Genomic DNA, 57671 nt, shown 5'->3' with positions numbered 1-57671 from the left:
TGAGCAGGTTGGGGTTGTCGGGATTCTTGCTGGGGTCGGCAACACCCACGCCGGGGTTGCTGGCCTTCAGCATCTTGAGGAAGATGACCTGGTCGGGCGTCACGTTGTTGTAGTCGCCCGACAGCTCCCCCACCTTATAGGTTTTGCCGTTGTAGATGTACTCGAAGCTCACGCCCAGCACCTGGTCGGGCAGCAACGCGGTGTTCAGGCTCAGGTAGCCGAGTTGAGCATTAAATGTGTACTCGCGGGTATCGAGCTTGCGGGCCCGCACGCGCTCGAAGTCCACGTTCTTGGTCAGCCCCTGGCCAGCGGCACTTTGCAGAAAGTCGTCGACCGCAATGTTGTCGCGAGTCGCCCCTGTCCCCCCAGTTAGGGTAGCATATTCGGTGTTGGCCGGGTTATTGGCCGGCGACTGGATAGTAGGAGCGCCGGTGCGGTACTTGCGCTGGTATAGCCGAAACGGCTCACCCAAGTCCATCAGCGTCACCACGTTGCGCAGGTTTTCGGTGGTACGGTTGTCGTTGGTCACGTACACCTCCAGCCGGTTGATGGTAATCTGGCTCTGGATGGTGGGCAGGCTGCGCAGGGCCTGGTCGTACCGGTCGCGGAAGAACTGGGCCAGGAAAAAGTGCCGGTCCTTCTCGTACTGGCTGGCCTTGATTTCGTACTGCCGGCTCTGCGCGCCGTTCTGGATGCGCACTTCGTCGGCGGTGCCGCGCACGGTGGCGGCCACCGCCGTCACGCCCAGCTTGCCAAACTGCATCTGGGTCTTGATGCCGAACAGGTTTTGCCCGCCCTGCACCAGCGAGTTGGTGAGGGGCAGGCTCACGTTGCCCAAATCCACCTTGCGGATGATGTCCGTTTCCTCGCCCGCGTAGTCAAACTTCATCTGGTTGTCGAAGTCGAACGCGGCCTTGGTGTCGTAGTTAAACACCAGCTTGAGCTTGGTGCCGATGGCTCCCGACAGGTTGACGTTGATGTTCTGCTCAAACAAAAAGTCGCCCACGCTCTGCTGGCGCAAGGTCAGGGCCGGGTTTTCGTTGCGGTTGAAGCGTGCCCCAAACTTGAGCGTAACCGAGCCCGCCGGCCGGATGTCCACGTAGCTGCCCCCAAAAATCCGGTTGGCAATCGGCCCCATGTAGATTTTCGGAATCAGGCGCTGGGCCTGGGCCGTACCGGGTGCGGCCGCCGGGCCCGTAATGCCGCCCTTGGCTTTCTGCCGATAATAGTCGCTAATGGCCTGACGCCGTTGAAACTCCGTGTACTGCTTATAGCTCAGCACGCTGGGGTCGCGGTAGTCAACGTCTTTGCCAACCGTCTCCTTAACGTCAAATTGTTTCAGGCTATCATCAACCGCAACGTTCAGTTTTACGTTCTTCGGCAAGGGCAGCACCAGCGGCGACTCGCGGCGGTGCGGTCCAAAGGGGCTACCCGGCCGGTCATGCGCCCGCACCCGGGGCCGTCGGCTCGGCTTGTACGGGCCCGTGGTATCCGCCAGTGCCTTGATGGGCCGGGGCGTATCGGAGGCCAGGGCCCGGCTGGCGCGCAGCCACAAGCTAGTAGCTCGCCGGCCGGCGATGGGTGCGGCCTGGGCCCACCACGCCAGCAACGACGCAACCACAACAACCGACGCGGGGAGTAATTTCTGTCCGGATTTCAAGCAGGATAGGTGGATAATGACGCGGGCCAGCTGGCCCGCGTCAGGCACGGCATTTCAAATACAATAGCAAGCCAACCGAGGCAACCCGTGCAACGACGCGGGCTAAAAACCCGCGTCACGACTCAGTGCGACTTCAAAGCAAATTTAATCAATTCCTCCACGCTTAGCTCCCCGCCGTGTTTGTGCTGAATCTGGTCCAGTTGTTTCTCGGCAGCGGCCCGCGCAAAGCCGAGGGTCACCAGAGCCTGCAACGCTTCGGCGCGGCGCGTATTGTGTTGGCGGGCCAGCGGCACGGTGTCGATGCCGGCCTTGGCCAGCAGCTCGTCTTTGCGCAGCTTGTCCTTAAGCTCCAGAATCACGCGCTGGGCCGTTTTCGGTCCCACGCCCTTGATGGCCTGGATGGCGCGCACGTTCTCGCTCACGATGGCCTCGCGGATTTCGCCCACGCTCATACTGCTCACCATCACTATGCCGGTGCCCGGCCCGATGCCCGATACCGAAATCAACTGCATAAACAAGGCCTTTTCGCTGGGGTCGAGGAAGCCGTAGAGCGTCTGTCCGTCTTCCTTGATGTGCTGGTAGGTATAGATTTTGGTGGCCGCGCCCTCGGCCGGGAGCTTGGAGTAGGTGGCCAGCGAAATCCGGACTTCGTAGCCGATGCCGAGGATGTCGACAATGGCGAGGGTGGCGTCTTTGTAAGCGAGTTTACCGTCGAGGTAGGCAATCATGCAAGCGGAAAGGGTTAGGACGAAACGAGAGAAGAGGGACTTGCCTGAAGAACACCACAGGCGGTTTTTTACTTCCCAAATTTACTGGCTTTATCCCAAAAGAAATCGCATTTTTTACGGAAGCTACCGGGGCCGCCAGTAGGTACGCCGGCCCTGACTCGTTACTCGCTGCAATGGCAGTATTCGAGGCAGCGGGTTAATTATCGGCAATAAGCAGCCCCAAAACTAGGTGCCTTGGGACTGGCACTGTAAAATTGCGGGCTCTTTCCACCGGCTTTATTCCACTTATGCGTTTTCTTTTTCTGCTTGTCCGCGGAAGCAATGGTCCCGCTACGCTTCGTTATTACCGGGTGCTGCTGGTGCTGGCCGTGCTGGCCGGCGGCGGTTCGGCCCGGGCCCAGACGTCATCCGTAAACCGCACCAGTAACCTGGCCGACTCGCTCCGCCAGGTGCTTCAGCAGCCCGGCCTCGACCCTCAGAAAAAGGTTCTGGTGTTTGACCAGCTGTGCTGGTTTATGGGGCAGGAAGACGTGGGCGCCGCCAAACGCTACGGTGAACAGGGCCTGCAGCTGGCCCGCCGCATCGGCTTTCAGGCCGGCGAGCTGTCCTGCTTATTCCACCTGAGCACGGCGTGCCTCAGCGCGCAGGAGTACCTGCGGGCCGAGCAGCTGGGCCAGCAGATGCTCCGCATCATCGCCAAGGCACCGGCCAAATTGGCTTATCGCAAGACTTTGGCATTAAGCACTTTGGCGGAAGTGGCTGAAGCGCAACGAGACTACGTGCGGGCGGTGGGGTACCGGCGACAGGCACTGGCCTGGGCCCAGACCCACCCCGATACCCCATTCAGCGTGCTGGAAAGCGCCTACAGTGGCCTGGCCATGGTGTATGCCGGCCAACTGCAAAGCGGCAACACCACCGATTCCATTGTGGCCCTCACGGCCTATCACGCCCGGCGCGCCCTCCCCGTGGCCCGCAAAGACGACAACCCCATTCACGAAGCCAATACCCTGATGGCCCTGGTGCTAGTGGCGCAACACCGCCAGCAGCCCGACTCCGCCGTGGCGCTGGCCCGGCAGGCGCTGGCGCTGTACCACGAAGTGGGCGCGGCGGCCGATGAAGCATTTGGCCTGCAGTTGCTGGGCCAGCTTGAGCTGGACCGGGGCCACGCCGCGGCCGCCGCCAGCCTGGCCCGGCAGGCGCAGCAGCAGGCCCACCGCGTGCAGGTTTCGGCCGAAGAAGTGCAGAGCTATGACCTGCTGGCCGAAGCTCTGGCGGCCCAGGGCCAGGGCCTGGCCGCCTACCGGGCGGCGCGCACGGCCCGCCACCTGCGCGATTCGCTGATTACCAGCGACAACACACAGGAGCTAACCCGCTTGCAGGTGCGTTTCGACACGGAGCGCAAGGAAAGCCGCATCCGGGAGCTTACTCAGCAGCAGGCGCTGGAACACGAGTTGGCCGCCCGCCAGCGCCAGAAAATCTGGGCATTGGCGGGCGGCCTGGGCACGGCGGTGCTGGCCCTGGCGGCGGCGGTTGCCCTGGCCCTGCGGCTGCGCCGCAGCCGGGTGCAGCTGGCGCAGCAGCACGACGCGTTGGCTCAGGCCCGTGCCACTCAGGACCGGCTTTATTCCATCATCGCCCACGACCTGCGCTCGCCCCTCACCGCCTTCACCGGGCTGGCCGACATGGTGCGCTACTACCGCCAGCAAGGCAGCCCGGAGGCCCTTGATGAGCTCAGCACGGAGGTGGGCCAGACGGCGGAAAGATTGATAGGCCTGCTCGACAACCTGTTGCACTGGGCAGCGGCGCAAACCGGCGAGCTCACCTGCCGGCCCGAGCCCCTGTCCGTAGCCGAGTTGTTTGCCGAAATCACGGGCCTCTACGCGGCCGCCGCGCATGCCCGCGAAGTGACCATCCGCACGGCTCCCCTCCCCGCCAACCTGGCACCGCTGCACGCCGACCGCAACATGACGCTGACCATTCTGCGCAACCTGGTGAGCAACGCACTCAAGGCCTCGCCGCCCGGGTCGGTACTGGAGCTAGCCGCGCAGCCGGGCCCCGACGGTACCGAGCTGCTGGTGCGCGACGCCGGCCCCGGCCTGAACCCGGCCCACCTGGCAGCGGCCATGGGACAGGCCCCGATGGCCAGTCCGCCGCCCCGCCGGGGTGGCACGGGCCTGGGCCTGCCGCTGGTGCGCCGCCTCACCGAGCTTCAGCAGGGCATATTTCGGTTGGAAGCCGCGCCGGGCGGGGGCACCACGGCCCGTGTGCTGCTGCCCTCGGCCGGGGAAACCGTGGCACGGCCAAACGAAATGTTGGTGTCGGCCCGCTGATTTTTATCTTTACGGAGCCTCTCCCTTCTCAGCTATGCCGACCAATCCGCCTATCCGTATTCTGCTTGTAGAAGACGAGCCGCTGTTCGCCCGCCTGCTCCTGACGCTGGTGCGCGGCCTGGGCTACGTGCCGGTGGGCCCGGTGGCATCGGCCGAGGAGGCGCTGGACCTGTACCGCGAACTGCCCCGCCCCGATTTGGCGCTGCTCGACATTAACCTCAGCGGCGACCTCGACGGCGTGGACCTGGCACGGGAACTCCAGGCCCGCCAGCCGCTGCCCATCATCTTCGTTACGTCCCTGGCCGACCGCGAACACTTCGCCCGCGCCCGCGCGCTGAGCCCGGCCGCGTACTTGCTTAAGCCCTTCGACCAGACGGCCCTGGAGCACGCCATTGAGCTGGCGCTGCACAACTTTGCCAAGGGCTTAGCCGCCGTGGAAACCACAAACCCGGCCGCTGGGGAGGCCTTGCTCAACTGGGGCCACGATTTGGTGGTGCGCGAGTGCATTTTTTTGCGGGAGCGGGGCCGCCTCACCAAGGTTTGCATCGATGATATTCACTACGTCGAGGCCGGCGAGAAATACTGCGTGCTGATGACGGCCCACGGCAAGTTTGCCGTTCGGATGTCGTTGCGCGAACTGGCGCTGGAGCTGCCCGCCACGCGTTTTGCCCAAAGCCAGCGCGGCTATCTGGTTAACGCCGACCACATCGACTACATCGAGCCGGCTACCAATACGTTGTCGGTTGCAGGCACGGTACTGCCCCTGGGCCGCTCCTACCGCGAGGCCCTGCTCAGCCAGTTCCGGCTGGTGGGCTAGCTGCGCCGGCCAGCGTTTAGCTTAAAGCAAGAAATACTTTACGGACATATTCTCTCCGTCTACTCCGCTCTGGGGGTAGTTCACGGACAGGTAGTTGGCACACGCCCTTGTCGCGCCTCAATTTTGGGGTCGCGGCAAGGGCGTCGTCAGTTATTATCCTGAGTAACTGGCCCCTCGCAGCGCACTGCTTGCCATCTTTTTCTGCATTCCTATGAGAATACTTAGCCGCACTATCCTCGGTCTGGGGCTGAGCCTGGGCATTTCAACCAGCATCTGGGCCGACCCCGTGGCCACGGCCATCACGGCGGCGGTCCGGCCAATTGGTTCAGTCAGAATGGCAATTCCCAGCATGAGCGCTACCCCTACCGAGGATTATAGGGTCAGAAATTTTGGCACGGTGCAGTCCACGCTCAAAGGCTTCCGAATAACGGCCCTGCCAGCGGGCGGCACCCTATACTACGCCAGCACGACTGATGGCCCCCTCACGGCCGTCACCAACGCCACCGCCATGCCCGTCACCCTGACGCTGGCCCAGGCAGCCAATCTGTCGTTTGAGCCGGGCAGCACGGCCGGCAACTTCATTTTCACTTACACCGCCTTCGAAACCAATAACTACAACGGTCCCAACTCGCCCCTCTACTCCGCCCCCGTTACCTACGTCGTTCCGCTCAGCGCCACCGCTTATCCGCAAGGCGGGAGCTTCGATTTCGGCACCCAAACCAACGGCACCAGCACCAACACCACCCTCTGGAGCACCAAGACCCTAACCGCCAGCGGCGTGACGCTGACGCCCAGCGCTTATAGTGCCAGCGCTTCAAACCCAGTAGCCGAATTCCGGATTGGCGGCACCGGGCTGGCAAGCCCGGCGCTGTTCTGGTTCACCGATTATTCGGGCACCGGCAACACTTCCCAGATTACCTACACCTTCAGCACTCCCGTGCGGAGCTTGTCCATGGTTTTTCAGGACGTGGATGCGGGTGTCGACAACAATAATAATTTCATCGACCAGCTGCGCATCGACGGCTACACCGAAGCCAGCACCACCCCGGTGGTCCTGACGGCCGCCAACTTTAAAACCGGCAACAGCAGCACCTACACCGGCACTGCCTTCAGCAATGCGTACGTGGGCACCATTGCCGCCGTCCCCAACACCGTGACCGGCACGGCCCCCAGCGCCGCCACCTCTACCGATAACGTCATCGTTACCTTCCCCGGAACGATGATTAAGAAGCTGACCATCACCTACCGTAACGTAGCTCCCAGCGGCGCTTACAGCCAGCAGTGGGTTGGCCTCTCGTCAATGGGCTGGGCGGCTACGGCCACGGGCACACCCCTGCCCGTGGGCCTGACGCGGTTTGCCGCCAACGCCCGGCAGGCCGATGCCGACCTGAACTGGGCCACGGCCACGGAACAAAACAATGACGCCTTCGAAATCGAGCGCTCCACTGACGGCAACGCCTTCGAGCGGATGGGCACGGTGCGTGGCCACGGCACCACCACCAGCGCCCAGACCTATGCTTACACCGACAAAGGCGCGGCCCGTTTCGGTACCACGCTCTACTACCGGCTGCGGCAGGTTGATGTCGACGGCACAGCCGCCTACAGCCCCGTTCAAACGGTGCAGTTCAAGGCCGATGGCTACGCGGCAGTCCGGCCTTACCCCAATCCCAGCACCGGCTCCGTAGTTTTCAACTTCGGTGCCCTGCCCACGGGGCCCTATTCCCTCACCGTCCTCGACGCAACCGGCCGGGTTATACTCAGCCAGCAGGTGCCCACCGGTGAGTTGCGTCCAGCACTTGACCTTCGTAAGCTGCCCGATGGCCCCTACTTGCTCCACCTCCAGGGCCAGGGTATCAACCAAACAATGCACATGACGAAGCAGCTCTAAATAATAGAGTTGCCCAATAAAAAGAAGGCCGGCTGGTACGTACCAGCCGGCCTTCTTTTTATTGGGCAACCGCAGTTCCTACAGCGCCCGGCTGCCGGTTTGGGCATCCACCACCGCGATGGCGGCCATGTTCACGATGTCACGCACGCTGGCCCCGAGCTGCAGAATGTGCACCGGCTTGCGCATGCCCATCAGCACCGGCCCAATGACCTCCGTGCCGCTGATTTCCTGCAGCACCTTGTAGGCAATGTTGCCCGACTCCACGTTGGGGAAAATCAGGGTGTTGGCGCCCTTTTCAGCCAAAGGAGAGAAGCCATAATGTTCTTGGAGCAGGGCGGGGCTCAGGGCTACGTTGGCCTGCATCTCGCCGTCAATCAGCAGGTTGGGGAAGCGGGCCTTGGCCAGCTCGGTGGCGCGGCGGGTTTTTTCGGGCAGCGGCCCGGCGTTCGAGCCAAAGTTGGAGTAGCTGATAACGGCAATGCGCGGCTCGGCATCGAAGAAGCGCACGGCGCGGGCCGTAAGGCCGATAATCTCGACCATTTCTTCCGCCGTCGGGTTGATGTTCACCGTGGTATCGGCAAAGAAGTACGGCCCTTTCTTGTGCTGAATGATGTACATCGACGACACGCGGCGCACGCCGTCTTCGGTCCCGATGACTTGCAGCGAAGGAATAATGCTCTTGCCGTAGTCCTTGGTGAGGCCCGTGATGCAGGCGTCGGCCTCGCCGGTTTCCACCATCATGGCGGCGTAGTAGTTACGCTCGCGCATCAGGCGGCGGCCTTCGTAGAGGGTCATGCCGCGGCGTTGGCGCTTCTCGTACAGCAGCTTGGCATAATCGTCGCGCTTGGCGTCCTGCTTCAGAATGTTGATGATTTCACAGCCTTCGAGGTCGAGGCTGTTTTCGCGGGCAATGGCTTCGATTTTTTCCTGTGGCCCCAGCAGAATGGGGCTGCAAATGCCTTCGTCCTGCAGAATCTGGGCGGCTTTGAGAATCTTGTAGTTGTCGGCCTCGGCAAACACCACACGCTTGGGGTTGGCCTTGGCGGCCGAGGTGATGCGGTTCATCAGCTTCTGGTTCACACCGAGGCGGGCGCGGAGCTGGTCGCCGTAGGCATGCCAGTCTTCGATGGGCAGGCGGGCCACGCCGCTTTCCATGGCAGCTTTCGCCACGGCCGGGCTGATGCTGGTAATCAGCCGTGGGTCAAGCGGCTTGGGAATCAAATAATTTCGACCAAAAGCCAGCGTGTTGTCGCCGTAGGCCTTGTTCACCATTTCGGGCACGGGCTCCTTGCTCAGCTCGGCCAGGGCGTGCACGGCGGCCAGCTTCATGGCTTCGTTGATTTCGGTGGCGCGCACGTCGAGCGCGCCCCGGAAAATGTAGGGGAAGCCCAGCACGTTGTTCACCTGGTTGGGATGGTCGGAACGGCCGGTGGCCATAATCAGGTCGTCGCGGGTGGCCATGGCCAGTTGGTAGCTCACCTCGGGGTCGGGGTTGGCCAGGGCAAACACGATGGGGTTATCGGCCATGAGCAGCAGGAATCCGGCGGGCAGCACGTTGGCGGCCGATAGGCCCAGGAACACATCGGCCCCGTTCATGGCGTCTTCCAGCGTGGTCACGGCGCGGCTGGTGGCAAACTGCATCTGAATGGGGGCCAAGTCGGTGCGCTCGGCGTTGATAACGCCGTCCTTGTCGAACACCACCACATTATCCTTATTCAGGCCCAGCGCTAGGTACAGACGCAGGCACGACACGGCCGCCGCGCCCGCCCCGCTCACCACGAGCTTCACTTCCTCAATCTTCTTGCCCACGATTTCGAGCGCGTTCAGCAGTGCGGCCGAGGTGATGATGGCCGTGCCGTGCTGGTCGTCGTGCATTAGCGGGATGTTCATCTTCTCCCGCAGCTCGGTTTCGATGCGGAAGCACTCCGGCGCTTTGATGTCTTCCAGGTTGATGCCGCCAAACGTGGGCTCCAGCGACTTCACGATGCGAATAAATTCGTCGGGGTCGGTAGCGTCAATCTCAATATCAAAGCAGTCGATACCCGCAAACTTCTTGAACAGCACGCCCTTGCCTTCCATCACCGGCTTGCTGGCTGCCGGCCCGATGTTGCCGAGGCCCAGCACCGCCGTGCCGTTCGAGATAACGGCCACTAAGTTGCCCTTGGCGGTGTATTTGTACACATCGTCGGGGTTTTCGGCAATGGCTTTGCAGGGCTCGGCCACGCCGGGCGAGTAGGCCAGCGCGAGGTCGAGCTGGGTGCTCATGGGCTTGGTGGGCACCACTTCGAGCTTGCCGGCGGGCTCCTGCGAGTGGTAGTTGAGGGCGTCTTGCTTGTTTATTTTGAGCATCGGGAATTCTTCAAACATGAAAACGGCCGCGCGGGCAGCGCGGCCGTCTAAGGCGAAATTAGCGCGAAAAGCGCGGCAAGGCTGGGTTTACTTTTTAATTTAATGCCAGCGACGCTGCTTTACCCCTGCGGCACCAGCAGCTTCTGGCCCAGCTTCACCTCATCCGAAGCAAGGTGGTTGAGCTCGCGCAGGGTTTGCACGCTCACCCCAAAGCGCCGCGAAATATTGAACAGTGTGTCGCCGAGTTGCACCAAGTGGACTTTGGGCGTTTCCAGCCGGCTTTCGGGCTTGGATTGCTTGGTGGTAGCCACCGTCGACGCGGCTGGCTTAGCCGATTTGCGCGGCGTTTCGCTGGCTTCTTCCGCACCGGCGGGCGCACGGAACACCAGCCGCTGGCCCGGTACCACCGTTTCCGAATTCATTTTATTCCACGCCATTAGCTGGGCGACCGTCAAGCTATGCTCACGGGCCAGCTTGGTGAGGTTATCCCCTTTGCGCACGGTGTAGGGGCCGGTTTCGGCGACGGTTGCTGGGGTTGGCTCGTCCGTCTCAGCTGCTTCCGGTGCTGCTACTGCAACCGCGGCTTTGGCTTCGCTGCGCTTGGTTTCGGCAGCTTGGGTCTGCGCCAGGCGGCGGGCCGCAATTCGGGCCTGGGCCTCGGCGGCAGCCTGCTGCACCGCCTGCCGCTGCTTGATGGCGGCCAAGCGCACATCCTGTAGTTTTTCCTGCCTGGTAAGCTCCTGCAACCGCGCTACTTCGCGGGCATTGGCCTCGGCCTGCTCGCGGCGGGCAGCCGCTTCTTCATCCGATACCGTCGGGCGGACGCGCGCGGCCGGAGCCAGCGCAACGGTAGGTACCACTACCGTTTCTACCGCCTTACCAGGAGCCGCCGTTGGAATTGGCACAAATACCACCAACTCGCGCCCCGGCTTCAGGGTCCGGCCTTTGGGCAGTTCATTCCACCGCCGCAGCTGGCTCTGGCTTACTTCAAAACGCTCGGCCAGGCTGGCCAGGGTTTCGCCACGCTTCACCTTGTGCGGGACGCGGCGAAAGCGCGGCGCGGTTTCAGCAGCTTCGGCGCGCGGGCCGGTGGTGGCAGCCAGCAGCGAGCGGTTCACCCACGGCTCCACGCCGTCGAGGCGGGGCGGCAGCGAAGCCAGCGGACGGGGTAATTCGGTGGCCGGCTGGCAATAATCAAGCAGTGTATTCCGGTCAGCATCACCAAAATGCACGGCCGCCGCGGCCGGAAACCGCACCACGTAGGGCCGGTAACCGGCCGGTAGCGCCGCCCGCCGCAGCTCGGGGTTGAAGCGCGTCAGATATAGCGAATCCTCGTAGCCGCAGGCCCGGCTCAAACGGCGCAGGTCGAAGGCCCGGCCGCGCAGGCTAAGCGTATCCATTGGCTCGGCATATTGGTAGCGCAGCGTGGGGGTGCGCAGGCCGTGGGCCTCGGCGTACTTCATGCTGTACATGATGGCCGTGAACGTGGGAACGTAGTTGCGCGTCTCGGCTGGCATGTGGGGGTACAAGTCCCAGAACGTCTTTTTGCCGGTGCGGCGCATCACGCGCTGCACGCTGCCCGCGCCCCAGTTGTAGGCCGCCAGCACCAGCTCCCAGTCATGGAAGACGCCGTAGAGGTAGCGCAGGTGCTTGCAGGCGGCTTCGGTGGCTTTCTCGGGGGCCATGCGCTCGTCAATCCACTCGTCGCGCTTCAGGCGCAGGTCGCCGGCGGTGGGCCCCATAAACTGCCACAGGCCGGTAGCGCCCACCGGCGACTTAGCGGTGGGAATAAGCGCTGACTCTACTACAGCCAGGTATTTCAGGTCGAGGGGCAGGTTGTACTGCGCCAGGTATTTCTCAAAAATCGGAAAGTAAAGGTTTTCCCGCTCCAGCACGCGCTGCATGTAGCTGCGGTTGCGGGCCGTGAACAGGGTGACGTAGGCCATCACCGAGTTGTTGAACTGGTGCGGCGCTTCGGTCTCGAAGCAGCCCACGCGGTCGCACACCAGGTCGCGCATGGTGGGTGGGGTGCGAAGCCACTCCAGCCGGGCCGAGTCGATGACGCCGGGCGTCACGGGCACGGCCACCAGCGAATCGGGCTGCAACTCCAGGCGCACCCGCACGGTATCGCCCAACAGCGCTGGCATTGTGGAAATTACCCGACCCGTCGAATCGCGTTGCGTTCCCTGTTGGGCCTTGGCAGCAGTGCCCTGTAACAACAGAAAAGGCAACGCCAGCCCCAGCCACAGGGGGCGGGGCCGAGAGAATTTTACGTGCTTAATCCCTTGCTTCATAGCACTAAGATAGGCCATAGGTAAAGAACTTGTAGAGATGCCGAAAAAAATTCTCATACGCAGCTAAGCGCTTTCAGGATGGCTTACCAACGAAAATGCCCCGGCCAGTGGGCCGGGGCATTCGGGAGTGCCAGTGCGCAACATACTGGCTAACTTCTTAATAACAGGCTTTAAGCCACCACTTCCTCGGTAATAGCGCTGGCAAAAGCCAGCAACTCGGCCTCGCGGAAGGAGCCGGCCATTATCTGCAAGCCAATGGGCAAGCCCTTAGCGTCCTCCCCTACCGGCACCGAAATGGCGGGTACGCCCGCCAACGAAGCCTGCACGGTAAAAATATCGGCCAGATACATGGAAACCGGGTCCTGCTTCTCGCCAATTTTAAAGGCCGTGGTGGGCGTGGTGGGCAATACCAGGAAATCGTACTGGCGCAGCAGCTCGTCGGTTTTGTCCTTAATCAGGCGGCGCACACGCTGGGCCTTGGTGTAATAAGCGTCGTAGTAGTTGGCACTGAGCACGAAGGTGCCGAGCAGAATACGCCGCTGCACTTCGGCCCCAAAGCCCTGGGCGCGGCTCTTTTTGTAGAGCGACTCCAGGTCCGTAGCATCCGGGGCGCGGTAGCCATATTTCACGCCATCGAAGCGACCGAGGTTGGAACTGGCTTCGGCAGTGGTGAGGATGTAATAGGTCGGAATCATGAAGTCGAGGTAGGGAAAATCCACCGCCTCTACTACGTGGCCCTGACCGCGCAGCAGGTCGAGTTGGGTTTCCATAGCCGCCTTGATTTCCGGATTCAGGCCTTCGCTGTTCACGGCATCGGCAATGTAGCCGATGCGGTAGTGGGCGGCGGGCGTGAGCTGCTGGCTGTAGGCGGGTACTTCGCGCTGGCTGGCGGTGCTGTCCATGCCGTCGGGGCCGGCCATTATTTCGGTCAGCAGCGCGGCATCGGCCACAGAACGGGTGATGGGGCCAATCTGGTCGAACGACGAGGCGAAGGCTACCAGCCCGTAGCGCGAGATGCGCGAGTAAGTTGGTTTGAAGCCCACCACGCCGCAAAACGCGGCCGGCTGGCGCACTGAGCCGCCCGTATCGGAGCCAATCGAAGCCAGACACATATCCGACTGCACGGCCACCGCTGAGCCACCCGACGAGCCGCCGGGCACGCGGCTGGAATCCACGGCATTGCGGGCCGGGCCGAAATACGAGGTTTCGTTCGAACCGCCCATGGCAAACTCGTCGCAGTTCTGGCGGCCGATGATGATGGCGTCGGCATCGAGCAGGCGCTGCACGGCCGTGCCAGTATAGAGCGACTTGAAGCCGTCGAGCATCAGGCTGCTGCTTTGCAGCGAGTGGCCGGCGTAGGCCAACACGTCCTTGATGCCGATGACCATGCCGGCCAGCGGGCCAGCCGTACCGGCGGCCAGCTTGGCGTCCACGGCATCGGCCTGGGCGCGGGCCTCGTCGGGCCACACTTCCAGGAAGGCGTTGAGGGTGGGGTTCTGGCGCTCGATGTTGCCCAGGTAATACTCAACGAGCTGGCGGCAGGACGTGGTGCCCGCCGTCAGCTCGCTACGAACTTCGGATAAAGACTGAAAACGCTTCAAACTATTTGCAGATTTTAGGTGACCGATTCAGGAATTAAGCGTCGGGATTGGCGGGAATATAGGGCTGCCGGGGCTGGGTGCCTTCGGGGGCCAGGTTGGGCGGCAGCGCGGGGGCCACGTAGGGCGCATCGGCCGTGGGGTAGTTGGGGTGCTCGGGGTGAGCGGTGGTTACGGCCGCCACGGCGGGCGTCGCCCAGGGGTCGAAGCCAGAGCCGGGTTCCGTCACCGGAGCCGGGGCCGGAGCATAGGGCTGGGGCGTGGGGTACTGGTTCTGAGGAGCGTAATTGGGGTTGGGCTGCTGGTTGTAGTTGGGCTGCCCGGGCTGACCGGCCTGCTCAAACTCGCGCCGGATTTCGGTGCTGGCATCCTTGAACTCGCGGATGCCTTTGCCCAGGCCCCGGGCCAGCTCAGGAATTTTATTAGCCCCAAAGAAAATGAGGATAACAACCATTATCAGCATCAGCTCCGAGCCGCCGATATCGCCCAAAAAGAGGATGAATGGGGTTTGCATGATTTCTAACTAACGTTAAAACTGGATAAATAAAGAACCGGCTGGTGGCTTAGCCGAGTTGCTGGTTGGGGTCGTTCGGATTGTAAGCCGGCGGAGCGGGCTGCTGGTAGCCCGGCTGGCCCGGCTGCGCATAGGTGTTGTGCTGCGGCTGCGGCGGGTAGCCGCCTTGCTGCGGATAGCCCTGGGCGGGAGGAGCCTGCTGGGGGTAGCCGCCTTGCTGCGGATACTGCTGCTGTGGATAACCTTGCTGCGGGTACTGCTGCTGGTAAGGCGGGGCGGGCTGGTCGCGGTACTGCGGCTGCTGGTCTTCGGGCTTGGTGCTGGCGTCTTTGAACTCGCGCACGCCCTGGCCCATGCCCCGGAACAACTCCGGAATACGCTTGGCCCCAAATAACAAAATAACCACGAATAGAATAAGCAGCATTTCGGTTGTCCCGAAACTACCAATCAGAAAAAGGGAATGAAGCATGGAGAGGGGGGCACTTGGGCCCAATAAGGGGTGAGAAAACAGAATATACGCAGCCGAGCGCCTTTTGGAGTATCAAAGATACCCGATACAGCTGTTTAGATGATGAAGCGCGCCGTTGAAGGACAATTTGCCGGGGTTCGACCGGCAGGTATCCTGATTGAACGCCATTGCGCTGGCTTACTTGTTCCAACCAATTAGCTTTGTTATTCCTTTACCAAGTCTTTCTCATTCCGAATGAGTTACGGCCTCCGTTTCTTAACTTAACCCATTTTGAAAGCATCCAAGACCACGAATTCCGCCTCCCTGCCCTTGCGGCAGGTAAACGAGCCCGAACGGCTGGAAACGCTGCACAGCTATAACATTCTCGACACCGACCCGGAGCAGGTGTTTAATGATTTGGCGCAACTGTCGGCTTTTATCTGCGGCACGCCCATGTCGCTGGTTTCGTTGATTGATGGTGAGCGCCAATGGTTTAAAGCCCGCGTGGGCCTCGAAGCCCGGCAAACGCCCCGCGAACACGCCTTTTGCCAGTACGCCATGCGGGCGCCGGATGTATACGAGATAACCGACGCGACCACCGACCCCCGGTTTGCCGATAACCCGCTGGTAACGGGCAGTCCCAATATTCGATTCTACGCCGGCGCGCCCCTGCTCTCGCCCGATGGCCAGCCCCTGGGTACGCTCTGTGCCCTCGACACCGTGCCCCGGCAGCTCACCTCCGACCAGCGCGAGGCCCTGCGCGTGCTGGCCCGCCAAGTGATGGCCCACCTGGAATTACGCCGCGTGCGCACCCAGCTCGAGGACGAGCGCCAGAAACTGGAAGGCGTGCTGCGCATGGCCAACAGCACCGGCGACTCGCTATTCACCAACGGCCGCGCCGAAATCTTCGTGAAGCAGGACCAGCGCCTGGTGCGCGTAGCCACCGCCGATTTGCAGTACGTGGAGGCCCTCGGCGACTACGTGAACCTGCACACCACCCGCGAGCGCCTCACGGTGTACGGCACCATGAAGGACTTTGAAGCCAAGCTGCCCGGCCGCGATTTCGCCCGCATTCACCGCAAATACATCGTGCGGCTCGACCGCATCGTGGCCATTGAGGCCGACGCAGCCTTGCTCGACGGCAGCTCGACCAACGGCCCGGGCCGCACGCCCATGCGCGTGCCCATTGGCAGCTCCTACAAGGCCGGGCTGCTCAATCGGCTCACCTTGGTTTAGGGTTTATAAAGAAGCATTGCTGGCCTCAGAACCCGGCAAAGCCAGCGTTCGTCGTGCCAATGCTTCCCTTCACCGAATTGCTCGGCTAATCGGCTGCCCCGCCCCGCATCTTTGATACGGTTATCGGTTGCAGCAGGCTAGTAGCCGCTGCGGCCGGCAGCTAAGTTTGTTTTCATAGCTCAGAAAGACACCGTGCTTTGCGCGGTGTTTTTTTATTTTAGACCAATTTGGGTTGGGAAGACCTTTATGTCCGGCCGTGCAGGTCCGAGCCGGTTCTGCCTGCTAGCGGTGGCCCAGCCAAGACTCCGGGTTGAGGTTGGACGAGTTGTGCCACACCTGGAACTGCACTTCGGACGTGCCCTCGGCATCCGTTGCCACTGTCCCGATAACGTCGCGGGCACTCACGCGCTGGCCCACGCTCACGTTCACGGAGCGCAGCTTGGCATACACCGTGAAGAAGTCGCCGTGCTGAATCATGACGATGGTATTCATGCCCGCGATGTTGGTCACGGTTTGCACCTTGCCATCGAAGCAGGCGCGCACGGCCTCACCGGCCGCAGTCTGGATATCCACGCCCCGGTTTTCCACGGTCACGTTTTTCAGCACCGGGTGGGGGTGCCGGCCAAAGTGCTGGCTGATGAAGCCGCGGCTCACGGGCCAGGGCAGCCGGCCCCGGTTGCCCGAGAAAGACGACGAAAGCTGCGCCGTTTCGGGCGTGAGAGCAATGCGGACGGCGCGACGGTCGGCGGCGGCTTCGGCCGCCGTTTCGGGGGCATCCATTTCCGGGTTGGCCGTGTCGTTGTTGGCGTCGGAATTGGTTTCGGAGCTAGCCGTTTCTTCGTTGCGGCGGGTGCGGGCCGGGCCAGCCGTGCCGCTGGCGTTGTTGCGGGCAGCGGCGGCGCGGCGGGCATCGCGGGCGGCGGCCAGGGCGGCTTCGCGGCGAGCGGCCAGGCGGGCCGCCCGGGCCGCCCGGGCTATTTCTTCGCGCACCCGCTCGGCAATCAGGTTATCGAGGCGGTTGACGGCCTGGCGGCGCTCTTCCAGTTCTTGGCGCAGGCCCTGCTCCTGCTGGCTGAGCTGCTGCACCATCTCGTCTTCTTTCGATTTGAGGGTAAGCAGGTTCTTGTTTTCAGTCAGCTGGCTATTGAGCAGGCTGCTTTTGCGCTGCTGCTGCTTGGTGAGGCCCGACAGCTGCTCGTGCAGGCGGTACTGCGTGCCCATGATGCGGGCCGCCTGCCGCTGCCGCTCCTCGGTGTACTGCCGGATGTAGCGCAGCCGCAACGCAAACTGATTAAATGACTCCGAAGCAAACAGAAACATCAGCCGATTGAAGGCATTGGACGTTTTTGAGGCCGTATAAAGCAGCCTAGCGTATTCCGCCTTGAGCTGGGCCAGGGTCTGCTGGGTCTGGATAACCTGCTTGGCCGTTTGGTGCACGTTGGTTTCGATGCCGTGCAGCTGCGTTGAAATCCCCTGGATAACCTGCTTTTTCTCGGTCAGCTTTTCGGTGATGACGTGCAGCTGGCCCAAACTCACCTTTTTCTTTTCCTGGGTTTGGTTCAGGGCCTGGCTGGTTTGCTGAATCTGGCGGAGGTTGGCCTGGCGCTCGCGCTCCAGCTGCTCCTTGCTCTTAGCGCGAGCCGGCCGGACGCCGGTGGCGGCCTGTGTGCGGGTATGGGAAGACTGTTTGGTGCTACGTGCCGATTTGGCCGGCTGCCGCACTGGTTTAGCAGGCTGCCTGGGTTTGCGGTGCTGAGCGCCTACCGGCCCCGCCAGCAGCAGACCCAGCAGCGCGAACAGCCACCACCGGCCACGAAAGGCCATCGCGCCAGCTTTTATTTTCGAAACAAGTGCTTTCTCAGCCTGTACTACCTGCTTATTCAACGTGCGCCATTCAAAACCCGCCACTGCTATGGCGGGGCAAAGGTAATCGGGTGAGTGGTTGTTAATTGTTGACTCGAATCAGTTTTGCGCTGCCGCGCTTGCGGGCCGGCTACTTGATGCGCCGGAAGCCTTTGGGCACGGCAAACGGAAACGTCAGCCGCTCGCGGCCGGTATTCACCTTGTTGTAGTTGATGGCGGCCGTGACCACGCCCTCCGCCGGCTGCTGCGCCTGAATGAAGGTGGCGTGCGCGAAAGGCAGCCCCGCCGGGTCTTCCAAGGGCTGGAAATCGGTATAGTCGACGGTAAGATTGCGCTTGGCGGCTTCGTCGCTCATTTTGAGCTGCTGCACACGGCCGGTACCGGCTTGCAGCAGGCGCTCCACCAGCACATCGGCCAGCGGGTAGCTCACGCGTTGGCGACCGGCCTCCTCGGTGGCCACTTTGGGCGTGGTGCCGGTGGGGGCAGGCAGGTAGTCGCCGAGCAGCAGGGCCTGCATCTGGGCGAAGCTCACGGGCACGTTCAGCAGCTTGCTCAGGTAGTCATAGCCGCCCGAGAAGTAGGTTTTGTCCAGCCGGTTCATCACCCGCACCGAGTCGTGGGTGAGCACGGCGCGCACGCCCTCAATGCCCGCCAAACCCGCCGACACCCAGATGATGCTGTCGCGGCGCATGCGCAGCGACAGGTTGGCACTTTGCTTGTTGCCTTTCATGTTAATCTGGGCTTTCCCCTTGGCATTGAGGAACATGAAAGTGGTATTAGTAGCCTTCACCGAAGGCAGGGCAGGCTCCATCACGGCGGTGGAAGTGCCCGGCCCGGCTGCCGAAGTGGTAGTGGGTACGGCCTTGCGGGCGCAGCTGCCCAGCAGCCCCAGGGCCAGCAGCAGAGTGACTTTATTCATACAGTTTATGGTCTTTCAATTTTCGCTCCAGCAGGTCGGATGTTCCTCCGATTTTGTGAGCCCGCTGCCATTCCACCACGGCTTTGTCTTTCTCCCCGAGCTGAAACAATACGTCGCCGTAATGCTCGATGATGGAGCCGTCTTTGCTGGTTTGCAGCGCTTTTTCCAGGGCAGTTTTTGCTCCGGCGTAGTCTTTTTGCTTGTAGAGCACCCAGGCATACGTATCCAGATAGGTGTCGTTGTCAGGGAATTGCTTCACGACTTTGCCCGACATCTGCTTGGCCTTGTCCAGCTTCTCGCCCCGCAACGACAGGAAGTAGCTGTAATTGTTCAGCACCTGCACATTGTCCGGGTCGCTCACCAACGCTGACTCATAAGCCGCATCCGACTTTTCGTAGTCGTGCAATTCGTGGTAGGCATCACCCAGTTGGGCATCGAACTGGCCCAGCAGCGGCGCGTTGTTCACCACCAGCTTGCGGCCGTGCTCCAGGGCCTTCACGCCTTTCTGGGGCTGCTTTTTCAGCAGGTAAGCCACGCCGTTGTAAAACCACAGCGACGACTGGTTCGGGAACAGCTCCAGCGCCCGGCCCGAATGCACGAGCAGCGAATCGGTCTGGTTCAGTTCGGCATCAATCAGCACCACCTGCTGCCACACCTGGAACTTGGAATTGTCGTAGCGCAGGGCTTGCAAGTAGGTATTGCGGGCGTCTTTCTTGCGGTCGGTCAGGGTCTGCACATCGCCTGATATGGCGTAAGCCTTGGCATCCTTGGGGTAGGCCTTAACAGTGGCTGCCGCCAAATCGCGCACCAGCTGGTTGGTGGGTTCCTTGGGGCTGGGCAACTGCTTGATGTAGCCCACCAGAATGCGAACCCGGGCGTCAATGTCCAGCGCGGGGCTGGCAAACGCCTGGCGGAGCTGCTGGTCGGCCTCGTCCTCCTGCTTCTGCTGGCGGTACACTTCCGATAGTATCAGGTGCGCTTGCGGGTTGTCGGGGTCGAGGCGCAGGGCCTGCTGGGTCACGCGCACGGCGTCGGGCAGGCGGTTGTTGCTGGCGTACATCTCGGCCTGGGCCAGCACGTAGCGCGGCTCGGTCGGGTTGGCCTTGATGAGCTTTTCACCCTCGGCCAGGGCCAGGTCCAGCTTGTTTTGTTTGAGGTAAATCTGCTGCTTCTTGAAGGAAATCTCATCGACCTGACCAAACTCCTTTTCGGCCTGGTCCAGGGTGGTCAGGGCTTCGGGCAGGTGGTTTTGGGCCAGATACAGGTCGGCCAGGTTGAAGAGGTAGCTGCCTGAGTTGGGCACCTGCTTGATGAGCGTGGCGTAGGTTTTGGTAGCCGCCTCGTATTGTTTCTGGCTGGCCTGCACCTGGGCCAGCAGCAGGTAGTAGTAGGCATTCTTCGGGTCGAGGCGGGTGGCGGCTTCGGCGTAGTTGGTGGCATCGCGCAGGTTGCCGCTCAGCAAGCTGGCTTCGGCAATTTTGTAGTTGACAGCCGCGTTGTCCGGGCTCAGCGCGTGGGCTTTCAGCAGGCTTTCGAGGCCTTTGGGGTAATCCTCCAGCATCACGTACTTCACACCTTCCACAAACAGCGCCTCGCTCTGCTCCTTCTCCCGCTCCGACAGCGCAGGCGCGGCGGCGCGTTTCGCCCGTAGCTCGGCCACGCGCTTCTCCAGCTCACGCTGCTCTTTTTCCAGCGCGCGCTGCTCCTTGCGGCTCAGCTTGGCGGGCGGCTCAGGAGTCCCTGCCGGGGCCTGTGCGTACCCCGGGGCCGTCAGCCCCACCCAAACTAGCAGACTTAGAACAACTTGACGCATATACAAGAAAACCGGGCCTGAGGCCCGGCCCACGAAATTACGGGGAATAAAAGCCAACGACGCGGCCCCCGCAAGAAGGCCGCGTCGTGGTAACGCATTTCGGACTTAAAATGTCACACCCGCAGCTGGTTATAATCGCCGAGGCTCAGGTCCTCGGGCGTGCCGGCCACGGTGGCGAAGTTGCCAATCATCGAATTGGCGATAACCGCATTCAGCACCGAGGCCGACTGCTGCACAATGGAATTCGACAGGCGCGAGTCGCGCACGTTGGACTGCGCGCCCAGCGACACGTGCGGCCCCACCACCGAATCGGTCACAATAGCACCCTCGGCGATGTACACCGGCTCAATGATGACAGAGTTGGTGATTTTGGCCGACTCGTGCACCAGCGACTCGCCGCGCTCTTTCAAATACTCCAAATAGCGCTGGTTGGTGAAGACCGTAGCGTCCTTGTTGCCGCAGTCGAGCCACTCGGTCACGCGGCCGGGCACGAAGACAGTGCCCTTGTTCTTCATGTTTTCGAGGGCGTTGGTGAGCTGATACTCGCCTTTGTCCTTGATGTCGTTGTCAAGCAGGTATTGCAGCTCACGGCGCAGGTACTCACCGTCCTGGAAGTAGTAGATGCCGATGATGGCCAGGTCCGACACGAACTCCTGCGGCTTCTCCACAAACTCCGTAATCTGGCCTTGCTCGTTCAGCTTCACCACGCCAAAGGGCTTGGGGTCGTCCACCTTCTGCACCCAGATGGTACCGGGCACGCTGGAATCCAGCGTAAAATCGGCCTTAAACAAGGTATCGGCAAAAGCCACTACCACTGGACCGGTCAACGATTCTTTGGCGCACAAAATGGCGTGGGCCGTGCCCAGCGGCTCATCCTGATACACGATGGTACCCTTGGCACCCACCGATTCGGCAATTTTCACCAGGTTTTTTTCCACCTCAGCCCCGAAGCGGCCAATGATGAAGGCCACCTCGTCCACCGGCTCGCCGCAGACCTTGGCAATGTCCTCCACGAGGCGCTGCACAATGGGCTTGCCCGCGATGGGAATGAGCGGCTTGGGGACGGTGAGGGTGTGGGGACGCATGCGTTTGCCCATGCCGGCCATCGGAACGATGATTTTCACAGTGGAAATATTAGAAGGTGAGAATTACTTTTTTGAAGAAATATAGGTGCGTTTCAGGACTTAGCCAATTCCTGTGCTTCCATACCCGCCCGCGCCGCGTTGGGTTGCGCTTAAAGCCTCAACGGGCTGCCAGGTTACGGTTTCGTGTTTGGCAACTACCAGCTGGGCAATGCGTTCGCCGTCGTTCACCACGAAGGATTCGTTCGACAGATTCACGAGTAGCACCCGGATTTCACCCCGGTAGTCGGCATCAATCGTGCCCGGGCTGTTCACGATGCCGATGCCGTGCTTCACGGCCAGGCCGCTACGGGGGCGCACCTGGGCCTCGTAGCCCACCGGAATTTCCACACTCAGCCCGGTGGGAATAAGCTGGCGCTCCAGCGGCCTGAGCGTGACGGGCCCATCGGCTAAATGAGCGCGCAGGTCGAGGCCGGCGGCGTGGGGCGTTTGGTATTCGGGCAGGGGGTGGCCCGAGTGATTGATGACGGGAATGTGCATGGGCAGCAGTAAGGGAACGGGCAAAGATAGAGCCGGGCCTATACTATCCCAACCGCATCACGCCTTGGCCACAATCAGTGCCGGACGAGGCCGCTCCACCGCGTACAGCGCCAGCAGGAAGGCCACCGTGAGGCCTGCGTGCCAGGCGTGGCGCAGCCACCAGCCCGCCGGCTGCACCCACCAGCCCAACGCCACCAGCCCCGAGGCAAACACCAGCCACACGCCCAACCGCAGCGCCGGATACGGCACCGGGAAGTGCCGCTCGCCCAGCCGCCAGCACAACACCGCCATCATGAAATAGCAGGCCAGCGTAGCAACAGCCGAGCCCAGGTAGCCCAGCAAAGGAATCAGCACAAAGTTGAGGGCAATGGTGAGCACCGCGCCGCCCGCCCCGATGTAGGTACCATAGTACGTCTTATCGGTGAGTTTGAACCACACCGATAGGTTGTAGTACACCCCCAGGAACAGATTGGCCAGTAGCAGAATGGGAACCACCACCAGCCCCTGCAAATACTCCGGCCGCCGCAGAAACAGCCGCCCGAAATCCTCCACATTCAGGCTGATGCCCACGAAAATCACCGCGCAGCACAGCGTAAACCACTTCAATATCATGGCAAACGTGGTCGGCGAGTTCTTCTCCGTGCTTTGGGCGAAGAAGAACGGCTCGGCCGCGTATCGGAACGCCTGAATCACCAGCGACATGAAAATGCTGAGCTTGTAGCACGCCCCGTAAATGCCGACCGCCGTGAGGCTGCTCTGGCCGGGGTAGAAGTTATCCGGTAGCCATTTAGGCAATAGAATTCGGTCAAGCGTCTCGTTCACCATGCCGGCCAGTCCCATCAGCATCAGCGGGAAAGCATAGCCTAGTAGCGGCTGCAAAAACGACAGACTCAGGCGGAAGCGGAAGTCCAGCAGCTCGCGCCACAGTAGCAGCAGCGTGAGGGCGCTGGCAAAGAGGTTGGACAGAAAAACGTAGCCCACGCCCACCGTGGGGTCGTACACCCGCGCCACCAGCGGCTGCAAAAATGCCAGCCACTTGCCGCTCATCACGGCCGGGCAGAGCACAATAAAAAACAGGTTCAGCGCCACGTTGGCGATGATGCCGGCCAGCTTGATGCCGGCAAACTTGCGGGCCTTGTTCTCCAGCCGCAGCCGGGCAAACGGGATGGCCGTCAGCGCATCCAGCCCCAGAATCAGGGCCACCCACACGGCGTACTGCTCGTGCCCGGGCGGAATTTCCAGCAAGCTCAGCAGCGGGCGCGCCAGCAGCATCAGCAGTACCGTGAGACCGGCCGTGCTCACGAAGAGCAGGCTTAGCACCCGGTCGTACAGCTCTTTCCGGTCAGCTCCCGCCCGGTTGGCGAAGCGGAAAAATGTGGTTTCCATGCCGTAGGTAAACACCACGTTCAGAAACGACACGTAGGCGTACAGCCCCGTCACCACCCCATACTCGGCGGCCGCAAACGCCCCCGTATATATCGGCACCAGCAGATACGTGAGCACCCGGCCCACAATACTGCTCACGCCATACACAGCCGTCTGCGAGGCTAATCTTTTGGCTACACTCATTCTTTAGCTAATAAAGAACAAAGAATGAGGAATGAAGAATGCTGAACCACCACTCGGGTAATCCTCCATTCTTCATTCCTCATTCTTCATTAATAGAGGGGCTTATTTCCCCGTGAACACCGCCGGTCGCTTTTCCACAAAAGCTGTGGTGCCTTCCTTAAAATCTTCGGTATTGAAAGCCTGTTCGAAAGCCTGCGCTTCGGTTTCGTAGCCGTCGGCACCTTTGGCGTAGTGCGCGTTCACGCAGTCCAGCACCAGGCCCACGGCCAGCGGGGCCTTGCCCAGAATCTTCGTCAGCAGTTGGTTGCAGAAGGGCAGCAGCTCGGCCTGGGGCACCACGTGGTTCACCAAGCCCAGGCGCAGGGCTTCGTCGGCCTTCACCATATCGGCCGTCAGCAGCAGCTCAATGGCCTTGCCCTTGCCGATAAGCTGCGGCAGGCGCTGGGTGCCGCCGTAGCCGGGGGGCAGGCCCAGGTTCACCTCTGGCTGCCCAAAACGGGCATTGTCTGACGCCACGCGCATGTGGCAAGCCATGGCCAGCTCGCAGCCGCCGCCCAGCGCAAAGCCGTTCACGGCCGCCACCACCGGTTTGGGGCTGGCCTCGATGCGGGCAAACGCTTCCTGCCCCGCCACCGAGGCCCGGCCGGCCCGCTCGGGCGTGAGTGCCGCCAACTCCGCAATGTCCGCGCCGGCTACAAAAGCCTTCTCGCCGCTGCCCGTCAGGATAATGCCGCGCACCTGCGGCTCGGCCAGCGCCTGCTGCACAGCCTCGTCGATGTCTGCTATCGTGGCCGCATTCAGCGCATTGAGCTTGGTGGGCCGGTTGATGGTGATGGTGAGAATGCCGCTGGCGGCATCAAGGTCGTAGAGCAGGTTTTCGAAAGAAGCGGACATAAGCAGAGAAGAAGCCCCGAAATGCGGTTGGCAGCGCCAAAGATAGGACACGCGCCGGGCCTTGCCGGTCGGGTTAATTCCCTGGTTCGTCGCCCCAGCATCCTGCCCGGACGAAACTATCCGCCGGCCTAAGCCCCAACAGGTCAGCTTTGCACCGGCAATCAGGTATAGCTATTTAAATTAAAATACATAGCTTTAGCGCCATACCCTACGCTTTTTTCACCCCTAACCTCTCACTGTAATGGGCTTTGTTTCCGAATTCAAGGAGTTTATTTCCAAAGGCAACGTCCTCGACCTGGCGGTCGGCGTCATCATCGGCGGCGCGTTCGGCAAAATCGTGTCCTCGCTCACCGACGACATCATCATGCCCATACTTAGCGTGTTCACCAGCGGCATCAACTTCAACGAGAAGTTCTTCACCCTCGATGGCAAGCATTACGACACCCTAAAAGCCGCCCAGGATGCCAAAGCCGCCACCATTGCCTACGGCAACTTCATCAACGCCGTCATCTACTTCCTCATCATTGCCTTTGTCATTTTCTGGGTGGTGAAGCTCGCCAATCGTTTCAAGCGGCCCACCGCCGTGTTGGTAGCCGCCGAGCCCGCCCCCACCAAAGACCAACTCCTGTTGGCCGAAATCCGCGACTCGTTGCGCGCTGGCCGCGCTTAGGCCATCCATTCCATTCAACCAGAAAAAACCGTGGTTTGCCGAGTGGCAGGCCACGGTTTTTTCTTTTTTGCTTCAACCAGTCGTTTTATTCAGACAGGTTAATTGGTCGATTCAAAATAAGTTGCGAACTTAGGGGCATCCTAACGCCGCAGGCCTTCCTTTTGAATGCCTGCATTGAACCACCCATTTCTCTCAATCGTTAGGCCGCTATCCTGCTCCCCTCACCCCCATTGCGCCCTATGAAAGTATTGTTTGTTGCCGCACTTCTTGGCGGCCTGAGTTTCGGAGCTGCCTTGGCGGCCCACGCCCAGACCGGGCCCGCCTTCCCCATGCCCGGCAAAGCCAGCAGCGAGGAAGGTGCCCGCGTCACCTCGGCCACCAACGCCCAGGAGCTGGCCCGCAACCAGCGCCGCGCCGCCATGACGCCCGACGAAGTGAAGCGCGACCAGCAGCTCGAGCTACTCGAAGCCCGCACCGGCAACACCAGCTTCGGTGCCCGCGGCCCCGAGCGTCAGTTCGATTCCAACCGCAGCGGCAACGGCTTTATGGTCCGCAAGTTCAAGGCCTCGCCCGGCAAGCCCGGCTACGTGAGCAAGCGCGGCACGGGCCACACCCCTGGCAGCTCCAATCCCGCCGGTAAGCCACTGGTGCACAAGCATAAGACAAAGCACAAGTTCCTGTTTTTCTAGACCACGGATTCGCTCGGATTTTTCGGATTCCACGGATTTTGTAGTCGATTTTAGTTGTCAGACAAACAAAAAAGGCTGCCTCATCGGGCAGCTTTTTTGTTTGTTTTCAAAGTGAGACTCAATGACATAAAAACAGAAAGGCTTGCCGGATAGCAAGCCTTTCTGTTTTTCAATACTCGTCCACAAAATTCGTGGAATCCGAAAAATCCGAGCGAATCCGTGGTCTACAGCGTGCGCTTGATTTCCTTTTCTTCGAAGCCTTCGATGTTATCGCCTTCCTGAAGCTCATTGAAGCCCTTGATGGAGATACCACATTCGTAGCCCTGGCGCACCTCGCTCACGTCGTCTTTGAAGCGCTTGAGGTCCTGAATGTCGCCGGTGTGCAGCACGATGCCGTCGCGCACCACGCGCACCTTGGTTTTGCGGGTCATGGTGCCTTCCGTCATCATACAGCCGGCAATGGTGCCCACTTTGGTGATGTTGAACACCTGACGAACTTCGGCGTTGGCCACCACCACTTCCTGCACCGTCGGGGCCAGCATGCCTTCCATGGCATCCTTCACCTCGTTGATGGCGTTGTAAATGATGCTGTACAGGCGGATATCAATCTGCTCATTTTCAGCCAGCTTGCGGGCACTCTGCGAGGGCCGCACCTGGAAGCCGATGATGATGGCGTCGGAAGCCGAAGCCAGCAGCACGTCGCTTTCGGAAATGGCTCCCACCCCTTTCGAGAGGATGTTCACCTTCACTTCCGGCGTGCTCAGTTTCAGCAGCGAGTCGGAGAGTGCTTCCACCGAGCCGTCCACGTCGCCTTTCACCAGGATGTTGAGTTCTTTGAACGAACCGATAGCCAGACGGCGACCAATTTCGTCCAGCGTGATGTGCTTCTTGGTCCGGATGGTTTGCTCGCGGGCCAGCTGCAAGCGCTGGGTGGCAATTTCGCGGGCTTCGCGCTCCGTTTCCATTACTTGGATGCGGTCGCCGGCCTGCGGGGCACCGGTGAGGCCGAGTACCTGCACTGGCGTTGCGGGCGGAGCCGATTTCATTTTCTTGCCACGGTGGTCCGTCATGGCCTTCACGCGGCCAAAGTGCGGGCCGGCCAGAATCACATCGCCCACGTTCAGCGTGCCGGTTTGCACCAATACGGTGGTTACGTAGCCACGGCCTTTATCCAGCGAAGCTTCAATTACAGTACCAATGGCACCACGGTCGGGGTTGGCTTTCAGGTCGAGCAATTCGGCCTCCAGCAGCACCTTTTCCAGCAGGTCCTCAACACCAATGCCCGATTTGGCCGAAACCTCCTGGCTCTGGTATTTGCCACCCCATTCTTCCACCAGGATGTTAATCTGGGAAAGCTCCTCGCGGATTTTCTCGGGGTTGGCGGCCGGCTTGTCAATCTTGTTAAGGGCGATGATAATCGGCACCCCAGCGGCCTGCGCGTGGTTGATGGCTTCCTTGGTCTGCGGCATCACCGAGTCGTCGGCGGCTACCACGATGATGGCAATGTCCGTCACCTTGGCACCACGAGCACGCATGGCCGTAAATGCTTCGTGACCAGGCGTATCAAGGAAGGTAATGGGCTGGCCCGACTTGGTGCGCACCTCGTAGGCACCGATGTGCTGCGTGATGCCACCGGCTTCGCCTTTGGCCACACTCGCATCGCGGATGTAGTCAAGCAGCGACGTTTTGCCGTGGTCGACGTGGCCCATGATGGTGACGATGGGGGCGCGGGGCTTGAGGTCTTCCTCAGCATCGCCGGCGTCCACATCAATCTCCTCTTCTTCAGCCGACAGGAATTCCACGTCAAAGCCGAATTCATCGGCAATCACGGTAATGGCTTCGGCGTCGAGGCGCTGGTTGATGGACACGAACATGCCCATGCCCAGGCACACCTTGATTACCTCGTTCACGTTCACGTCCATCAGCGAGGCCAAGTCATTGGCCGAGATGAATTCGGTGAGTTTGAGGGTCTTGGCGTCGAGCTCGTTTTGTGCGCGCAGGGCCTCGCGGTCCTCCGCCAGCATGCTGCGCTTGTCGCGGCGGTACTTGGCGCGGTTCTGGTTGTTGCCACCTTTGTTGCCGCCGAGCTTGGCCAGCGTGGCCTTAATCTGCTCCTGAATCTGCTTTTCAGCCTGTTCAGGCGTAAGTGCCGGTGCGTTCGGTTTCGGACCGGGCTGACCGGTGCGCTGGTTGCCACCCTGACCGGGGCGGTTGCCCTGTCCGGGGCCACCGGGGCGGTTGCCCTGGTAACCACCACCCTGGCCGGGAGCACCCGCCGGGCGGTTGCCTTGGTAACCGGGGCTGGGGGGCGACGTGGTGCTGCCGGGAGGGCCGGGCAGGCGCGTGCGCTTCTTCTGGCCGGGGCCAGCGGGCAGGCCACGCTTGCTCACATCCGACGAAGCAATGGGGCGGGGGCCACGGCCACCCGGCCCACGCCGGTCGTTATTGATGGATGACAAATCAATCTTACCAAGCACGGTCAAGCCTTTCAGTGTGTCCGACTTGGCGACGATGGTGCTGGTATCTTCGGGGGCAGCCGTTGGCTCAGCTGCAGCGACCGGAGCAGCAGCGGCAGCGGCCGGAGGATTTGCCGGCGCAGCGGGCGTGGCCGGAGCGGCTGCCACAGGAGCCGGAGCCACCGTTTCTGCTTTTGCCACGGGCTGGGCTACAGGGGCCGGAGCAGCAACCGGTGCCGGAGCAACCGGAGCTTCCACTTTAGGAGCGGGTGCAGCCGGGGCTTCCACTTTCGGCGCTGCAGGAGCCGGAGCGGGCGTGGGGGCCGGAGCGGCAGCCACCGGGGCCGGGGCCGGAGTAGCTGGACGGGGCGGAACCACGCGGCCTTTGCTATCGAGCTCAATTTTACCCAACACTTTCAGACCCGGCACGCTGGGTGCTTCGGGAGCAGGAGTGGGAGCCGGAGCAGCGGCAACTGGTGCTGCCGGAGCCGGAGCAGCTGCCGCGGGTGCAGCAGCAACGGGCGCAACCGGCGCGGCCGGCTTGGGAGCCGGAGCGGGCGTTGCAACCGGCGCGGGACGCGGGGCTGGGGCAGCAGGTTTCGGAGCCGCGTCGAGGTCACTCTGGCGCTTGGCCTGAATGACTTTCTGGGCTTCTTGACGGTCGTGGGCAGAGGCGGCGAATTCCTTCTCCAGCGAGGCCACTTGCTCACCGGTGAGCTTCGTGGTCGGCTTGTTCTCTACTTGTATACCTTTTTTGGCCAAGGCTTCTACCACCCTGTCCATTCCAATATTCAGGTCTTTGGCCGCCTGTTGTAGCCGTTTCGGGGTTGCTTCCGCCATTTATCTTTTCTCGCGTAACGATACGCTTCTAAGTGCAAAGGTATTACATTAAATCTTGCCAGCAGGGTGCAAACCGCGCCTACTGGCCCGATTTATTACCCTTGCCGTACCGGCCGCGCGGCCGTCATTGGGCTGGCTCGGCGGGAGAGCTGGCGCCCGCTTCCTCAGTCGTTGGTTGGTTTTCGTTGGTCATTTCATTCACCAGAGGGGTGTGCTCAGGAGTAGTATCGGTAGCTGAAGCGTGCGTTACGGCAGCTTCTTCACCAGTAGCATCAGCTGTTTTGCCGGCGGCAACGCGGTTTTTAGCGCTTTCCAGCGAGTTTTCGTCGAGGTCCTCGTCGTCGGCAAATTCCTGGCGGATAATGCGGTACACATCGTCCACCATTTCCTCTTCCAACTCCGTGCGGCGCACGATGTCATCTTTCTTCACAGCCAGTACGGCGCGGCCAGTGTCCAGACCGATTTTTTTCAATTCGGCCAGAACCCAAGGCTCGATTTCGTCCTGGAACTCGTCCAGCGAAATGTCTTCCTCGTAGTCGATGGCTTCGCGGAACACGTCGATTTCCATGCCTACCAGGCGGCTGGCCAGCTTGATGTTGGCACCGCCGCGGCCGATGGCCAGGCTCACCTGGTCGGGCTTCATGAACACGGATACCCGGCCACTCTCCTGGTTTATCTTCATAGAACCTACTTTGGCCGGCGATAGTGCCCGCGCAATGTAAAGCTCTAAGTTATCCGTGTAATTGATAATGTCAATATTCTCATTTTCCAGCTCGCGTACCACCGGGTGGATGCGGCTGCCCTTCATGCCCACGCAGGCACCCACGGGGTCAATGCGCTCATCGTAGCTTTCGACAGCAACTTTGGCGCGCTCGCCGGGCTCACGCACCACGTTTTTGATGACAATGAGGCCATCGTAAATCTCGGGTACTTCCAGCTCAAACAAACGCTCCAGGAAAGCCGGCGCGGCGCGCGACAGGATGATTTTCGGCGTGCCGTTAATCACCTCTACGCGGTGCACGACGGCGCGCACGGTGTCGCCCTTGCGGAAACGGTCCTTGGGGATTTGCTCGCCCTTGGGCATCACCAGCTCGTTGTCGTCCTTGTCCATGATGAGGGCCTCGCGGCTCCACACCTGATAGACTTCGCCGGTCACGATTTCGCCTACCTGGTCCTTGTACTTCTGGTACAGGTTGTCGCGCTCAAGGTCTTTCACGCGCTGAATCAGCGTTTGGCGGGCCATGAGCACGGCGCGACGGCCGAAATCTTCCAGCTTCACGCCTTCGGCTACGGACTCGCCCACTTCGAAGTCGGGCTCAATTTTCTGGGCTTCGGACAGCGGAATTTTATCGTGGTCCCAGATATCCTCCGAGTTATCGTCCACGATTTCGCGGTTACGCCAGATTTCGAGGTCACCGTTGTCGGGGTTGATGATGACGTCGAAGTTTTCGTCCTGGTCGTACTTCTTGCGAATCATGGTGCGAAACACGTCGTCCAGGATGCTCATCATCGTGGGCCGGTCGATGTTCTTGCTCCGGGCAAATTCGCCGAAGGATTCAATGAGTTCGTGGCTGTTCATAGAGGCAGAACTGTATTTATTTGAAAGAGATAACAACCTTGGCCTCCTTAATGTCCCCGAAAGGATAGAATGCGGCGGGCAGGGTGGTTTTCTTGGTTTTTTGTTTGATTACTTCTTCGATTTCCACGCCTTCGGGGGTGGCGGCAGTGAGGATGCCGGTTTTCTCGGTGCCGTCGGCCAGCTTCAGGGCCAGCGAGCGGCCGATGTGGCGCGGGTACTGGCGCGGGTCGGTAAGGGGCTGGTCGGCACCGGGGCTGGTGACTTCGAGTGAGTACGCGGACTCTTCGCCGTAGTGCTCGTCGATGCGGCGGCCCAAGCGGCGGCTGATGGTGGCGCAGGACTGGATGGCAAGGCCGTTGGGGCCGTCGAGGGTAACGGTGACCTTGGGCAGCACCGAATCGGACACGGTGAGGCTCACGATGAACAGCTCCTCGTCGCCGATGGCATCGTGGAGCATTTCCAGCAGCAGGTTACGGTCGAAACGCATAGGGTTTGAAAAAAGCGGGCAAAAAAAGAGGGGACTGCGCGTCCCCTCTTTATCAGATTGAATACCAACTTCGGGGCAAAGGTACGACAATTGGGGACGGAATGCAAGATGGAACCGTGCGGCCGAGTGGGGCCGCAGAACCTTGCTTCCGGCCCCGGTTCGCTTGAAGTGCGAAGCCCTGGAAGATGGGAGCCTGACGGCTTTAGGCACTGACCAATAAAACCGCTGCAACTCCGGCGGCAGTCAGTGTCTTTGGCAAACCTCGGTGGCAGGTGCGGAGTTTGCGCATCAGCAACCGATATTCACGGCCTCATTCACCCTCATTTTCAGCCGCAAATTCCCATGAAATTCCTCACGACTTTTCGCATGGCCGCTTTTGGCCTGATGCTGGCCCTGGCCGGTACCGCCGCCCACGCCCAGACGACGCCCGCCACCATGCCAACCCCTGCTAAGGACGCGGTGAAGCCCAGCCCGGCGGCCACGGCTACCGGCAAGATTGGTACGACCGACGTGACCGTGAATTACAGTAGCCCGGGCGTGAAGGGCCGCAAGATTTTTGGCGGGCTGGAGCAGTACGGCAAGGTGTGGCGCGCCGGGGCCAATGAGGCCACGACGGTAGAATTCAGCAAGAATGTAATGGTGGAAGGCAAAGCGTTGCCGGCGGGCAAGTACGGCTTCTTCGTGATTCCGGCCGAGAGCGGGCCGTGGACGGTTATTTTCAACAAGGTGCCCAACCAGTGGGGCGCGTTCAAGTACGACGAAAAGCAGGACGCGCTGCGCGTGATGGTGACGCCCCGCAAAACGGCCCTTACCGAGCGGCTGGCGTATGAGGTGACGCCTAAGGGCCTGGTGCTGCGCTGGGAAAATGTGGAATTGCCGGTGGCAATTAAGTAGCCTTTGGGTAGTAACTGGAATTGATGACGGGCGGCCCGGGTGGGCCGCCCGCTTACTTTTGTGCCTTCGCTCGACTTTATGCAACCCATGGAATATAAGCTCACCCAATACAGCCACGGCGCGGGCTGCGGCTGCAAAATCGCGCCGGCCGTGCTCGACCAGATGCTGCACACCAGCATTGCGCAGCCGCAACACGAGAAGCTGCTGGTGGGCAATGCCAGCCGCGACGACGCGGCCGTGTACGACATCGGCGGGGGCCAGGCGGTGATTTCGACCACCGACTTCTTCATGCCCATCGTGGATGATGCCTACGATTTCGGGCGCATTGCCTCAGCCAATGCCATTTCGGACGTGTACGCCATGGGTGGGCGGCCGCTGCTGGCCATTGCTGTGCTGGGCTGGCCCGTGGATAAGCTGCCGCCCGAGGTGGCGCGCCGCGTGCTGGAAGGCGCCCGCAGCATCTGCGCCGAGGCGGGGATTCCGCTGGCGGGCGGGCACAGCATCGACTCACCGGAGCCCATTTTTGGGCTGGCCGTGACGGGCATGGTCGATATCAAAGACCTGAAGCAGAACGACACGGCCACCGCCGGCTCAGAATTATTCCTGACCAAACCGTTGGGCGTGGGCATCATGACGACGGCCCAGAAAAAGGGCATTTTGCGGGACGAAGACGCCAACATTGCGCCCGCTCAAATGATGCAGCTTAATAAAATTGGCGCGGAACTGAGCAAGCTGCCCGCGGTGACAGCCCTCACAGACGTGACGGGCTTTGGCCTGCTAGGGCACCTGGCCGAGGTATGCGAAGGCAGCCACCTGACGGCCGAAATTGACTTCAGCAAAGTTCCTCGCATTGCGGCGGCTGAAAGCTATTTGAAACAGGGGAGCGTGCCCGGCGGCACCGGCCGCAACTGGGCCAGCTACGGCCACAAAATCGGCCCGGTGACGGACGAGCAGCGCGCCTGGTTGTGCGACCCGCAAACGTCGGGTGGCCTGCTGGTGTGCGTGGAGCCCGCCGGGCGCGCGGCCGTGGAGGCCGTTTTCGCGAAGCATGGGCTGGCGCTGGAGAGCTTCGGCCACCTGCGGGCGCACACCGACGGCGAGGCCTGGGTGCAGGTGCAAGCCTAGCGTAGAGCGGGCTTTTCAGGCATGAAAACCTCTTTCTTCCGCCCGCTGATTGAAGCGGCCGTGGTGCTGTTTGTGGTGCTGGGGGCGGCGCGCTGGGTTACGGGGCTGTTTACGAAGCGCACCCACGTGTACCAGACCACGGCGGCGCGGCAGATGCGGCTGCTGTTCTGGCCGCTGCTGGCGCTGGGCGCGGGGCTGAGCGTGCTGCCGGCCGTGGCCATGGGCGGGGCCGAAGTCAGCGCGTTCGAGTGGCTGCTCACGGCGGGGTTTATGCTCTTTACGCTAGCCCTGAGTGGGCCGGCGCTGCTGCTGCATCTGCGCTACTGGGTGCTCAACCACGAAACCACGCTGGTTTTTCAGCCCGTTGATAACCGGTTTGAAGTGTACGAGGCCGGGCGGCGGGTGCCATTTGAGCGGCGCGACCTGGCCCGTGTGGCGCGCGTGACGTGTAGCGCCCGCCGCACGTTCTGGGCAAAATATGATTACCTGACGCTGCACCTGCGCGACGGCCGTGCCATTACGCTTACCGCGTTACTCACTGATTTGGAGCCATTGGCCTCTTTCCTGCGCAGCCTGCCACCGGAGCGGCGCACCAAGGCGTGGTGCTGGGTGTAGCCTATTTCCGTTTATACAGGCCGGGCGTAGCCGTCGGCTCATAGGCGCTGAAGATGCCGGGCAGCAGCTGTTGCAAGCGGGGCACCACGTGGCTCTGGTCGAGCAGGTAGGCGGGCGGCGTAGGGCCCATTTTCTGGGCTACGCGCACCACGGCGGCGTACTCGTTGAGGTGGCCGAAATCGACTTGTGATAATGCCCAGTCGAGGTAGGGCGTGGCGGGGTGATTGTTGAAATACGCTCGGTCGTCGGGGCCGAGAATTAGGAGCGTCTGGCCGCGCAAGGAGGCGTAGCGCGGGTCGGGCTCGAGGCCGAAGCGGCTTTCGGCGGGCATGTGCAGCAGGCTTTCGAGGCGCGGAACCTGGGCGCGGTAGCGCAGCACCACCACAGCGTTGATAATGAGCAGCAGCAGCAATTCCAGCAGCCAGCTTTGGCGGTAGCGCTGCCACAGGAAGAGGCTGAAATAGGCAAGCGGCAGCAGCAACAACACCAGCGCCCCGGGGGCTGCACCGCGCTCTACCGCCGCGGCCAAGGCGGCCACGGCCAGCCAGACCAGCATCATCTGGCGGAATTTTATCTGGAACACCAAGCCCAGCGACGTACCCAACGACCGCAGCAGCGCCAGCGCCAACACCAGCATGGGCACAATCAGCAGGCGCAGCTGCAGGCCGGCGGGCAGGCCGCTGGCAATGAGGTCGGTGAGGCCCGGCTGCAAGTGAAATTGCACGAATCCCGGCAGCGCATCGGTGTAGAAGAAAAACGTGGCTACCAACGCATACGGAAAGAAAAAACCGCACAGCAGCAGCAGCGAGCTTCGAAAGGAATTGGCCGCAAAAATCACCACCGCAAACAGGCCCACTATCACAAACAGACTCAGCGGCAGGTAACATAGCGCGCCCAGCCCAATCAGGAAACCGGCCCGAAACAGGCGGCGGTTGTCGTAGCCCTCGCGGGAGGTGGGCAGCAGCGCGCTCAGCGCAAACACAATGAAGGTATTGCCCAGCAGCAGCGGCGAAAGGGCATCCAAATCAGTGCTCACGCTGCCCACCAGCAGGTAGGTAAGGGCCGCCACGTAGCCGCGCTCGGGGTGCACGTCGTAGCGGTTGAACACGAGATTCAGGCGCAGGCCCTGGATGAACAGCAGCCCCAGCGCCACCATGCGGTAGAGCCACACCGGGCGCGCCAGCACGGCATCGAGGGCGGCAAAGGTGGCGGCGGCCAGCGGCGCGGTGCCGTCGTAAAGGTCGCGGTAGGGCATGGCCCCGCCGTGCACCCGCTCACCCACCAGCAAGGCCCGCAGTTCGGCCGCCGTCAGGGGCAGGCCGGCCCAGAGCAGCGGCAGGCGCAGGGCCAGCACCAGCAGCACCAGGGCCAGCAGCTGCGTGGGCAACGAGCTTTTGAAAAAGCGAAGCAATGCGCGGGGGAAAAGGGAACAAGGGAAATGGGATAGGGCAAAGGTATCGGGAGGATGGGTTCTGCCGCCACCGACCGGAAGTAGACTCATCGGTCTAATGCAGCTTGACGCCCTATCCCGTTTTCCTTATTCCCTATCCCCTACACCCTTCTCCCCTATCCCGTACCTTTGCCAGTCATTATGGATAGCAAACGACAACAAAAAATGGCCAGCCTCCTGCAACAGGAGCTCGCGGCCGTATTGCAGCGCGACTTACCGCACCTGTTCGGCGGCGGGCTGGCGCCCAGCATCAGCATGGTGAAGGTGACGCCCGACCTGGGCCAGGCCCGCGTATACCTCAGCCTGCTGCTGGGCAACGATGCCAACGAGCGCCTCGAAATCATCAAGGACAACGCCAAGGAAATCCGCCACGCCTTGGCCAAGCGCATTCGCAAAACGGCCCGCGTAGTGCCCGAGCTCATCTTCTTCCACGACGACAGCGCCGCCTACGCTGCCCACATGGACCAGGTGCTTGGCACGCTCTACATTCCGGACGCTCCCAAGGACGACGCTTCGGACGAAGATGACAAGCCCGCCCGCCCGCGCCTTTTTAACAATGAGTAACTGCGTAAGGGAGTGACTGAGTGGCCGTTTAAACCATCACTCAGTCACTCCCTTACGCAGTCGCTCGTTACTCAGTCACTTCCTCACTCAGTCACTCTTTTGTACTACGACCCTATTAAGAAGACGCTCGGCCAGGTATTCAACCGCACGCCGTGGCTGCGCCGGCTGTTTTATCACCTGCTCGATTTGCTGCTGCTGCGCACCTGGCACGTGCACCGCGAACTGCGCCGCTGGGCCAAAGGCCGCACCCAGCAACCCCTGCACATCCTCGATGCCGGCTCCGGCTACGGGCAGTACACGTACTGGCTGAGCGGGCTGAGCTCGAAATGGAACATCTTGGCCGTGGACGTGAAGGACGACCAGGTGGCCGACTCCAATCAGTTTTTCCGCCAGATTGGGCGCAAGAACGTGCAGTTTGCCGTGCAGGATTTGGTGCTCTATCAGGAGCCGAATGCCTTCGACCTGGCGCTGTCTGTTGATGTAATGGAGCACATTCTGGAAGATGTGGAAGTGTTCCGCAACATCCACGCGTCGCTGAAAGATGGCGGCATGCTGCTGATTTCGACCCCCAGTGACCAGGGCGGCTCCGACGTGCACGACGACGGCGAAACCAGCTTCATCGAGGAGCACGTACGCGACGGCTACAACATCCGCGAGATTCAGCAGAAGCTGCGCACCGCCGGCTTCGAGCGCATCGAGGCCCGCTACAGCTACGGCGAGCCGGGCCAGATTTCGTGGCGCCTGAGCATGAAATACCCCATTCTGATGCTGGGCAAGTCGCGCCTGTTTTTCGTGGTGTTGCCGTTCTACTACCTGGTCACGTTCCCGTTCTGCCTGCTGCTGAACTGGCTCGATGCCCGCAGCACGCACGACTCCGGCACCGGCCTCATCGTGAAAGCCTGGAAGTAAGCTGCTTCCTGAGCAGGCAAATTCTCTGAATTTGTGCCCGTTACCATTTAACTCGCATTTTGCCTTAGCTTTCCGAACGCTAACGCCGTAAAGCGCCCCGATAAAACCCACGCAGGAGCCGCCGCCACATCCGGATAATCCGTGACCTACCCGACGATTCCGTGATTTATGAACGTACCTATCCTCATTGCCCGGCGCTATTTCCGTTCCAAGAATAAGCGCAACATCATCACCATCATCTCCAACATTTCGATGATTGGGGTGGCGGTGGGCACCATGGCGCTGATTATCGTGCTGTCGGTGTTCAACGGGCTGGAGGATTTGGTGCGCACGCTCTACGGCAAATCGGACCCCAATCTCGTCATCTCCGCCGCCAAGGGCAAGGCCTTCAACGTGGACCGCACTTTCCTGATGAAGCTGGAAAATACACCCGGCGTGGCCCTGCTCACGGAGGTAATCGAGGACAATGCGCTGCTGCAATACCACGACCGCCAGATGGTGGTAAAAATGCGCGGCCTTTCCGATAACTACTTTGGCCAGAGCCAGATTGACGCCAACATTCGCGAGGGCGACCACCGCCTGCGCCGCGACAGCCTGGAGCTGGCCCTAGTGGGCGCGGGTGTGCAGCACGAGCTCAGCATCACGCTCAACAACCGCTTGGCCCCCATGCGGTTGCTTTACCCACGCAACACGCCCGGCAAAAAAACCCTCGATTTCAACCCCGAAAACGCCTTCAACGAGCAGAACCTGACGGCCGGCGGCGTCTTCCTCATTGAGCAGCACATCGACGACAGCTACATTTTCGTGCCCCTCACCTTTGCCCAGCGCCTGCTGGGCTACGGCACCCGCCGCACGGCTCTCTACGTGAAGGTGGGCCAGAGCTTCGAAATTGAAAAGGTGAAAGGAGAGCTCCGCAACCTACTCGGGCCGGATTTCAAAGTGCAGGATTCAGATGAGCAGCACGTCAGCCTGTTCAAGGCCATCAAAGTGGAGAAGCTGTTTGTGTTCATCACCTTCACGCTCATCCTGCTCATCGCCTCGCTCAATATCTTTTTCTCGCTCTCGATGCTGGTCATCGACAAGAAAAAGGACATCTCGGTGCTGCTGGCCATGGGCGCGAGCCAGAAGACGGTGCGCCGCACCTTCCTCTATGTAGGCGCCATCGTGGCGCTGGTAGGCGCAGCCACCGGGCTCATCCTAGGCGTCACGCTGTGCTGGCTCCAGCAGCGGTTTGGCTTCGTGAGCATGGGCATGGCCACGAGCGTGGTGGATGCTTACCCCGTAAAAATGCAGGCCTCGGACCTGATTTTTACCTGCCTCTCCATTATCCTCATTACGCTGGCCGTAAGCATTCGCCCTGCGCTAAATGCGAGCAAGTTGGACTTGCGCGAGAATTTATAGCGTTTATCGAATTTATGGTATCTTGGGGTTAGCTACGCCGTAAGGGCCTAGCAATTCGCTCCTGCAGCTAAGCGTTACGACAAATTTCCGCTTTCTGCCCTACCTTGCGCCTTCCGCGTGCCCGGCTATGAAAGTATCTACCGCAGAACCGTTTCAAATCGTCTATTCGCTCTTCGAACACGAGTTCCTGGGCCACTTGTTCGCGGCCTACGTGGTCCAGCTCGGCCCACGCGGCCAGCTAACGCTTCAGCACCAGACGGTTTCGGGGAAAAATGCCCATGAATTTGCGGCCGGCCTCGATGCCACCGATTTTGAATTGGTAGAACTCTGCGACCAGATTCAGCAGGAAGCGGTGGTAAAAGAATTCTGGCCCCGCAAAATCGCCACGGCCGAGTTTTTTCTCAAGACCTACAACGCCGAAAAGGGCGACAAACCGCTTCAGGAGCTCATTTCCAAGTACGTGCAGACGCGCATGGCCGGCATTCTGGCGCGGCTGGCGGGCAAGCAAGTATTCATTATGGGCCGCGACGGCGAGCCGACGTGGAAGGAAATTGGCATGGCCCCGGCCAAGGCGTCCATCCTGTTCCACTTCCGCCGCAACGAAGAAGGCACGCATTACTTCCCCACCATTCAGTACCAGGGGCAGAAGCTTGATTTCCAATACAAAGACGCGGTGCTTGTGTGCCTGCAGCCGGCCTGGCTACTGCTCAACGACCTGCTCTATTCCTTCCGCACGGAAGTCGACGGCCGCAAGCTGCTGCCGTTTCTGAAGAAGAAATTTATTGTGGTGCCCCGGCAGGTGGAGGAAAGCTATTTCCAGAAATTCGTGGCCCCGCTCATGGAGTCGTTTGAGGTGCACGCCCGGGGCTTCGACATTCGCTCGGAGCGCTACGTGGCGCGGCCTCGGCTCACGTTCAGCGACGCCCAGCCAGCCCTGCCCGCGCCCGAAGCGCCCGTGCGCCCGCCCGGCCCACCGCGCCGGGGCCGCATTCCGCTGCCTAAGCCCATCGCTCCGCTGCTCACCGGCGCCGAAACCGAGCAGATTCATTTCGAGCTGAGCTTCCGCTACGGCCCGCACCTCATGCCGCTGGGCACCAACAAGCCCGTGAGCGTGCACCTCGAAAAAACGGCCGACAGCTACGTGTTCCACCGCCTGCTGCGCAACCCCGAGCAGGAACAGGCCACAGTAGAAGAGCTCCAGGCCCGCCGCCTCGTGGTGGCCAACGGCCACGCCTCGCTGCCCAAAGCCGAAGCCTTCAAGTGGCTGCACGACAACACCCCCGCCCTCACGGAGCTGGGCTACACGGTAGAAGCAGCTTCCACCGCTACCAAAAACTACTTCATCGGCCCGACCAGCGTGCAGGTGGGCATCCAGGAAGCCGGCGACTGGTTTGACGTGCGCGGCACGGTGCGCTTTGGCGACATTGAAGTGCCGTTTATTCGGCTGCGGGGGCACATCCTGCAGCGCCGACGCGAGTTTAAGCTGCCCAACGGCCAGATTGCCATCATCCCCGACGAGTGGTTTACGGACTACCTGGAGCTGTTTGCCTTCGGCGAAGAAACCGCGGACGGCCTCAACCTGCGCCGCCACCATCTCGCCCTGGTGGCCGACCTACAAAGCAACGAGCTGGCCACCGTGCGCATGGGCCGCAAATTGGAAAAGCTGCGCGACTTTGCCGAAGTCGAAGACCACCCGCTGCCCGTGGGCTTCCTGGGCGAACTGCGGCCTTACCAGAAGGCCGGCTACAACTGGCTGCGCTTCGTGCAGGACTACCATTTCGGCGGCTGCCTGGCCGACGATATGGGGCTTGGGAAAGCCCAGCCGCTGCACGCCAACATTCTCACGCCCACCGGCTGGAAGAAAATGGGACAGATGCGCGTGGGCGAAGCAGTTATCAACTCGCAGGGCCAGACGTCCCACGTTACGGGCGTATTTCCGCAGGGCGAAAAGGAAATTTTCCGCGTGACGTTTACGGACGGCTCCACGGCGGAATGCTGCGCCGAGCATTTGTGGGCTGTGCAAAGCCCCGTGCAGAAATACCGGGGCCAAGCCCACAAGGTAAAGGCGCTGCAGGAGTTAAGTGCCGACCTGCACGACAAGCACGGCAACACCAAGTGGTTCATTCCCATGGTAAAGCCAGTGGAAATGCCTTCCCAAAAGGTGCCGGTCGACCCGTATTTTATGGGGCTGCTGCTGGGCGATGGCTGCTTCCGACTCAATAGCATTCAGCTCTCGACCGGCGACGCGGAAATTGTGAACTACGTGACCCGTGAGCTGCCGTCCACCCTGGCCATTCGCCGTCAAGGCCTTACCTGCGATTATACGTTTGTCAAAAATGCCGCTGGCTGGACTAACGAGCTAATGCAGCACATTAAGGCATTGGGGCTGAAAGGCAAGCTGTCGAAAGACAAGTTTATTCCCGACAACTATTTGTTCAACGATGCCCCAACTCGCCTGGCGCTGCTTCAGGGCCTGATGGATTCTGACGGCTATATGTCGGCGCAAGGCGACGTGTGCCAGTTCACTTCGGTTTCGACGGCGCTGATTGAGGGCGTTACCTTTTTGGTGCAATCGTTGGGCGGCACCGTGAGAAAGTCGAGCAAGACCCCGGGCTATGTCCACAACGGCGAGAGCCGGACCGGGCAGCGGGCGCACACCCTGACCCTGAGCCTGCCGCCCCACATTACGCCCTTTCGCCTGGCGCGGAAAGCGGTGCTATACCGTCCCAAAACTAAGTACCAGCCCTACCGCGGCATCAAAGCGGTGGAGTTGGTTGGCACGATGCCCGCACAGTGTATTTCGGTGGATGCACCGGACCGGTTGTATGTAACGGATAATTTCATCCTGACGCACAACACGATTCAAACGCTCGCCATGCTGCAGCATCGCCGCGAAAGCGGGGAGGCACAGGGCGCGGCCTCGCTGCTGGTATTACCTACTTCACTGGTTTTCAATTGGCTGAACGAGGCGCAGAAGTTTACGCCCGAACTGCGCGTGCTGGCTTACACCGGCACCTACCGTGAAAAAAACCCCGACCGCTTCGCCGATTACGACGTGGTGCTGACCAGCTACGGCATCGTGCGGCTGGATACGGAGCTGCTGGCCGGCTATAAATTCGACTACGTGATTCTGGACGAGTCGCAGGCCATCAAAAACCCGTCGAGCACGACCTCGCAGGCCGTACGGCAGCTGCATTCCAAGCACCGGCTCATCCTCACGGGCACGCCGGTGGAGAACAGCACGATGGACTTGTGGTCGCAGATGTCCTTCATCAACCCCGGCTTGCTGGGCACGCAGGCGTTTTTCCGCAAGGAATTCCTCAAGCCCATTGAGAAAGACCAGGACGAAGGCCGCACCCGTCGCTTACACGCGCTCATCAAACCGTTTATCCTGCGTCGGCACAAAGCGCAGGTAGCCAAGGAACTGCCCGCCAAAACGGAGCAGCTCAGCTACTGTCAGATGACGGACGAGCAGGCCCACGCCTACGAGGAAACCAAGAGTTTCTACCGCAACAAAATCCTGCGCAACCTCGACGAGCACGGCCCGGCCAGCACCCAGTTTCTGCTATTGCAGGGCCTTACGCGTTTGCGGCAGATTGCCAACCACCCGCGCCTGGCCGACGAAAACTACACCCACGAATCGGGCAAGCTGCGCGAAGTGCTGCGCATGATTCGCAACGTGGTGGCCGAAGGGCACAAGGTGCTAGTGTTTAGTCAGTTCGTACAGCATTTATCGTTGGTACGGGCCGCGCTTGATGAGCGCCAGATGCATTATGCCTACCTCGACGGTGCCACCCGCGACCGGCCTGCCGAAGTGGCGCGCTTTCAGGAAAGCGAAGACCTAAAAATCTTCCTTATCAGCCTCAAAGCGGGCGGTGTGGGCCTCAATCTGACCGCCGCCGACTACGTCTTCATCCTCGACCCGTGGTGGAACCCTGCCGTGGAGGCTCAGGCCGTGGACCGCGCCCACCGCATCGGCCAGCAGCGGCCGGTATTCACCTACAAGTTCATCACCCAGGGCACGGTGGAGGAAAAAATTCTGGCCCTGCAACGCCGCAAATTGGCGCTGGTGAGCGAGCTTATTGCTACCGACGAGGCCGTGATTAAGCACCTTACCCGCGAGGATATTGAGGAGTTGCTGGGGTAAAAACGGCTGAGCAGGACGATAAAATCGCATGCGTCTGTTCACTTTGGCTTTTTGCCTGACTACCTATATGGCCGGCCAACAATTGCCACCGGCCGGGGTTTGCAATTCATGCACGTCACCCTCCGCACCGCCGTTTCTCAATCCCCGGCCGCGGTCATGGCCGGCTTCACCCGCGAGCTATTTGTGGCTCTGGCTCCGCCGTTTCCCCAGCTGCGGCTGCTCCGTTTCGATGGTTGCCGCACCGGCGACCGGGTTGAAATTGAGCTCGATACGCTGGTAAAGCGCCTGCCTTGGACTTCGCTGATTGTGGACGATGGCGTGCAGGCTGATGGCACCCATTATTTCGTGGATGAAGGCCAGATTCTGCCGCCACCGTTACGCTTCTGGCGGCACCGCCACCTTATTCAGCCTGGGACCAAGGGCGGCAGCGTGATTGTGGATGCGCTGGAATACCGCACGGCTTCGCGCCTGCTCGATGTGGTGATATACCCGGCCATGTGGGCGCAGTTTGCCTGGCGGCGGCCCATTTACCGGCGCTGGTTTCGGTAGGCGGGACAAGCCGGCCCGGCGCGGGGCCGTACCTTTGCAGACTATGCTGAACCCCGCCACCATCGTCCTCAAAAACGGAAAAGACCACAGCCTGCGCCGCCGCCACCCTTGGGTGTTCTCAGGTGCCATTGCCCGCGTATTGGGCGAGCCCCGCGAGGGCGAGCCCGTGCGTGTAGAAGCCATCAACGGCGAGCTGCTGGGCGTGGGCCACTTCTCCAGCGGCGGCTCCATTGCCGTGCGAATGCTGGATTTTGGCCCCGAAGCGGCTCTGCCGACGGCCAAATACTGGGAAGAAAAGCTGGGCAACGCCTACCGCCTGCGCCAGCGTCTGGCCCTGACTGGCACGGCCGATACCAACGTGTTCCGCTTGGTGCACGCCGAGGGCGACGGTCTGCCCGGCCTCATCATCGACGTGTATGGCGACACCGCCGTGGTGCAGGCCCACAGCGTGGGCATGTACCGCGCCCGGCCCGAAATCGCGGCCGCGCTGCGAGTAGTATTCGGCGACAAGCTGCGCGCCATTTATGACAAGAGTGCCGAAACCGTGCCCGGCAACGCCGTGCCCGACGCCCAGAACGGCTACCTGTTCGGCGAAAGCTCAGGCACGGAACATGTGGTGACGGAAAACGGCCACCAGTTTGCCGTGGATTGGGAAACTGGCCAGAAAACCGGCTTCTTCATCGACCAGCGCGACAACCGCGCCCTGCTGGCTCGCTACTCGCCCGGCCGCAAGGTGCTTAACACGTTCTGCTACACCGGCGGCTTCTCAGTTTATGCCCTGGAGGCCGGCGCAGAACTGGTGCATTCCGTCGATTCGAGCAAAAAAGCCATTGCCCTCACCGAGCGCAACGCCGAATTATCGAACCACGCCGACCGCCACGCCGCCTACCCCGACGACGTGCTGGGCTTCCTCAAAAACCACTCGGCCCAGTACGATTTGCTGGTGCTCGACCCGCCCGCTTTCGCCAAGCACATGGGCGCCCGCCACGCCGCCCTGATGGGCTACAAGCGCCTGAACGCAGCCGGCATTGCGCACCTGGCGCCGGGCGGGCTGCTGTTCACGTTCTCGTGCTCACAGGTAGTTAGCCCCGAATTGTTTGAAGGTGCGGTGCTGGCAGCGGCCATCGAAGCGGGCCGGCCGGCGCGCATCCTGCACCGCCTCACCCAGCCCGCCGACCACCCGGTAAGCCTGTTCCACCCGGAAGGCGCTTACCTGAAAGGGCTGGTGCTGGCGGTGGAGTAAGACGCGACGTATAAATTCCATTCTACTCATGGTTTTATCTTACTTCGACGAGTCGGGAGATGATGGTTTTCCTCGGCGTTCTTCTGATTTGTTTGTGCTCGCTAGTTTATCGATGCTGGAAACGGAGTGGAAGCACAATTTCGAGCAGGTACTTCTGTTCCGCCGACATCTCAGTAAGGAATACGGATTTCCTGTCAAACAGGAATTTCACACCCGCGAATTTATTCAGGATAAAAACCCTTACCACGGAAAATATCCTTCGGAAACGCGGCGGGAAATTCTTTTTGCATACGCTACACTGCTATCTTCCTTACGCTTACGAAGCACAGTCGTCGTCATTGACAAAACGAAGATTAGGAACCAAGAATACGACGTCTTGGAAAAGGCTTTCACCTACAACATACAGCGTATTGAGAATAGCCTAAGGCGACACGCAGCAACTAAAAACCAGTTACCCGAACGATTTATGGTGATAACCGATGAGGGGAGAGTTGGAAAAATGGGGAAAGTGGCGCGCAAAATTCAGCGCATTAATTATATCCCATCCAAATATGAGCTACCCGGCACCCGGCAAGAAATTGGGCTGCTGGTAGAAGACCCCTTGGCAAAAAACTCAGCAGAATCATACTTTATTCAGGCCGCAGACACACTGGCCTTTATCCATTCACTTTACGCTACCCGCTTTCTGTGCACAAATATGGATTTGGCGAACAGGGTAAAGAAAGTGTTAAGCGACGAGAGCATTTTGCAGCTAATGACTGTTCTGCAACCTATTCTTAACACTAAAGCCAGTAGTTCTAATCCGTATGGGGTCGTTTGCTACCCGCGCTAAAAAAAACACCACCTACGGCCCATTCGGACTTTCAGTGGTTCACCGCAAATGTACGGCAAATCTGCAACATCGTTGAAACAGCCCGTGGCCATCATCGGGGCGGGCATTGCAGGCATTGCAACGGCGGCGCGGCTGGCGGTGGCCGGGCACCCGGTCACGGTATTCGAGACCGGAGCCACGTTTGGGGGCAAGATGCACCAGTTTGTGCTGCCCGGCGGGTACCGGTTCGATGCGGGGCCGTCGCTGTTTACGCTGCCGCAGCTGGTGGACGATATTTTCCGGCTGGCCCAACGCGAGCCGGCCGACTACTTCCGCTACGAGCGGCTCGACCCCATCACCCGCTACTTTTTTGCCGATGGCACCCGGCTTACGGCCTGGGCCGAGGCGGCGAAATTTGCGGCTGAGGTGGAAGAGAAGCTGGGTACGCCGGCGGCGACCGTTACGCAGTTTCTGGCCCGCGCCGGCCAGGCGTATGATGCCACGGCGGGTACCTTCTTGCACAAATCCCTGCACAAGGCCGGCACCTACTTCAGCCCCGAAACGCTGAAAGCCGTGGCCGCCCTGCCGCAGCTGGGCCTGCTGGGCACCATGCACCAGCGCCACGCCAAAGCTTTTGGCGCCGACCCGCGCCTCGTGCAGCTGTTCGACCGCTATGCGACCTATAATGGCTCGGACCCCTACCAGGCCCCGGCCACGCTGAGCATGATTCCGCACCTGGAGCACGGCATTGGCGCTTTTTATCCTGAAGGTGGCATTTATGCCATTGCCGAAAGCCTGGTGAAGCTGGCTACGGAGTTCGGCGTGAAATTTCGCTACAGCGAGGCCGTGGAGGAAATTATCGTAGCCGATGGGCGCGTGACGGGCCTGCGCACGGCGCAGGACGTGTACGATTTCGGCCGGGTGGTAAGCAATATGGATGTGGTGCCCACGTACCGCCGCCTACTGCCCCGCGAGTCCGCCCCCGAGCGCACCCTGAGCCAGCCCCGCTCCTCTTCGGCGCTGATTTTTTACTGGGGCATCACCCGAGAATTTCCTGAGCTGGACCTGCACAACATCTTTTTCTCCGCTGATTATAAGCAGGAATTTGAGGCCATTTTTCAGGAGCAGACCGTGGCCAACGACGTGACGGTGTACGTGAACATCACCTCCAAAAAAACGCCCACCGATGCCCCGCCCGGCCACGAAAACTGGTTTGTGATGGTGAACGTGCCCCACGACCAGGGCCAGGACTGGCCGGCCCTTACCCGGCAAACCCGGCGCGCCGTGCTGCGTAAGCTGAGCCAGGCATTGGGCACCGACATTGAACCCCTGATTGCCACCGAAAAAACCTGGACGCCGCCCGGCATTGCCGCCGACACCTCGTCGTTTGGCGGGGCGCTGTATGGCAGTTCCAGCAACAACGCACTGGCGGCCTTCCTGCGCCACCCCAATTTTTCGGGGCGGCTCGAAGGGCTGTACTTTTGCGGTGGTTCGGTGCATCCGGGCGGCGGCATTCCGCTGTGTCTGCTGTCGGCCAAAATTGTTTCGTCTTTAATTAATGAGGGATAAGGGATAGGTAATAGGGGGCAAGGAGCGACAACCTAATCCTTTTGCAGTTGCTCACCGTCCTGCTTTCCATTGCCGACCTATCCCCTTTTCTCTATTCCGTTTTCCCTCCATGGTTGATTACACCGAGCCACTCCCGGCCGCGACTCACCGCCGGCTGCGCGTGGCCCAGGGACTGGTGCTGCTGTTTCATTTCACCGGTTTTGTGGGGCTGGCTTTTTCCCAAAACCCCGATTTCTACCTGCGCTTTACGCCCCTCACGCTCGGGCTCACGGCCCTGCTGCTGCTGTGGTTTCAGCCCAAGCGCGATGCCAGCTTCTGGGGTTTTTGCCTCACGGTGCTGCTGCTGGGCTTCGGGGCCGAGTTTGTGGGCGTGAACACGGGCCGGTTTTTCGGGCATTATACCTACGGCGACACCCTGGGTTTCAAGCTATTCGATATGCAGCCCTTCAAAGGTGTGCCGCCGATGATTGGTCTAAACTGGCTGGTGCTCACCTATGTATGCGGCACACTGGTGCGCTACCTGCCGCTGGGCGAGCTACCGCGCATTCTGCTGGCGGCCGGGCTCATGGTGGGCTTCGATGCCTGCCTGGAGCCGGTGGCCGGGCGCTTCGATTTCTGGCACTGGACGGCGGGCGTGATTCCTTTCCAGAATTTCCGCGACTGGTTCATCTTTGCCTGTATCTTGCAGATGCTGTTCAACCGCACCACCTTCACCAAGCGCAATCCGCTGGTGCCGCTGGTGTACATTACGCAGTTACTGTTTTTCTTCCTGCTTGGGGCACTCTAGCCAGCGCGACAGCGTTGGGCCCGACGCCAGCCGGTCGCTCACTTCCTTCTGAAAACAGACTTTCGCTTCCTCTTTGATGCCTGATTTTACACTGCCGACGGCTTCTCTGGAAGCCGCCATGCCGGTTTTTTACCGCTACGGCCTGCATACCGCGCCCGATGCTGCGCTGGCTACCGCCCTGCACACCAGCGAGGCTGACCTGGTGGCCCAGTTTCCCAGCCGCGAGCTGTTGGTGCATCACGCCATTCTGGCCGATATGGAGCGCCAGAAGCGCGAACACGTGGAATTGTTCGCCCAATATTCGTCGGCCGTGGAGCGCCTGTACGGCTTGTTGCAGCTGGGCTTGCGCGACTTGGCCGCCGTGCCGGGCCAATTTTACATCGACCTGCAAACCGGGTTTCCCAAAACGTGGGAGGCGGCGATGGACAACGTAAATACTTACTCGGCCCCGCAGCTGCAACAGCTGCTTAATGACGGCATTCGCAATCGAATGTTCCGCTCCGATATTAACATTCAGCTGGTTACCAAGATTATTGTGGAGCAGTTGAATATGTTGCTCAACCCGCAGGTGTTTCCGCCTGACCGCTACAACATGCGCGAGGTTTTTCGCAGCATTTTCTTGTACTACATTCGGGGCATCTGCACCGAGGAAGGCGCGCGGATTGCGGCCGAGCATTTTGCCCGGCTGTAGACAGCTCCGGCGTCGCGGCCGGGGGTAACTCTCTGTACCGATGCGTTTATCAATACTAAGCGGCTGGCTGGTGCCAGCCGCCGCGGGCCTGCTGCTGGCGGGCTGCCAGGGCAAAACTTCGTCGTCGGAAACGGCCACGACCACGGCCCCAACCGAAGCCGAAGCCGCTCCCACCGACACAGCCAGCGTGCCCGCCCCAAACGACGGCATCACGCCCGCGCTCATAGCCCGGCACATCAAAGTGCTGGCTTCGGATGAGTTTCAGGGCCGGCGGCCGTTTACGGCAGGCGAAGAGAAAGCCACAGCTTATTTGGCTTCGGAATTCAAGAAGCTGGGCTTGCAGCCGGGGGCCAATGGCTCGTATTTCCAGGCGGTGCCGCTGGTGGAAATCGCGGGCCGGCCCGACTCGATTGCCACGGTGACGGGCAACGGCAAAACCCTGCAGCTGAAGTACCGGCAGGATTTTATGTTCCTGACCGAGCAGGAAAAGCCGGTTATCAGCATAAAGGATTCGCCGCTGGTGTTTGCTGGCTACGGCGTGACGGCTCCCGAGTATAACTGGGACGACTACGCGGGCCTCGACGTGAAGGGCAAGACGGTGGTGGTGCTCATCAACGACCCCGGCAACGCGGGCAACGACACCACGATGTTCAAGGGCAAGGCCATGACGTATTATGGCCGCTGGATGTACAAATACGAGGAGGCTGCCCGCCACGGCGCTACCGGCTTGGTCATCATCCACGATACCAAGCCCGCTTCCTACCCTTGGACGGTGGTGCAGAGCAGCAACGGCGGCGCCAAACTGCACCCCCAAACGCCCGACCACGGTGCCAGCAAGGTGGCCCTCGAAGGCTGGATAACCCTCGACGCGGCCAAGCGTCTCTTCACGGCCGCCGGCCAGAACTACGACGAAGCCTACGCCGCCGCCAACCGCCCCGGCTTCCGCGGCCGGGTGATGAACCTGAGTTTGAGCACCACCATCCACAATAAAATCACGCGTAAAACCTCGAAAAACGTGGTGGCCGTACTGCCCGGCACCACCCGCCCGAAAGAGTACATCATCTACTCGGCGCACTGGGACCACCTAGGCATCGGCAAGCCGATTGCGGGCGACTCGATTTACAACGGCGCGCTCGACAATGCCAGTGGCTGCGCCGGCCTGCTGGCCATTGCCACCGCCTTCAAGCAGGCCAAGGAAAAGCCGCAACGCAGCATCGTGTTTTTGGCCGTAACCGGCGAAGAGCAGGGCCTGCTGGGTTCCGATTATTACGCCCAACACCCGCTGTTTCCGGTGGCTAGCACCGTGGCCGACATTAACATGGACGAGCTGCTGGCCTTTGGGCCGATGCGTGATTTGACCATTATCGGCTACGGGCAGTCGGAACTGGACGATTACGCCCGCACCGCCGCCAAGGAGCAGAACCGCTACGTCATCCCCTTCCAGCACCCCGAAACCGGCAGCTTCTACCGCTCCGACCATTTCAGCTTCGCCAAAGTGGGCATTCCGGCGCTTTACGCCAGCGGGCAGTTCGAGAGCCGCCTGCACGGCAAAGCCTTCGCCGAAAAGCAGCGCAAGGACTTCGAAGAGAAAGCCTATCACCAGCCCGCTGACCAGTTCGACCCCAAATGGGACCTGCGCGGCGCGGCCGAAGATGCCCGCCTGCTGTTCCGCGTAGGCCAGATGCTGGCCGGCGAAACCACTTTTCCGAAGTGGAAGGAGGGCTCGGAGTTTAAGGCGACAAGGGAGAAGAGCCGGCCCGGGAAATAATTCCGTTACCAGTCATGCAGCGCGCAGCGTAGCATGACGTTCTTTTACATCTGTGGCTACCCCGCCAGCAGCCACCCCAGCAGCCCGGCCCGCGCCGTCCAGGCCAGTGTGCGCAGCCAGTTGGTGCGCGTGAGGCCGTCAATGGCAATGTAGTCGTAGCCCTGCCCGAGGCGGTTGTGGAAGGGCACGGCGATAAAGAATGTGGCCGCCCACACCAGCACCACCAAAGCCAGGCTCCACCAGCCCGCGCCGGCGGGCAGCACGGCGCGACCGGCCCAGGCCAGCCAGATGGCCAGCCCTGATTCAATCACCATGGGGGCCATTACCACGTAGCTGATGCGGCGGGTGTGGGCCGCGTGGAAAGCCTCCCACGCTTCCTTCGGCACTTGGCCGAAGCTGGGGTAATGCACCACCTGTACCGTCCAGATGAGGCCGGTGAGGTAGGCCGCAACGGCGAAATTGAGCAAAAGCAGGAGGTGAAGCGACATGAGCAGAAAAATAATTTCGATGGAAACATAGCGGTTTTCGGGGGCTTGCGCGGTACGCAAACGTTCCCGTGAAAACGGGCCGGCTCCGCGACTCTGGGCCAATATTTCCGTACCCATACGCTGTTGCGTAGGTTCGCACCGCACATTTTGCCCATTACCATGGCTGTAAGCACCGAAAATCTAACCCAACTCTTCCCGCCCGACACAGCGGCCATTCCCGAAGCCTGGCGCCTCACCGAGCCGCTGCACCAGCGCCAGTATCTGCTCGACGGCGAGCTGCGCGAATGGGCCGGCCCCACCCAGGAAGTCATCTCGCCCATGTTTGAGCGCCGGCCCGACGGCTCGCTCGCGCCCCGCGTCATCGGCTCCTACCCGCTGCTCGACGAGGCCGAAGCCCTCAAAGCTCTCGATGCCGCCGTGCGCGCCTACAACTTCGGCCGGGGCGAGTGGCCCATGCTGAGCGTGGCCGAACGCATCGCGGCGGTGGAGAAATTTACTCGCCTCATCGTGGCCCGCAAGGCCGAAATCGTGAAGCTGCTGCTCTGGGAAATCGGCAAGTCGACGGCTGACTCAGAAAAGGAATTCGACCGCACCGTGGACTACATCCACGCCACCATCAACGCCCTCAAGGACCTGGACCGCGACTCGTCGCGCTTCACCATCACCGAAGGCATCATCGGCCAGATTCGGCGCTCGCCGCTGGGCGTGGTGCTCTGCATGGGCCCGTTCAACTACCCGCTGAACGAGACATTCTGCATGCTCATTCCGGCCCTGATTATGGGCAACACGGTCCTCTTCAAACCTCCGAAACACGGCACGCTGCTGCACTTCCCGCTGCTCCAGGCTTTCACCGAAGCCTTCCCGAAAGGCGTGGTAAATACGGTGTACGGCCGCGGCAACGCGGTGGTACCGGCCCTCATGGCCTCGGGCAAGATTGACGCGCTGGGCCTCATCGGCAGCAGCCGCGTGGCCGATTCGCTCAAGAAGCTGCACCCCAAGTCCAACCGCCTGCGCGCCATTCTCGGGCTCGATGCCAAGAACGTGGCCATCATCATGCCCGATGCTGACCTCGACGTAGCGGTGAAGGAATCGGTGCTCGGCTCGCTCAGCTTCAACGGCCAGCGCTGTACGGCGCTCAAGCTGTTTATGGTGCACGAGAGCATTGCCGAAGACTTCGTGCAGCGCCTTGCCGCCGAAATCAACAAGCTGAAACCCGGCATGCCCTGGGACGCGGGCGTGAACATCACCCCCCTGCCCGAGCCGCAAAAGCCTGCTTACCTGGCCGAAGTCATTGCCGATGCCCAGGCCAAAGGCGCGCGCGTAGTGAACGAAGGCGGCGGCACCACGGCCGGCCCGCTGGTGTACCCCGCCCTGCTGTTCCCCGTGAAGAATGGCATGAAGGTTTGGCGCGAGGAGCAGTTCGGGCCCGTGGTGCCAGTGGCCTCGTTCGCTAAGGTCGACGAAGCCATTCAGTACATCATCGACTCCGACCACGGCCAGCAGGTGAGCATTTTCGGCTCTGAATCGCAGGAAGTGGCCGACCTCATCGACCAGCTCGTGAACCAGGTGAGCCGCGTGAACATCAACGCCCAGTGCCAGCGCGGGCCCGACACCTTCCCCTTCACCGGCCGCAAGGACTCGGCCGAAGGCACCCTCTCGGTGTACGACGCCCTGCGCTCGTTCAGCATCCGCACCGTGGTGGCCACCAAGCAGACCGAGGCCAACAAGCACCTCCTCAACGAGATTGTGGACGGCCAGGAAAGCAGCTTTTTGAGCACCCGGTTTATTCTGTAGGCCCCTTTCGGCCGGGCCAAAACCCTTTCCGGCCGGCCCGAAGCATTTCCCGGCACCCCCAATTCCCTCGCCGGCCTGGCCGAAGCAGTGCCGGGCGCGTCCGAAACCCTCCCCGGCCCGGCCGAAGCATTTCCGGGCGTGTCCGAAGAACTTTCCGGCACGACCGAAGCATTTACCGGAGCTAATTCCGATGTTTCGGGGATGCCCGGCCCGTTATTGGGCCTTCTGACCCCCAACCCGCTGGCAACCTGCCGGTGGGTTGGGGGTCTTTTGTAAGCGGAGCAGTCCCCTTTCGCTTACTTCGCATTTCATTCAACTCGCCCACCCGGGCCCTGCTCATGAAAAAACACCTGCTTCTGTTGCCGCTGCTGGCCGCCGGCGTCACCGGCTGCCCGTCGAACTCCCTGAAAACGGCCAGCACGGCCAATAAGCCCGACATCCTGCACGCGGCCCTGGATACGACCGTGGCCCCCGGCGACGACTTTTTCACCTACGCCAATGGCACCTGGCTGAAGAACAACCCCATTCCGGCCTCGGAGAGCAATATGGGCATCGGCAAAAAGGTGCAGGACGAGATTTATACCCGCCTGCGCCAGACCAGCATTGAGGCCGCCGACGCCAAGGCTACGGCCGGCAGCAATCAACAGAAAATCGGCGATTTCTGGGCCGTCGGCATGGATTCGGTGAAAGCCGACCAACTCGGGGCCACGCCCCTGAAACCGGAGCTGGACCGCATCGCGGCCCTGAAAACGGTGGCCGAAGTACCGGGCGTCATCGCCCACGAAATTCCGCTGGGGGTGAATGCGCTCATCGGCCCGCGCGTGGGCCAGGACGATAAGAACAGCGACAAGATGGCCCTCTACCTGCGCCAGGCGGGCCTGGGCCTGCCCAACCGCGACTATTACTTCAACACCGACTCGCGCACCAAAAACATCCGCGCCGAGTACCTGAAGCACGTCGCCAACACCTTCAAGCTGCTGGGCCAGGACGCCGCCACGGCCCAGGCCAACGCCGCCAAAGTAATTGCCCTGGAAACCACGCTGGCCAAGTCCTCGCGCAAGCTCGAAGCCCTGCGCGACCCGTACGCCAACTACCACAAAATGAGCATCGCGCAGCTCGACAAGCTCACACCCGGCATCGACTGGAAAACCTGGCTCGGACAGATGGGCGGGGCTAAGGTCGACACGGTGATTGTGGGCCAGCCCGAGTTTTACCAGACGGTGAGCCAGCTCCTGAAAACCCAGCCGGTGGATACCTGGAAAGCTTACCTCGCCTGGCACGTGGCCCACGAGTTTGCGCCCACGCTAAGCCGCCCGTTTGTGGACGAGAATTTCCACTTCTACGGCACGGTGCTGCGCGGGGCCACGGCCATCCGCCCGCGCTGGAAGCGGGTGCTCGATATGCAGGAAAACGCCCTGGGCGATGCGCTGGGCCAGCTTTTCGTGAAAGAATACTTCAAGCCCGAGGCCAAAGCCCGCTACGATACCTTGGTAAAAAACATGGTGGCAGCCTTCGCCCAGCACATTCAGAAACTGGATTGGATGAGCGCGCCCACCAAAGTGGTGGCCTTGGATAAGCTCCATAAAATCACCCCCAAAGTGGGCTACCCCAACAAATGGAAAGATTATTCGAACCTGAAAATTGACCGCAGTTCGCTGGCCGAAAACGTGATGCGCGCCAACGAGTGGCAGTACAACTATCAGCTGAACAAGCTGGGCAAACCCGTAGACCGCACCGAGTGGGACATGACGCCCCAAACTTATAATGCCTATTACAACTCCTCTAACAACGAAATTGTGCTGCCTGCCGCCGCCTTTGCCGTGCCCGGCCTGCTCGATGCCGATGCCGACGACGCGCTGGTGTATGGCTACGCCGGAGCCAGCACCATCGGCCACGAACTGACGCACGGCTTCGACGACGAGGGCAGCCAGTACGACGCCCACGGCAACCTGCACGAGTGGTGGAGCAAGGACGACCGCAAGCGCTTCAATGAGCGCGTGAACGGCATCGTGAAGCAGTTCAACGGCTACACCCTGCTCGATTCGCTGCACATCAACGGCAAGGCCACGGCCGGCGAAAACATTGCCGACCTCGGCGGCATCGTCATCGGTTTGGATGCGTTCAAAAAGACCAAGCAGTACAAGGAAGGCAAGAAAATCAACGGCCTCACGCCCACGCAGCGCTATTTCTTAGGCTATGCCTTAGGCTGGCAGATGCATGTGCGCGACGAAAGCCTAGCCTCGCAACTGCTCACCGACGTGCACTCGCCCGCCCAGTACCGCGTAAATGGCCCGATGGCTGACGTATCTGCCTTCTACGAAGCCTTCGGCATCAAGCCCGGCCAGAAGCTCTACCGCCCCGATTCGACGCGGGTGGTTATCTGGTAGCGGCCCTGTCATTACAAGGCCGCCGGCCGCGGCAAACGAAGTTCAGCGTAGCTAATCCGCCCTCTCATTAGCGCCCAACTTTGGGATGTGACAAACCTTATTAAAAAGCCCCGACTCTATCTCGAGAGCCGGGGCTTTTCACATTATTAGGTGTCTGGTTTTGTACAGGGTACAGGATGGATTAGCTACGCTGAACTTCGTTTGCCGCGTTCCGCTACGCTCCACTTGCGATGACAAACGGCTACCTCTTCGCCGCCGGCATACTCACCGTTACGTTAGTCCCCGCCCCAGGGCGGCTCTGAATAACCAGCGTGCCGCCGTGCCGGTGCACAAAGGCGCGGCACAAGGCCAGGCCCAAACCCAGGCCGGTGGCCTGGGGCACGGGCGACGGCTCCGGCAGCGCCGGGCCACTCATGAGTGACGACACGGTAGCAGCACTCATGCCGGGCCCGGTGTCGGTGCAGCTGAGGAGGACCATGCGGGGGTCGTCGGGGTCGGGAGCGGCTTCGAGATGGACATGGCCACCGGTGGGCATGAATTTCAGCGCGTTGCCCACCAGGTTGCGGAGAATGGTGCGCGTCATATTGCGGTCGGCCAGTAGGCACAAATCCGGCGGCGCGGCCATGGTGATGTGCTGCCAGCTGGCGGCAGCCGTGGTCTGGTACAGGGCCTGGCACTCGGCAAACAGCTCCGTGACCGGCAAGGGCGTGGGGCGGCAGTCCAGCTCGCCGGTCTGGCTCACGGCCCAGTTCAACACGTTGTCGAGCAGATGGTTGAGACTGTCAGAGGCCTGGCGCACCAGAGCGGGCAGGCGAGCCAGGCCGGCCTGGTCGTTCTGGGCAATGTAGGAATCAATCAGGCTGGTGACGCCGGCAAAGGCCGTGACCGGGCCGCGCAGGTCGTGGGCCACAATGGCGTAGAGCTTGTCCTTGAACACGGCCACAGCGCGCAGCTCGGCCGAGGCTTTTTCCAGGGCGCGGTTGTTGGCGGCCAGGGCGGCGCGGCTACGGCGCAGGTTGCGCTGCAGGTACACTGCTACCAGCAGCCCCAGGGCCAGGATGGCCACGGCAGCCCCCAGCACACGATTGTGCCAGCCCTGTTCGGCCTGCTGCGCCGTGAGCTGACGCAGCCGGCGGGCGCGTTCCTGGGTTTCGTAGCTGACCTGGGCCGCCGCCAGGGTCTGCATGGTCTGCCGGTTGTTCAGGGTATCGTTCAGGTCCACGTAGCGCTTGTTCCACTCGTAGGCGTCGCGGTACTTATTGTGCTCGGCGGCTTCGGCGGCCAAGATGCTGTAGGCATCGAGTACGCGCTCCAAGTAGCCGCTTTGGCGGGCCAGGCTCAGGGCTTCGCGCACGGCGGCATCGGCCCGTTCGGGCTGGTCGGTCTGGATGTAGTACATCGCAAACAAAATCAGTTGCTCGGCCTGGTTGCGGGCCGCGTGCTGGCGGCGGCTGATGGCCAGCGCCTGCGTGAGCAGCCGTTTCACCCGGGGCAGGCGGCCCAGCTTCATCTGGTAAGTAGCCAGGCTGGATAGGTAGGTCGATTCGGCGGTCGAGTCGCTCTCGCGGCGCGCCAGGGCCAGCGCCAGCGAATCGTAATGCAACGCCTGCGGCACCTGCTGCCGAAAAAAGAACAGGCTCCCCACATTGCCCAGCAGCTTCATGCGGGCACGCGCCGTGACGCCCGGCCGGGCATTCAACTGCAGCGCCTGCTGGTAGTGCCGCCAAGCGGTAGCGGAGTCGCCGCGCTCGTGGTAAATGCTACCCTGCGCGGTGTACGCGCGCGTCAGGGCGTCGGTGTCGTGCTGAACACGGGCCAGTTCCTGCGCCTCATTCAGCAAGCTCAGGGCTTCGGGGCCGTTGGAGAGGTTAGCATAGCAGCTGGCCAGGGCCAGCAGGCTGTGCAGCAGGCCGGGGGCCTGCTCATCGGCGGGCAGGGTGCGGGCCAGGGCCACGGCGGCTTCGCCGTAGGGAAGGGCACGGGTGGGCTGCTCGTCGTGCAGCCGGTAGCACATGGCCGTGAGCAGACGCAGCCGGGTGGTATCGGGCAAGCGGGTGGCCAGCCGCCGCCGCAACACCTCGGTGCTGACCGGCACAGCGGCCCCGGCTCCGGCGGGCAACAACGGCACCAGCAGCCCCAGGGCTAACAGCCATCTCAGCAAAAAACCGGGGCGCGTCATAAATGGCTGCATAGTGCTAGTCAAAGATAAGCACTGAACCGTCAACTTTCACGCTTTAATGCTATTTCAGCATTGCCGCCATTTCCCAATTTGCAACCTGCAACTTAGCAAAAGAGGCGTGCAGGCGGGATAACAATTGATTTTACCTGATTAATCTTGCTGCCGGATGACTCAGAAACTGGACTCTTGACACGATGGTACAATTTCCAATCCATGCGTCGCAAAGGCGTACCAAGCCGGCGGCTAGGCCCGCTAGCCCGCCTTAATGCCAAGCTTATTGCTGGGCCGTATCGCGCTCGGCTTGCCGGGCCAGCTTGGCGTTGAGGCGGGCGGCGTCGCCGCGGCGCACCACGCGGGCAATGTGAATGCTGAGCTCGTAGAGCAGCAGGATGGGGATGGTGACGATAATCTGGGCCGAGATATCGGGCGGGGTGATGACGGCGGCAATGATGAGGATGACCACAATGGCGTGCTTGCGGTAGGTCTGCATGATTTCGGGCGACACGATGCCGGCCTTGGCCAGGAAGAACACAATCATGGGCAGCTCGAACACGAAGGCGCACGACACGCTCATGGTGGTGAGCGTGCTCAGGTAGCTCTGCATGTCAATCTGGTTTTCGATGCTGGCATCGACCACGTAGCCGGCCAGGAAGTTGATGCTGAGCGGCGCGGCGATGTAGTAGCCGAACAGCAGCCCACAAATGAACAGCACCGATACAAAAAACACGGCTCCCTGCGAGTTGGCCCGCTCGTGCGGGTACAAGCCGGGCTTTACGAAACGCCAGATTTCCCAAAAGAGGTACGGAAACGCCAGTAGAATCCCCACGATGAACGAGGTACTGATGTGCATGGTGAGTTGGCCGCTCATCTCGCGGTTCTGAATCACGAAGCCGATTTTGTCAATGCACAAATCCGGCGCGTGCACCCACTGCCCAAACTTGCAGAACATGCGGTAGGTCCAGAAATCGGGGCGAGAAGGGCCCAGAATCAAGTCGTGAAACAGGAAATCCTTGGCGAAAAACGCGCCGGTGGCGAAC

Annotated in this window: 42 protein-coding genes and 1 pseudogene (2 of these 43 cut by a window edge); 22 read left to right on the top strand and 21 right to left on the bottom strand. The window is 61.1% G+C overall.

Annotated elements, in window-relative coordinates:
• Window positions 1-1660, bottom strand: partial view of a T9SS outer membrane translocon Sov/SprA gene (sov, locus tag ACYU7Q_RS20650; protein WP_460611352.1) — the start only. The gene continues 5879 nt to the left of window position 1, outside the view; only the first 1660 of its 7539 coding nucleotides appear in the window; its start codon is at window positions 1658-1660; its stop codon lies off the left edge, out of view.
• A gap of 122 nt (window positions 1661-1782) precedes the next feature.
• Complete coding sequence (gene ruvA / locus ACYU7Q_RS20645; RefSeq protein WP_460611351.1) at window positions 1783-2388, bottom strand: Holliday junction branch migration protein RuvA; 606 nt, start codon at window positions 2386-2388, stop codon at window positions 1783-1785.
• Window positions 2389-2675: 287 nt separating this feature from the next.
• Here ruvA and ACYU7Q_RS20640 point away from each other — a divergent pair, with 287 nt between their 5' ends.
• From ACYU7Q_RS20640 to ACYU7Q_RS20630, 3 genes are all read left to right on the top strand, one after another.
• Window positions 2676-4718, top strand: coding sequence for a sensor histidine kinase (locus ACYU7Q_RS20640; RefSeq protein ID WP_460611350.1), 2043 nt, complete (start codon window positions 2676-2678; stop codon window positions 4716-4718).
• A 34-nt stretch (window positions 4719-4752) separates the two neighbouring features.
• Entirely contained in the window at window positions 4753-5535 is a 783-nt protein-coding gene (locus ACYU7Q_RS20635; RefSeq protein ID WP_460611349.1) for a LytR/AlgR family response regulator transcription factor, read from the top strand.
• 211 nt (window positions 5536-5746) lie between these two features.
• A complete protein-coding gene (locus tag ACYU7Q_RS20630; protein ID WP_460611348.1) occupies window positions 5747-7423 on the top strand; it encodes a T9SS type A sorting domain-containing protein in 1677 nt (558 codons plus the stop codon).
• Between the two features lie 78 nt (window positions 7424-7501).
• Here ACYU7Q_RS20630 and ACYU7Q_RS20625 read toward each other — a convergent pair whose 3' ends face one another.
• From ACYU7Q_RS20625 to ACYU7Q_RS20605, 5 genes are all read right to left on the bottom strand, one after another.
• A complete protein-coding gene (locus tag ACYU7Q_RS20625) occupies window positions 7502-9772 on the bottom strand; it encodes an NADP-dependent malic enzyme (RefSeq protein WP_460611418.1) in 2271 nt (756 codons plus the stop codon).
• Window positions 9773-9891: 119 nt separating this feature from the next.
• Entirely contained in the window at window positions 9892-11919 is a 2028-nt protein-coding gene (locus ACYU7Q_RS20620) for a lytic transglycosylase domain-containing protein (protein WP_460611347.1), read from the bottom strand.
• Window positions 11920-12236: 317 nt separating this feature from the next.
• Entirely contained in the window at window positions 12237-13667 is a 1431-nt protein-coding gene (gene gatA / locus ACYU7Q_RS20615) for an amidase (RefSeq protein ID WP_460611346.1), read from the bottom strand.
• Window positions 13668-13701: 34 nt separating this feature from the next.
• On the bottom strand, window positions 13702-14178 hold the full coding sequence (tatA, locus tag ACYU7Q_RS20610) for a twin-arginine translocase TatA/TatE family subunit (protein WP_460611345.1): 477 nt from the start codon (window positions 14176-14178) through the stop codon (window positions 13702-13704).
• A 49-nt stretch (window positions 14179-14227) separates the two neighbouring features.
• Window positions 14228-14647, bottom strand: coding sequence for a Sec-independent protein translocase subunit TatA/TatB (locus ACYU7Q_RS20605; protein ID WP_460611344.1), 420 nt, complete (start codon window positions 14645-14647; stop codon window positions 14228-14230).
• Window positions 14648-14917: 270 nt separating this feature from the next.
• Between ACYU7Q_RS20605 and ACYU7Q_RS20600 the strand changes: the two genes are divergently transcribed.
• Entirely contained in the window at window positions 14918-15862 is a 945-nt protein-coding gene (locus tag ACYU7Q_RS20600) for a GAF domain-containing DNA-binding protein (protein WP_460611343.1), read from the top strand.
• 282 nt (window positions 15863-16144) lie between these two features.
• Here the strand turns inward: ACYU7Q_RS20600 and ACYU7Q_RS20595 are convergent, their stop codons facing one another.
• The 7 genes from ACYU7Q_RS20595 to ACYU7Q_RS20565 all read right to left on the bottom strand — a co-directional run bounded on the left by ACYU7Q_RS20595 (window position 16145) and on the right by ACYU7Q_RS20565 (window position 24542).
• Window positions 16145-17686: a murein hydrolase activator EnvC family protein gene (locus tag ACYU7Q_RS20595; protein ID WP_460611342.1), complete on the bottom strand. Its 1542-nt coding sequence runs from the start codon at window positions 17684-17686 to the stop codon at window positions 16145-16147.
• Between the two features lie 169 nt (window positions 17687-17855).
• Window positions 17856-18644: a DUF4292 domain-containing protein gene (locus tag ACYU7Q_RS20590; RefSeq protein WP_460611341.1), complete on the bottom strand. Its 789-nt coding sequence runs from the start codon at window positions 18642-18644 to the stop codon at window positions 17856-17858.
• A complete protein-coding gene (locus ACYU7Q_RS20585) occupies window positions 18637-20457 on the bottom strand; it encodes a tetratricopeptide repeat protein (RefSeq protein WP_460611340.1) in 1821 nt (606 codons plus the stop codon). The genes ACYU7Q_RS20590 and ACYU7Q_RS20585 overlap by 8 nt, the downstream gene beginning before the upstream one ends.
• Window positions 20458-20570: 113 nt before the next feature.
• Complete coding sequence (locus ACYU7Q_RS20580; protein WP_460611339.1) at window positions 20571-21581, bottom strand: sugar nucleotidyltransferase; 1011 nt, start codon at window positions 21579-21581, stop codon at window positions 20571-20573.
• 60 nt (window positions 21582-21641) lie between these two features.
• Complete coding sequence (dut, locus tag ACYU7Q_RS20575) at window positions 21642-22079, bottom strand: dUTP diphosphatase (protein WP_460611417.1); 438 nt, start codon at window positions 22077-22079, stop codon at window positions 21642-21644.
• Window positions 22080-22136: 57 nt separating this feature from the next.
• Complete coding sequence (locus ACYU7Q_RS20570; RefSeq protein ID WP_460611338.1) at window positions 22137-23648, bottom strand: lipopolysaccharide biosynthesis protein; 1512 nt, start codon at window positions 23646-23648, stop codon at window positions 22137-22139.
• 102 nt (window positions 23649-23750) lie between these two features.
• Window positions 23751-24542, bottom strand: a complete 792-nt coding sequence (locus ACYU7Q_RS20565) for an enoyl-CoA hydratase/isomerase family protein (protein WP_460611337.1) — start codon at window positions 24540-24542, stop codon at window positions 23751-23753.
• A gap of 241 nt (window positions 24543-24783) precedes the next feature.
• On the opposite strand from ACYU7Q_RS20565, the gene mscL reads away from it, so the two are divergent.
• Complete coding sequence (gene mscL / locus ACYU7Q_RS20560; protein ID WP_460611336.1) at window positions 24784-25212, top strand: MscL family protein; 429 nt, start codon at window positions 24784-24786, stop codon at window positions 25210-25212.
• A 239-nt stretch (window positions 25213-25451) separates the two neighbouring features.
• The gene (locus ACYU7Q_RS20555; protein WP_460611335.1) at window positions 25452-25901 is read left to right on the top strand and encodes a hypothetical protein; all 450 of its coding nucleotides are present in this window, start codon (window positions 25452-25454) and stop codon (window positions 25899-25901) included.
• Between the two features lie 224 nt (window positions 25902-26125).
• Here ACYU7Q_RS20555 and infB read toward each other — a convergent pair whose 3' ends face one another.
• From infB to ACYU7Q_RS20540, 3 genes and pseudogenes are all read right to left on the bottom strand, one after another.
• Window positions 26126-29197, bottom strand: a complete 3072-nt coding sequence (gene infB, locus ACYU7Q_RS20550; RefSeq protein ID WP_460611334.1) for a translation initiation factor IF-2 — start codon at window positions 29195-29197, stop codon at window positions 26126-26128.
• 346 nt (window positions 29198-29543) lie between these two features.
• Window positions 29544-30776, bottom strand: a pseudogene (gene nusA / locus ACYU7Q_RS20545) (transcription termination factor NusA); the annotation flags it as partial.
• 16 nt (window positions 30777-30792) lie between these two features.
• Window positions 30793-31263 carry an LSm family protein gene (locus tag ACYU7Q_RS20540; protein WP_460611333.1) on the bottom strand — a complete coding sequence of 157 codons (471 nt, stop codon included), beginning with the start codon at window positions 31261-31263 and terminating at the stop codon, window positions 30793-30795.
• Between the two features lie 342 nt (window positions 31264-31605).
• Here ACYU7Q_RS20540 and ACYU7Q_RS20535 point away from each other — a divergent pair, with 342 nt between their 5' ends.
• From ACYU7Q_RS20535 to ACYU7Q_RS20525, 3 genes are all read left to right on the top strand, one after another.
• Window positions 31606-32157: a DUF2911 domain-containing protein gene (locus ACYU7Q_RS20535; protein WP_460611332.1), complete on the top strand. Its 552-nt coding sequence runs from the start codon at window positions 31606-31608 to the stop codon at window positions 32155-32157.
• A gap of 87 nt (window positions 32158-32244) precedes the next feature.
• Window positions 32245-33282, top strand: a complete 1038-nt coding sequence (selD, locus tag ACYU7Q_RS20530) for a selenide, water dikinase SelD (protein ID WP_460611331.1) — start codon at window positions 32245-32247, stop codon at window positions 33280-33282.
• A 21-nt stretch (window positions 33283-33303) separates the two neighbouring features.
• Window positions 33304-33897 (top strand): hypothetical protein, encoded by a 594-nt coding sequence (locus ACYU7Q_RS20525; protein ID WP_460611330.1) that lies wholly within the window; start codon window positions 33304-33306, stop codon window positions 33895-33897.
• A 1-nt stretch (window position 33898) separates the two neighbouring features.
• On the opposite strand, the gene ACYU7Q_RS20520 is transcribed toward ACYU7Q_RS20525, so the two are convergent.
• Complete coding sequence (locus tag ACYU7Q_RS20520; protein ID WP_460611329.1) at window positions 33899-35308, bottom strand: hypothetical protein; 1410 nt, start codon at window positions 35306-35308, stop codon at window positions 33899-33901.
• A 180-nt stretch (window positions 35309-35488) separates the two neighbouring features.
• On the opposite strand from ACYU7Q_RS20520, the gene ACYU7Q_RS20515 reads away from it, so the two are divergent.
• The 11 genes from ACYU7Q_RS20515 (at window position 35489) to ACYU7Q_RS20465 (ending at window position 49786) form a co-directional block, all read left to right on the top strand.
• Window positions 35489-35911, top strand: coding sequence for a ribosome-binding factor A (locus ACYU7Q_RS20515; protein ID WP_460611328.1), 423 nt, complete (start codon window positions 35489-35491; stop codon window positions 35909-35911).
• A 99-nt stretch (window positions 35912-36010) separates the two neighbouring features.
• Window positions 36011-36820 carry a class I SAM-dependent methyltransferase gene (locus ACYU7Q_RS20510; RefSeq protein ID WP_460611327.1) on the top strand — a complete coding sequence of 270 codons (810 nt, stop codon included), beginning with the start codon at window positions 36011-36013 and terminating at the stop codon, window positions 36818-36820.
• Between the two features lie 168 nt (window positions 36821-36988).
• Window positions 36989-38221, top strand: coding sequence for an ABC transporter permease (locus ACYU7Q_RS20505; RefSeq protein WP_460611326.1), 1233 nt, complete (start codon window positions 36989-36991; stop codon window positions 38219-38221).
• Between the two features lie 127 nt (window positions 38222-38348).
• On the top strand, window positions 38349-42368 hold the full coding sequence (locus tag ACYU7Q_RS20500) for an SNF2-related protein (protein ID WP_460611325.1): 4020 nt from the start codon (window positions 38349-38351) through the stop codon (window positions 42366-42368).
• A 108-nt stretch (window positions 42369-42476) separates the two neighbouring features.
• Window positions 42477-42917 (top strand): SRPBCC family protein, encoded by a 441-nt coding sequence (locus ACYU7Q_RS20495; RefSeq protein ID WP_460611324.1) that lies wholly within the window; start codon window positions 42477-42479, stop codon window positions 42915-42917.
• Window positions 42918-42960: 43 nt separating this feature from the next.
• Window positions 42961-44160, top strand: a complete 1200-nt coding sequence (locus ACYU7Q_RS20490) for a class I SAM-dependent rRNA methyltransferase (RefSeq protein WP_460611323.1) — start codon at window positions 42961-42963, stop codon at window positions 44158-44160.
• Between the two features lie 28 nt (window positions 44161-44188).
• On the top strand, window positions 44189-44992 hold the full coding sequence (locus ACYU7Q_RS20485; protein WP_460611322.1) for a DUF3800 domain-containing protein: 804 nt from the start codon (window positions 44189-44191) through the stop codon (window positions 44990-44992).
• A gap of 48 nt (window positions 44993-45040) precedes the next feature.
• Window positions 45041-46540, top strand: coding sequence for a phytoene desaturase family protein (gene crtD / locus ACYU7Q_RS20480; protein ID WP_460611321.1), 1500 nt, complete (start codon window positions 45041-45043; stop codon window positions 46538-46540).
• A gap of 109 nt (window positions 46541-46649) precedes the next feature.
• Window positions 46650-47327 (top strand): carotenoid biosynthesis protein, encoded by a 678-nt coding sequence (locus tag ACYU7Q_RS20475; protein WP_460611320.1) that lies wholly within the window; start codon window positions 46650-46652, stop codon window positions 47325-47327.
• A 76-nt stretch (window positions 47328-47403) separates the two neighbouring features.
• Window positions 47404-48018 carry a TetR/AcrR family transcriptional regulator gene (locus ACYU7Q_RS20470; RefSeq protein ID WP_460611319.1) on the top strand — a complete coding sequence of 205 codons (615 nt, stop codon included), beginning with the start codon at window positions 47404-47406 and terminating at the stop codon, window positions 48016-48018.
• Between the two features lie 40 nt (window positions 48019-48058).
• Window positions 48059-49786, top strand: coding sequence for a M28 family metallopeptidase (locus tag ACYU7Q_RS20465; RefSeq protein WP_460611318.1), 1728 nt, complete (start codon window positions 48059-48061; stop codon window positions 49784-49786).
• 56 nt (window positions 49787-49842) lie between these two features.
• Here the strand turns inward: ACYU7Q_RS20465 and ACYU7Q_RS20460 are convergent, their stop codons facing one another.
• Window positions 49843-50274, bottom strand: a complete 432-nt coding sequence (locus tag ACYU7Q_RS20460) for a hypothetical protein (protein ID WP_460611317.1) — start codon at window positions 50272-50274, stop codon at window positions 49843-49845.
• Window positions 50275-50433: 159 nt separating this feature from the next.
• Here ACYU7Q_RS20460 and ACYU7Q_RS20455 point away from each other — a divergent pair, with 159 nt between their 5' ends.
• Window positions 50434-52068 (top strand): NADP-dependent glyceraldehyde-3-phosphate dehydrogenase, encoded by a 1635-nt coding sequence (locus tag ACYU7Q_RS20455; RefSeq protein WP_460611316.1) that lies wholly within the window; start codon window positions 50434-50436, stop codon window positions 52066-52068.
• A 338-nt stretch (window positions 52069-52406) separates the two neighbouring features.
• Window positions 52407-54455, top strand: coding sequence for a M13 family metallopeptidase (locus ACYU7Q_RS20450; protein WP_460611315.1), 2049 nt, complete (start codon window positions 52407-52409; stop codon window positions 54453-54455).
• Window positions 54456-54696: 241 nt separating this feature from the next.
• Here the strand turns inward: ACYU7Q_RS20450 and ACYU7Q_RS20445 are convergent, their stop codons facing one another.
• Window positions 54697-56646 (bottom strand): ATP-binding protein, encoded by a 1950-nt coding sequence (locus ACYU7Q_RS20445; protein ID WP_460611314.1) that lies wholly within the window; start codon window positions 56644-56646, stop codon window positions 54697-54699.
• 262 nt (window positions 56647-56908) lie between these two features.
• Window positions 56909-57671 carry the 3' portion of a twin-arginine translocase subunit TatC gene (gene tatC / locus ACYU7Q_RS20440; RefSeq protein WP_460611313.1) on the bottom strand. Its footprint extends 116 nt past the window's final position, so 763 of the gene's 879 nt are visible here — the last part of the coding sequence; the start codon falls outside the window, past its right edge — the gene reads right to left on this strand; it ends in the stop codon at window positions 56909-56911.

Source organism: Hymenobacter terrigena (genome assembly GCF_054776515.1).
The sequence above is the reverse complement of the archived record's forward strand: the minus strand, read 5'-3'. Positions and strand labels throughout refer to the sequence as shown.

What these genes read in the sequence shown, in the direction of transcription:
- ACYU7Q_RS20460 (WP_460611317.1), bottom strand. Translation starts at nt 50,274, where the DNA reads ATGTCGCTTCACCTCCTGCTTTTGCTCAATTTCGCCGTTGCGGCCTAC.
- ACYU7Q_RS20595 (WP_460611342.1), bottom strand. Translation starts at nt 17,686, where the DNA reads ATGGCCTTTCGTGGCCGGTGGTGGCTGTTCGCGCTGCTGGGTCTGCTG.
- ACYU7Q_RS20490 (WP_460611323.1), top strand. Translation starts at nt 42,961, where the DNA reads ATGCTGAACCCCGCCACCATCGTCCTCAAAAACGGAAAAGACCACAGC.
- ACYU7Q_RS20465 (WP_460611318.1), top strand. Translation starts at nt 48,059, where the DNA reads ATGCGTTTATCAATACTAAGCGGCTGGCTGGTGCCAGCCGCCGCGGGC.
- dut (WP_460611417.1), bottom strand. Translation starts at nt 22,079, where the DNA reads ATGCACATTCCCGTCATCAATCACTCGGGCCACCCCCTGCCCGAATAC.
- ruvA (WP_460611351.1), bottom strand. Translation starts at nt 2,388, where the DNA reads ATGATTGCCTACCTCGACGGTAAACTCGCTTACAAAGACGCCACCCTC.
- ACYU7Q_RS20555 (WP_460611335.1), top strand. Translation starts at nt 25,452, where the DNA reads ATGAAAGTATTGTTTGTTGCCGCACTTCTTGGCGGCCTGAGTTTCGGA.
- ACYU7Q_RS20535 (WP_460611332.1), top strand. Translation starts at nt 31,606, where the DNA reads ATGAAATTCCTCACGACTTTTCGCATGGCCGCTTTTGGCCTGATGCTG.
- ACYU7Q_RS20505 (WP_460611326.1), top strand. Translation starts at nt 36,989, where the DNA reads ATGAACGTACCTATCCTCATTGCCCGGCGCTATTTCCGTTCCAAGAAT.
- ACYU7Q_RS20640 (WP_460611350.1), top strand. Translation starts at nt 2,676, where the DNA reads ATGCGTTTTCTTTTTCTGCTTGTCCGCGGAAGCAATGGTCCCGCTACG.
- ACYU7Q_RS20485 (WP_460611322.1), top strand. Translation starts at nt 44,189, where the DNA reads ATGGTTTTATCTTACTTCGACGAGTCGGGAGATGATGGTTTTCCTCGG.
- ACYU7Q_RS20445 (WP_460611314.1), bottom strand. Translation starts at nt 56,646, where the DNA reads ATGCAGCCATTTATGACGCGCCCCGGTTTTTTGCTGAGATGGCTGTTA.
- infB (WP_460611334.1), bottom strand. Translation starts at nt 29,197, where the DNA reads ATGGCGGAAGCAACCCCGAAACGGCTACAACAGGCGGCCAAAGACCTG.
- mscL (WP_460611336.1), top strand. Translation starts at nt 24,784, where the DNA reads ATGGGCTTTGTTTCCGAATTCAAGGAGTTTATTTCCAAAGGCAACGTC.
- ACYU7Q_RS20500 (WP_460611325.1), top strand. Translation starts at nt 38,349, where the DNA reads ATGAAAGTATCTACCGCAGAACCGTTTCAAATCGTCTATTCGCTCTTC.
- ACYU7Q_RS20475 (WP_460611320.1), top strand. Translation starts at nt 46,650, where the DNA reads ATGGTTGATTACACCGAGCCACTCCCGGCCGCGACTCACCGCCGGCTG.
- ACYU7Q_RS20515 (WP_460611328.1), top strand. Translation starts at nt 35,489, where the DNA reads ATGGATAGCAAACGACAACAAAAAATGGCCAGCCTCCTGCAACAGGAG.
- ACYU7Q_RS20570 (WP_460611338.1), bottom strand. Translation starts at nt 23,648, where the DNA reads ATGAGTGTAGCCAAAAGATTAGCCTCGCAGACGGCTGTGTATGGCGTG.
- ACYU7Q_RS20605 (WP_460611344.1), bottom strand. Translation starts at nt 14,647, where the DNA reads ATGCTTCATTCCCTTTTTCTGATTGGTAGTTTCGGGACAACCGAAATG.
- ACYU7Q_RS20590 (WP_460611341.1), bottom strand. Translation starts at nt 18,644, where the DNA reads ATGAATAAAGTCACTCTGCTGCTGGCCCTGGGGCTGCTGGGCAGCTGC.
- ACYU7Q_RS20455 (WP_460611316.1), top strand. Translation starts at nt 50,434, where the DNA reads ATGGCTGTAAGCACCGAAAATCTAACCCAACTCTTCCCGCCCGACACA.
- selD (WP_460611331.1), top strand. Translation starts at nt 32,245, where the DNA reads ATGGAATATAAGCTCACCCAATACAGCCACGGCGCGGGCTGCGGCTGC.
- ACYU7Q_RS20585 (WP_460611340.1), bottom strand. Translation starts at nt 20,457, where the DNA reads ATGCGTCAAGTTGTTCTAAGTCTGCTAGTTTGGGTGGGGCTGACGGCC.
- ACYU7Q_RS20565 (WP_460611337.1), bottom strand. Translation starts at nt 24,542, where the DNA reads ATGTCCGCTTCTTTCGAAAACCTGCTCTACGACCTTGATGCCGCCAGC.
- ACYU7Q_RS20540 (WP_460611333.1), bottom strand. Translation starts at nt 31,263, where the DNA reads ATGCGTTTCGACCGTAACCTGCTGCTGGAAATGCTCCACGATGCCATC.
- tatA (WP_460611345.1), bottom strand. Translation starts at nt 14,178, where the DNA reads ATGCAAACCCCATTCATCCTCTTTTTGGGCGATATCGGCGGCTCGGAG.
- ACYU7Q_RS20620 (WP_460611347.1), bottom strand. Translation starts at nt 11,919, where the DNA reads ATGCCAGCGCTGTTGGGCGATACCGTGCGGGTGCGCCTGGAGTTGCAG.
- ACYU7Q_RS20495 (WP_460611324.1), top strand. Translation starts at nt 42,477, where the DNA reads ATGCACGTCACCCTCCGCACCGCCGTTTCTCAATCCCCGGCCGCGGTC.
- ACYU7Q_RS20625 (WP_460611418.1), bottom strand. Translation starts at nt 9,772, where the DNA reads ATGCTCAAAATAAACAAGCAAGACGCCCTCAACTACCACTCGCAGGAG.
- ACYU7Q_RS20470 (WP_460611319.1), top strand. Translation starts at nt 47,404, where the DNA reads ATGCCTGATTTTACACTGCCGACGGCTTCTCTGGAAGCCGCCATGCCG.
- ACYU7Q_RS20450 (WP_460611315.1), top strand. Translation starts at nt 52,407, where the DNA reads ATGAAAAAACACCTGCTTCTGTTGCCGCTGCTGGCCGCCGGCGTCACC.
- crtD (WP_460611321.1), top strand. Translation starts at nt 45,041, where the DNA reads ATGTACGGCAAATCTGCAACATCGTTGAAACAGCCCGTGGCCATCATC.
- ACYU7Q_RS20525 (WP_460611330.1), top strand. Translation starts at nt 33,304, where the DNA reads ATGAAAACCTCTTTCTTCCGCCCGCTGATTGAAGCGGCCGTGGTGCTG.
- ACYU7Q_RS20635 (WP_460611349.1), top strand. Translation starts at nt 4,753, where the DNA reads ATGCCGACCAATCCGCCTATCCGTATTCTGCTTGTAGAAGACGAGCCG.
- ACYU7Q_RS20630 (WP_460611348.1), top strand. Translation starts at nt 5,747, where the DNA reads ATGAGAATACTTAGCCGCACTATCCTCGGTCTGGGGCTGAGCCTGGGC.